This is a genomic window from Paenibacillus roseus, assembly GCF_016424485.1.
GTDB lineage: Bacteria > Bacillota > Bacilli > Paenibacillales > Paenibacillaceae > Paenibacillus_D > Paenibacillus_D roseus.
Genome location: NZ_JAELUP010000007.1, coordinates 1 through 57,671, shown reverse-complemented (window position 1 = coordinate 57,671; position 57,671 = coordinate 1). Strand labels below are relative to the sequence as shown.

37 protein-coding genes (1 of these 37 running past the window's edge) are annotated in these 57,671 nt (G+C 49.8%); 7 read left to right on the top strand and 30 right to left on the bottom strand.

The features are described 5' to 3' along the window. Positions 1 to 592, top strand: partial view of an HD domain-containing phosphohydrolase gene (locus tag JFN88_RS03560; RefSeq protein ID WP_199017923.1) — the 3' portion only. The gene continues 392 nt to the left of window position 1, outside the view; only the last 592 of its 984 coding nucleotides appear in the window; its start codon lies off the left edge, out of view; the stop codon is at positions 590 to 592. Positions 593 to 695: 103 nt separating this feature from the next. Here the strand turns inward: JFN88_RS03560 and JFN88_RS03555 are convergent, their stop codons facing one another. Genes JFN88_RS03555 through JFN88_RS03540 form a run of 4 tightly spaced genes read right to left on the bottom strand, consistent with a single transcriptional unit; the run spans position 696 to position 4,622 of the window. After that, positions 696 to 2,417, bottom strand: coding sequence for a methyl-accepting chemotaxis protein (locus tag JFN88_RS03555; protein ID WP_199017922.1), 1,722 nt, complete (start codon positions 2,415 to 2,417; stop codon positions 696 to 698). A gap of 18 nt (positions 2,418 to 2,435) precedes the next feature. After that, positions 2,436 to 2,861 (bottom strand): hypothetical protein, encoded by a 426-nt coding sequence (locus JFN88_RS03550; RefSeq protein WP_199017921.1) that lies wholly within the window; start codon positions 2,859 to 2,861, stop codon positions 2,436 to 2,438. 33 nt (positions 2,862 to 2,894) lie between these two features. After that, positions 2,895 to 3,809, bottom strand: a complete 915-nt coding sequence (locus tag JFN88_RS03545; RefSeq protein ID WP_199017920.1) for an L-lactate dehydrogenase — start codon at positions 3,807 to 3,809, stop codon at positions 2,895 to 2,897. Between the two features lie 30 nt (positions 3,810 to 3,839). Next, positions 3,840 to 4,622, bottom strand: coding sequence for a formate/nitrite transporter family protein (locus JFN88_RS03540; RefSeq protein ID WP_199017919.1), 783 nt, complete (start codon positions 4,620 to 4,622; stop codon positions 3,840 to 3,842). 171 nt (positions 4,623 to 4,793) lie between these two features. Here JFN88_RS03540 and JFN88_RS03535 point away from each other — a divergent pair, with 171 nt between their 5' ends. Continuing rightward, the gene (locus JFN88_RS03535) at positions 4,794 to 6,074 is read left to right on the top strand and encodes a methyl-accepting chemotaxis protein (RefSeq protein ID WP_199017918.1); all 1,281 of its coding nucleotides are present in this window, start codon (positions 4,794 to 4,796) and stop codon (positions 6,072 to 6,074) included. A 149-nt stretch (positions 6,075 to 6,223) separates the two neighbouring features. Further along, complete coding sequence (locus JFN88_RS03530) at positions 6,224 to 6,937, top strand: response regulator transcription factor (RefSeq protein ID WP_199017917.1); 714 nt, start codon at positions 6,224 to 6,226, stop codon at positions 6,935 to 6,937. 2 nt (positions 6,938 to 6,939) lie between these two features. On the opposite strand, the gene JFN88_RS03525 is transcribed toward JFN88_RS03530, so the two are convergent. After that, positions 6,940 to 8,916, bottom strand: a complete 1,977-nt coding sequence (locus tag JFN88_RS03525) for a sensor histidine kinase (protein WP_199017916.1) — start codon at positions 8,914 to 8,916, stop codon at positions 6,940 to 6,942. Positions 8,917 to 9,152: 236 nt separating this feature from the next. Here JFN88_RS03525 and JFN88_RS03520 point away from each other — a divergent pair, with 236 nt between their 5' ends. Beyond that, positions 9,153 to 15,110 carry an S-layer homology domain-containing protein gene (locus JFN88_RS03520; RefSeq protein ID WP_199017915.1) on the top strand — a complete coding sequence of 1,986 codons (5,958 nt, stop codon included), beginning with the start codon at positions 9,153 to 9,155 and terminating at the stop codon, positions 15,108 to 15,110. 76 nt (positions 15,111 to 15,186) lie between these two features. On the opposite strand, the gene JFN88_RS03515 is transcribed toward JFN88_RS03520, so the two are convergent. From JFN88_RS03515 to JFN88_RS03480, 8 genes are all read right to left on the bottom strand, one after another. Next, positions 15,187 to 17,619 carry a glycoside hydrolase family 31 protein gene (locus tag JFN88_RS03515; RefSeq protein ID WP_199017914.1) on the bottom strand — a complete coding sequence of 811 codons (2,433 nt, stop codon included), beginning with the start codon at positions 17,617 to 17,619 and terminating at the stop codon, positions 15,187 to 15,189. Between the two features lie 391 nt (positions 17,620 to 18,010). Next, the gene (locus JFN88_RS03510; protein ID WP_199017913.1) at positions 18,011 to 19,450 is read right to left on the bottom strand and encodes an ABC transporter substrate-binding protein; all 1,440 of its coding nucleotides are present in this window, start codon (positions 19,448 to 19,450) and stop codon (positions 18,011 to 18,013) included. A gap of 118 nt (positions 19,451 to 19,568) precedes the next feature. Beyond that, complete coding sequence (locus JFN88_RS03505) at positions 19,569 to 20,444, bottom strand: carbohydrate ABC transporter permease (protein ID WP_199017912.1); 876 nt, start codon at positions 20,442 to 20,444, stop codon at positions 19,569 to 19,571. 2 nt (positions 20,445 to 20,446) lie between these two features. Further along, the gene (locus JFN88_RS03500; protein ID WP_199017911.1) at positions 20,447 to 21,370 is read right to left on the bottom strand and encodes a carbohydrate ABC transporter permease; all 924 of its coding nucleotides are present in this window, start codon (positions 21,368 to 21,370) and stop codon (positions 20,447 to 20,449) included. Between the two features lie 180 nt (positions 21,371 to 21,550). Then, positions 21,551 to 22,885, bottom strand: coding sequence for a response regulator transcription factor (locus tag JFN88_RS03495; RefSeq protein ID WP_199017910.1), 1,335 nt, complete (start codon positions 22,883 to 22,885; stop codon positions 21,551 to 21,553). A gap of 16 nt (positions 22,886 to 22,901) precedes the next feature. Beyond that, complete coding sequence (locus tag JFN88_RS03490) at positions 22,902 to 24,677, bottom strand: sensor histidine kinase (RefSeq protein ID WP_332908429.1); 1,776 nt, start codon at positions 24,675 to 24,677, stop codon at positions 22,902 to 22,904. 433 nt (positions 24,678 to 25,110) lie between these two features. After that, the gene (locus JFN88_RS03485; protein ID WP_199017908.1) at positions 25,111 to 25,254 is read right to left on the bottom strand and encodes a hypothetical protein; all 144 of its coding nucleotides are present in this window, start codon (positions 25,252 to 25,254) and stop codon (positions 25,111 to 25,113) included. Positions 25,255 to 25,458: 204 nt separating this feature from the next. Beyond that, positions 25,459 to 26,178, bottom strand: a complete 720-nt coding sequence (locus JFN88_RS03480; RefSeq protein WP_199017907.1) for a 3-ketoacyl-ACP reductase — start codon at positions 26,176 to 26,178, stop codon at positions 25,459 to 25,461. Positions 26,179 to 26,393: 215 nt separating this feature from the next. On the opposite strand from JFN88_RS03480, the gene JFN88_RS03475 reads away from it, so the two are divergent. Both JFN88_RS03475 and JFN88_RS03470 read left to right on the top strand, forming a co-directional pair. Then, complete coding sequence (locus tag JFN88_RS03475) at positions 26,394 to 27,284, top strand: AraC family transcriptional regulator (protein ID WP_199017906.1); 891 nt, start codon at positions 26,394 to 26,396, stop codon at positions 27,282 to 27,284. A gap of 117 nt (positions 27,285 to 27,401) precedes the next feature. Continuing rightward, positions 27,402 to 27,719 (top strand): antibiotic biosynthesis monooxygenase family protein, encoded by a 318-nt coding sequence (locus tag JFN88_RS03470; RefSeq protein WP_199017905.1) that lies wholly within the window; start codon positions 27,402 to 27,404, stop codon positions 27,717 to 27,719. Positions 27,720 to 27,818: 99 nt separating this feature from the next. On the opposite strand, the gene JFN88_RS03465 is transcribed toward JFN88_RS03470, so the two are convergent. The 5 genes from JFN88_RS03465 to JFN88_RS03445 form a co-directional block, all read right to left on the bottom strand. Further along, a complete protein-coding gene (locus tag JFN88_RS03465) occupies positions 27,819 to 28,667 on the bottom strand; it encodes an SDR family oxidoreductase (protein WP_199017904.1) in 849 nt (282 codons plus the stop codon). A gap of 54 nt (positions 28,668 to 28,721) precedes the next feature. After that, positions 28,722 to 29,549 carry an aldo/keto reductase gene (locus JFN88_RS03460; RefSeq protein WP_199017903.1) on the bottom strand — a complete coding sequence of 276 codons (828 nt, stop codon included), beginning with the start codon at positions 29,547 to 29,549 and terminating at the stop codon, positions 28,722 to 28,724. 173 nt (positions 29,550 to 29,722) lie between these two features. Continuing rightward, entirely contained in the window at positions 29,723 to 30,865 is a 1,143-nt protein-coding gene (locus JFN88_RS03455; protein WP_199017902.1) for a sensor histidine kinase, read from the bottom strand. After that, positions 30,862 to 31,542 carry a response regulator transcription factor gene (locus JFN88_RS03450; RefSeq protein WP_199017901.1) on the bottom strand — a complete coding sequence of 227 codons (681 nt, stop codon included), beginning with the start codon at positions 31,540 to 31,542 and terminating at the stop codon, positions 30,862 to 30,864. The genes JFN88_RS03455 and JFN88_RS03450 overlap by 4 nt, the downstream gene beginning before the upstream one ends. Positions 31,543 to 31,607: 65 nt before the next feature. After that, the gene (locus JFN88_RS03445; protein ID WP_199017900.1) at positions 31,608 to 32,018 is read right to left on the bottom strand and encodes a hypothetical protein; all 411 of its coding nucleotides are present in this window, start codon (positions 32,016 to 32,018) and stop codon (positions 31,608 to 31,610) included. A 704-nt stretch (positions 32,019 to 32,722) separates the two neighbouring features. Between JFN88_RS03445 and JFN88_RS03440 the strand changes: the two genes are divergently transcribed. Beyond that, on the top strand, positions 32,723 to 33,769 hold the full coding sequence (locus tag JFN88_RS03440; RefSeq protein ID WP_379165883.1) for a bifunctional 3-deoxy-7-phosphoheptulonate synthase/chorismate mutase: 1,047 nt from the start codon (positions 32,723 to 32,725) through the stop codon (positions 33,767 to 33,769). 735 nt (positions 33,770 to 34,504) lie between these two features. On the opposite strand, the gene JFN88_RS03435 is transcribed toward JFN88_RS03440, so the two are convergent. The 12 genes from JFN88_RS03435 to JFN88_RS03380 all read right to left on the bottom strand — a co-directional run bounded on the left by JFN88_RS03435 (position 34,505) and on the right by JFN88_RS03380 (position 57,660). Then, a complete protein-coding gene (locus tag JFN88_RS03435) occupies positions 34,505 to 35,389 on the bottom strand; it encodes a GIY-YIG nuclease family protein (protein ID WP_199017898.1) in 885 nt (294 codons plus the stop codon). Between the two features lie 341 nt (positions 35,390 to 35,730). Next, complete coding sequence (locus JFN88_RS03430) at positions 35,731 to 36,264, bottom strand: DUF1697 domain-containing protein (protein WP_199017897.1); 534 nt, start codon at positions 36,262 to 36,264, stop codon at positions 35,731 to 35,733. Positions 36,265 to 36,288: 24 nt separating this feature from the next. Further along, positions 36,289 to 36,759, bottom strand: a complete 471-nt coding sequence (locus JFN88_RS03425) for a GNAT family N-acetyltransferase (RefSeq protein WP_199017896.1) — start codon at positions 36,757 to 36,759, stop codon at positions 36,289 to 36,291. A 104-nt stretch (positions 36,760 to 36,863) separates the two neighbouring features. After that, a complete protein-coding gene (gene rpiA, locus JFN88_RS03420) occupies positions 36,864 to 37,538 on the bottom strand; it encodes a ribose-5-phosphate isomerase RpiA (protein WP_199017945.1) in 675 nt (224 codons plus the stop codon). 225 nt (positions 37,539 to 37,763) lie between these two features. Further along, on the bottom strand, positions 37,764 to 38,438 hold the full coding sequence (locus JFN88_RS03415) for an MBL fold metallo-hydrolase (RefSeq protein WP_199017895.1): 675 nt from the start codon (positions 38,436 to 38,438) through the stop codon (positions 37,764 to 37,766). Between the two features lie 34 nt (positions 38,439 to 38,472). Next, positions 38,473 to 39,753, bottom strand: coding sequence for an MFS transporter (locus tag JFN88_RS03410; RefSeq protein WP_199017894.1), 1,281 nt, complete (start codon positions 39,751 to 39,753; stop codon positions 38,473 to 38,475). 52 nt (positions 39,754 to 39,805) lie between these two features. Next, complete coding sequence (locus tag JFN88_RS03405; protein WP_199017893.1) at positions 39,806 to 41,026, bottom strand: LLM class flavin-dependent oxidoreductase; 1,221 nt, start codon at positions 41,024 to 41,026, stop codon at positions 39,806 to 39,808. Positions 41,027 to 41,051: 25 nt separating this feature from the next. Next, positions 41,052 to 41,579: a sterol desaturase family protein gene (locus tag JFN88_RS03400; RefSeq protein ID WP_233167380.1), complete on the bottom strand. Its 528-nt coding sequence runs from the start codon at positions 41,577 to 41,579 to the stop codon at positions 41,052 to 41,054. 11 nt (positions 41,580 to 41,590) lie between these two features. Continuing rightward, positions 41,591 to 45,610: a non-ribosomal peptide synthetase gene (locus tag JFN88_RS03395; RefSeq protein WP_233167379.1), complete on the bottom strand. Its 4,020-nt coding sequence runs from the start codon at positions 45,608 to 45,610 to the stop codon at positions 41,591 to 41,593. A 25-nt stretch (positions 45,611 to 45,635) separates the two neighbouring features. Then, on the bottom strand, positions 45,636 to 46,145 hold the full coding sequence (locus tag JFN88_RS03390) for a GNAT family N-acetyltransferase (protein ID WP_199017892.1): 510 nt from the start codon (positions 46,143 to 46,145) through the stop codon (positions 45,636 to 45,638). A 13-nt stretch (positions 46,146 to 46,158) separates the two neighbouring features. Continuing rightward, a complete protein-coding gene (locus tag JFN88_RS03385) occupies positions 46,159 to 50,454 on the bottom strand; it encodes a type I polyketide synthase (protein ID WP_438943382.1) in 4,296 nt (1,431 codons plus the stop codon). Positions 50,455 to 50,535: 81 nt separating this feature from the next. After that, positions 50,536 to 57,660: a non-ribosomal peptide synthetase gene (locus tag JFN88_RS03380; protein ID WP_233167378.1), complete on the bottom strand. Its 7,125-nt coding sequence runs from the start codon at positions 57,658 to 57,660 to the stop codon at positions 50,536 to 50,538. Positions 57,661 to 57,671: the final 11 nt, after the last annotated feature.

The following is a 57,671-nucleotide window of genomic DNA, read 5'->3' as shown; positions in this document are numbered from 1 at the left end:
ACTGCTCAAAGTACTCGCCATCTCCTGTGAAATCCGGGACCCGGCAATTGAGGAACATTTGACGAGAGTACAACAACTGACCCGGCAACTCATTTATGCCCATAACAGCCGGCTCTCGCTCGGGCTTGATCACGAACATATGCAGAGCATTGTCAACGCCAGCATTTTGCACGATATCGGCAAGTCAGGGGTGCCCGAGGGAATTTTGTACAAACCCGGCGCGCTGACTGTATATGAACGGCAGATTGTTGAGATGCACCCTCTGATCGGGGTAGATATTTTGGAGAAAATCAATTCCGAATTAAACGACTCCTTTTTTAAGAACGAAATGTCCATCGCGCGGAATATTATTTTTCATCATCATGAAAAATGGGACGGGACCGGCTATCCGCAGCAGCTCCAGGGAGCGGAAATTCCACTTGAGGCGCGAATCGTCAGTGTGGTGGATGTGTTCGACGCCTTGACCTCGCGCAGGCCGTATAAGGAAACCTGGCAACGGGAGCAAGCGCTCGCTTACCTCATGGAGCAGAAGGACAAATCCTTTGACCCGGAGATCATCACTTCTTTCCTCGCGATTATAGATCAGCAATGATAAAACGAACAAGCCGGCAGAGATGAACAATGAAGTTCACGATTCTGCCGGCTTTAGTTAGCTTTAGCTTGATTGCCTTATGTTCTTGCGAAGCCCCAGTTCATTAGAGCTTGAATTGCTTTGCCAATTGCTCCAGTTCTGCGGACATTTCCTCCAGCCGTTCTGTTGACGTCTTCATCTGCTTCACGGCGGCAAGTTGCTTCACGGCTGCATCAGCAATGCCGTTGAAATAGTTGGAGGTGTGGCTGGACAAACTCTCCATCTCTGCGGCCGATGCGACAACCTGTTCGGTCCCCGCGGATACTTCCTCAGATACAGCAGAAAGATCCTGAATTTCTTCAGCTACCTGTTCCACCTTATCCAAAATATGACTGAATGCTCCCCCCGCCTTTTGCACAGCGGACAAGCCGTCCTCAATTTGTACGGTTTCTTCCCGCACGCCGCCAACTGCTCGCGCTGTATCCTCAGTCATGGCAAGAATCAGCTCACTTATCCGGCTTGCTGCTCCCTCTGATTGAACAGCCAGCTTGCGTACCTGGCTTGCTACAACCGTAAAGCCCTGTCCATGCTCGCCCGCCCTTGCCGCTTCAATGGAAGCGTTCAGTGCAAGGAGACTCGTCTGGCCCGCGATTTCCCGAATAACGCCGACGATTTCGCCCACTTCGTGAGTTCGTGCCGCCAGCCGCTCCATGTCACTGGAGGCAACCTGCGCAGAGCGGCCAATCGCCTCCATCTTGTTGACGGCCTCCTGGATGAGACTGTTTCCGGTACGGGAGGTCTCCGCGGTCTCCCGGGAAGCATCGGCAATATTGGCCAGCGTATCGGCAATTCGCTCCATTCCGCTGCCGACCTCCCCGATTGCGCGCGCCGTCTCGCTGCTGTATTTTGCCTGCGCTTCGGCATTAGCCGCTGCTTCCTTCAGATTCAAGGTAATCTGTTCACTGGAGGCATTGGTCGTTTCCGCGCTGTGTGCAAGCTCCAGTACAGATTGCCGCAGCTTGCCTGAGCCGCCGCGCATCGCCTCAATCATAGTCCGCAACACTTCCACCATAGACCGGAATGCCAGCGTCAGACGGCTAATTTCATCTCTTCCTCTCACCTCAATCGCAGCAGTTAAATCCCCCTGCTCAATCGCATTCATATTCCGGGTCAGCCTGAGTACAGGAGAAACAATCATTCTTGCTAAGAAATAACTGGCGACGATGGCCCCCAGTAAAATCCCTGCCGCCAAGATGAGCATGTTGCGCTGGTTGATCTGCAACTGCTTGAATACGCTGGACGCGTCAAAATCCGCGCCGAGCACCCCAACAAACCCGCCGTCTGGAGCAAAAATCGGGATAAAGGCGGTAATGAGTGAGCCATACGCGTTATCCCTGGTAAGTCCCCCCACACTGCTTTGACGGTCGCTAAACGCCTTGATCAAATAAGAATTGTACGTCGTCTCAACCTGCCCAAGCTGCGAGGTGACGCCCTCCGGGTCATCCAGCGGCTGACCATCCACCACATAATAATATTGCTGCTGCTCCCCTTCCCCTCTGGAGGCCATGGTGTACAAAAATTTGAGATTGTTGGCTTCCCTCAGTTCATTGAATTTGAGCCGCAGCTCGGTGTAATAGGGCGTTTCCCCTGTTTCCGGGGTTATTTTCATGTATTGCGCAATATTAATCTGACCGACAGCATACTCGGCTATGCTCCGTGCCTGCTCTTCGATGGACTGGGTGATCAGCCGCTTGGATGACGTATAGATACTGTAGCCCAGCACACTGCCGGAAATGACAATTAAAATAGAAAATATGAGCATAATGCGCAAATGTAAGCTTTTCAATCCCGTCGACCCCGCTTATTAATAATATGTTGTATGCCCTTTTATTGTATAATTTTGGGCTGCCTGCCGCGAACGGATAATACCTTTGGACGGCTTCTCTGCCTCTTTCAAAATCAACTCCTCCACTGCTGCTTCAATTTTGCTGCCAGAACGAATGTGTGCGTGCATCTGTCGTGTTTTCACAACACAACCCCACTCCCATTTATATGATGCAAGTATATACTGCTCAAGAAGATCATGATCGTGGAAAAGCTTAACTTCACCTATTATATCGCGGAAAAGCCTGAGAAAGTATGGGGAATTTTTATTTTGCCTAAAGGAATAGAGGCGACCTTCTTCGGGTCGGTGATTGAGTCCACTTTTGAGACAGGGAGAACGATTCAGTTTGGGTGTTAAATCAAAAAAAATTGCCGGGTATCCTGCCAAATTTGCTTGGCATGACATCCGGCAATCTTCTGTTTTTATCAATTAAATCCGTTATAGACCAATGGAGCGATTCAGCTCTTTAAGCTTATTGGCAGAACGATGCAGCAGTTCTTTCTCCTGCTCGGAAATCGGCAGATCCAGCACCTCTCTGACCCCTTTGCGGTCTACAATGCACGGTACGCCCAGGTAAACATCGGAAATGCCGTGATAGTCGGTCAGCAGTGTAGATACATTCAACACAGCGCCTTCGTCGCGGAGGATGGCGGTACAAATCCGGTCAAGCGCCAGCGCAATCGCATAGTAAGTCGCACCCTTGGCCTGAATGATCTGATAGGCTGCGTCACGTGTATTGGTATAGATGTCTTCCTTGTCCGCCTCGCTGAGCTTGAGCTGAGTACCGGCTACGTTCGCTAGACTCCACACAGGCAGCTCCGAATCGCCGTGCTCCCCAATGATATGCGCGTGTACGCTGCGCGGGTCGATCTTCAGTTTCTCCCCGATCAGGTAGCGGAAGCGCCCGCTGTCCAGCAGCGTACCCGAGCCGATAACCCGTTCGACCGGCCAGCCGATCTTTTTCCACGACAAGTAGCTCATAATGTCAACCGGATTGGAGGCCAACAGCAGGATGGAATCGGCGGTATGTTCCTTAATCTGATCAATAATGCTTTCCAGAATGGCTGCATTGCGCTTCAGCAGTTCGGTACGCGTCTCGCCAACACGCTGGGCCGCGCCAGCAGTGATGACAATAATATCCGCATCACGGCAATCCGCGTATGTACCCGCCCATACCTTGCCGCCTCCCAGGAAAGGCAGGCCGTGATTCATATCCAATGCATCGCCGGCCGCCTTGTCGGAGTCCGCGTCTATCAGTACAAGCTCATCAACACGATTGCGAAGCAGCAGCGTATAAGCCGTTGTGGAACCCACCGCCCCGGCGCCTATAATTACAATTCTTGATTTTTTCATCGTTGTTGCCTCCTCTGGCCGAATGGAAGTCTATTCTTCTTCATAAAACGGCTTGTTCACGTAATGATACATGACCGACATCAGCACACTGCCGCCGATCAAATTGCCCAAGGTTACCGGAATCAGATTGTGAAATACTCCTCCCCATGTGATGGTTCCCGGATGATTCAGCACGAGCGCAATTGCGAAGGTGCACATATTGGCAATGCTATGCTCATAGCCCGAGATAAAGAAGCAGAAAACGAACAGCATCATGGCGAACATTTTGGCCCCATTCTCCTTGAAGGACATCGGGATGAAGAAAGCCAGGCATACCAGCCAATTACACAAGATGCCGCGAAAAAACAATTCAATCGCCGGGGCTTGCATCTTTTTCTCGACCACACTGAGCAAAAAGCTGTTCACAGAGCTTTCATTAAACAGTCCGGTTGTGAGAATGAGCAGTGCAAACACCGCCGCCCCCAGAATATTGCCAACATAGCTCGTCGTCCACAACTTGAATACATCCGGCCATTTCATTTTTTTGCGAAGCGCGGCAAAGCTGTAATAGAAGGTATTCCCGGTAAACAAATCACCGCCCCCGTAGGATATGAGTATGATCGCAGCGCCAAAGGTGAGCGCAGCCATCGGATACGTGAAGGGCGAATCCTCCAGATAAAAATAGTTGCCTGTCTTGAACGCAACGATCACGCCGAAGCCGATAAACATACTGGCCAGCATAGACCGGGATAAATAGCGCAGCTTGCTTTGCCGGAAAATTTTGAGCTTCTTGAGCGCGAGCTTTTCCACCTGTCGAAGTGGTTCGATCTCCATGCTCCAGCCTCCTTGCCCATCGGGTTTGCTGTTGATGGAGCAATCATAGCATACCCTCTGTGAACTGAATGTGATTTTTTTCACATCCATAAGTGATATATATCACTGTCCCTGTACAGGAAATTTGGCATAGTAGATCACGAATCAACTGATTAATAGGAGGCCAGAACCATGCAGGTTGCCTTTAGCTTGGTCAAAAAAATTGTGATCGGCATTTCCGTTGTTGCCACCATTACTTACGGTACAAGCGCTTTTTTTATTTTCGTCTTGAAAGAGTATATCGCACCCGGAATGAATGCCTGGCTGTACACGTTGCTCACCTTGGCAATGGGCATATTTTGGACCGGATTTCTCGGATGGTTCACCGCCAGATGGCTCGTGCGGCCGCTGCATGCGCTGCATCACGCTGCGGAAGTAGCCGCCCAAGGCAACCTCACGGCAGAGGTCGTCATCCCTCATTCACGTGACGAGTTGATGCAGCTGTCCGCATCCTTTAACGAAATGCTGACTAGCTTAAGAGGCATTGTCCGGGATATTAACCAGCACTCCTCTGCCGCCGATACGGAGGTGGGCATGCTGCGCACTGCTGCCGAGCAAGCGGCCCTTTTGCTCACCGAAATTACCGAACGGGTCGACGCCATCTCACACAATACAGATATTCAAGCCGCACTGTCCTTGTCGATGTACAATACGATTGAGGAAATTGCCGGCCTCTCTGCCGATGCACAGGCACGTACAGTATCCGCACAGGAGGATGCCGGGCATATGCTTGAGGCCATGAACCGCAGCAGCACAGCGATTCATTCCTTGTCTGAAGCGATGAATCGCCTGACTGCAGAGGGGCTGGAGACAACCCGGATTGTGAAAAAGCTGGAGCAGCATGCGGACAGAATCTGGCAGATCATTAATGTGGTTGAAGATATTTCGGCACGCACTCACCTGCTCGCCCTTAACGCTTCCATTGAAGCTGCTCATGCAGGAGAGCATGGACAGGGCTTTCAGGTCGTTGCTGTGGAAATTCGCAAGCTGGCGAACCATAGCACGGTAGAGGTGCAAAATATAGGCGGCCTGATCGGAGAAATTCAGCATGATCTGGCTGTCGCTGTCAGCCGCATGGACCTTCAGGCGCAGACGACGGAAGAGGAGGCGGAGAAAACGCAGGCCAGCATCAGTCAACTTCGGCAAATCTCGGAATCTGTGGAGCGGACGGTCGGCGCGGTGAATAATGTCGCGGAATTGATTGAGCAGCAATCGGAGAAAATGCAGACGATTCTGACGGGCGCGGGCCAGGTATCGAACGCCGCAGGGGATAATGCAGCCAAACTCAGCAGCATTGCTTCCTCTGTACAGGAGCAAAATGCGATGGTGCAGGAAGTCGCAGCAGCCTCCCATGAGTTGCAAAATATGACAGCCTCACTGCAAAGCCGTATCGGAAAATTCCGGTTGGAATAGTCATCACCCTTCCCAAACTAAGGCTGGTGAATCTTTGCACTGCCCATTATTGCTTCGAATGACGGGAGCTGATAATATGGGTAGTATCAAAGCGGCATAGGGCTGATGACCCTGCAACTAAAGTCAGCCGCGTAAGGAGAGCTGGCCGATTGACGACAATTCTGACAGTGGATGACGAACAACATATTCAGGACATGCTGCGCATCTTTCTGGAGGCTGAGGGCTTCGAGGTACGACAAGCCTTTAGCGGAGAGCAATGCCTGGCCTATTTTGCCGATAGCCTGCTTCAACCGGATTTGATCCTGCTGGATATTGCAATGCCGGATATGGACGGTGTGGAATTGTGCCGCCGATTGCGCGAGCTCTATGACCATCCTGTCCTGTTCCTGAGCGGCAATACCAGGTCGGATCAGCGCCTGCTCTCGCTGCAAGCTGGCGGGGACGATTACTTGACCAAGCCTTTGGATCACCTGGAGCTGGTGGCCAGAGTCCGCTCCCATCTACGCTGGAGCACGCTTCTTAGCAAATATAAAAAACCGGAAGCGCTTGGGCGCAGACTTAGCTTCCCTGGTCTGGAGATTGACCTGGACCGTCTGAATGTAACCGTCCAGGGGGAACCCGTCACCCTGGTAGCCAAGGAGTTGCACCTGCTGCTGCTGCTCGCCCAAAGTCCGAGCAGAGTCTACCATCCCAGGCAGCTGTACGATCTCATCTGGAATGACCAAGCCGCGTACAGTCCGGCAATCATCAAGACGCAAATTTACAATCTCCGCAAAAAAATCGAATCGGAATCCCCCGGCTTCAAGTATATTCACACGGTGAAGGGCTTCGGATACAGATTCGAGCCGTTGACGCTGGACTGATCCTATTGAACCTTCGGGATTATAAAGGAGAAATGGCTTCCTTCTCCCACGACGCTATGAACGTCGATCCGGCCGCCGTGCCTTTCAATGATTTCTTTGGCAATGGCGAGCCCCAATCCCTGCCCTTGTCCGCTGTCTTCTTTATAATAACGATGAAAAATAAAAGGCAGCCGCTCGGTTTCAATCCCTTTGCCATTATCCTCGACAGTAACGCGCACCCACTCCTCGTCCTGCAATGCCTCCAGCTTGATCCGACCTCCGGTCGGCGTGAACTTGCATGCGTTATGCACAAGATTAGCCATAACGCGTTTCATCGCGTGCGGCGCGATCCATACATCCGCATCCTCTTTTATCGAAACCTTCGTTTCGCATTGAAGACCAGCGTGTCGTATATCCTCGGACATCTCTTGAAAGATATCGTCGATCCATTCGGCAAACATGACCATCTCCAGCATCTTCGAACCTTCCGTATCCTCAAGATGGTTCATCTCATCGATGAATCGATTGACTTCAATAACCTTGCCATATACGTTGTCGAGTATTTTCTGCTGCCGCTCCGGCTCCTGGACAAGCCCCTGCTGAAGCGCCTGGATGCTGCCTTGAACATAGTTAAGCGGGTTGCGAATATCATGCGCAATATTTTGCAGCAGCCTTATGCGGGACTGCTCGGCAAAAACCAGCTCATCATTGGAGCGCTTCAGACTTTCCGTCTGTTCCGCCACTTTTATGTTCAGTGTTCGGTTCCATTCCGACAATGTATCAGCAAGCTCTTTCTGCACCTGATGCTGCTTTCGCCTCATCTGGGACACCTGCTCGTAGAGTACAATCGACATAATAATAAACTCAATAACAGAACCGAACTGCATGCCGTAATGCGTAAACAAATTATGAGGGAGCACGCCCGTAGAGAGCATTGAACTCGGAAAAGCAATGGCAAACAGCGGCACAATCGCGATCGTCAAATGCTTGGCAAGTCGGCTGCCGCGCAAGGCGCATCCTATAAGAACGATCGGAAGCAGCACAATCGTAAAAATTTTAAAGCCGATCCATAGCGGCGCCAAATCGTAGGTGTACAGGAATGCATTGCCAACCGCCGCCAAAGGACAGAGTAAAATTACGCCTAGAAATACGCGATTCAAGAACGGAGCAAAAGCAGCAGGCTGGAGAATTTTCCAGGTGGCCAGATAGCCAAATCCGACGCTGACAATGAAGAAAAATTCATAAGTGCTGGCCGGACTTGCGAACAATAGCTCCCCTTCCTTTACGGCCGTAAACCAATTGCGCCCAAAGAACTGCAAGGCCAATCCGTCCCATATAAACTGCGAGGCGCTGTAGCAAAGGATATACAAAATGTAATAGATATAGGCTCTATTTCGAATATTGATATAGAGAGACAGCATGTAGATGATAATGGTCAGAATAACGCCATAATACAAGCCGTACATCATAAACTCCGTTGAAGTCTTCTTGTATACGGCCGCGGGCTCTGTAAGCTGCAGAGGCAGGATGAAGGAACCGGTGGTTTTAAGCCTCATATACACGGTCGTATCCACATCTGCGGGCAACAATTGAAGACTGTAGGCGGGATAATGATGCCGAACAGATTCCACAGGGGCGGAAGTGTACAGATTGAAATAATCGATCAATGGATTTTGCAGAGTAAGCTGCCACCTGGAACTGCCCGATTGGTTGCGAAGAACCACCCTGATCCAATATGCCGATTCGGTATAGCCGAAAGATGCTTTGCCATCGGCCCTCTGGAACAAACGCTGCAAATCCGGCGATTGCACATCCTGAAGCGTCCACTGTCCAGACTGATCCTCCAAAACCTCCATATAATCGTTAAGGAAGTACGTTTCTCCCCCATCCGACAAAGTCAGGACCGCGGAGGTTCTGTCGCGCCCTTCGACAGTTCCGACGGTCACTGCGCCGACAGCCCACAGTACCAGGATGGCTAGCAAGCAATATTTGATCCGCATATATTCTCCTCTTTCTTATGATGGCAGCGAATAAGCCGGTCCTGCTGACGCCGGTTGCTTTTCTTAGCATACCGCCCGATTCGACATCCGTCAAAAACATTAGAACCATGCTTCAAGGCCTAGTGAAAACGTTATCGCAAATTCCGACATTGTTTTCTCTGTTTGACCGGAATTTGACCTTGACCCTTTATTATTATCGATGAAGTTTGTCTAGTACATAGGAGGAGAAAATTACGATGATCATGCTTAATTGGCGGCTGAGATTCAAGCAATCTTTAAGCTTAGTACTCACCGCATCAATGCTAGTCAGTCTGGTCTCCGCTGTCGGTACGGCCAGCGCCGCCGAAAAAGCGGCAGCAACGACGCAGGTTCTATCGAACCTGATCGCAGCAAGCCAGACACCCCCTGCCCAGGGGCGGCCTTCCGATCTGGATGGCGCCTGGGCGGAAATGCAAATTGGGGAATGGCTGGACAAGGGACTTGTCAAAGGGTATCCTGACGGCACTTTCCGTCCTGATGCAACCATTACCCGCGCCGAGACGGCGGCACTTATTAACCGGGCTTTCGACTTCAAGGCGTCTGGGAGCAATCCGTTCACCGATGTCCCGGAAGGACGCTGGTATGCCGCGGAGGTCTCCAAAGCTCAGGCAGCCGGCTACATGAAGGGCAATGGCAATGGCGTCTTCCGGCCGGAAGCGAACATCAAGCGCCAGGAAGCGGCTGTAATGCTGGCAAGGCTGCTCGAGCTGAAAGCTGACAAGGAGGCGGCAGCCAAATTCAGCGATGCAAGCAGCATCCCGAACTGGAGCATCGGAGAGGTGGGCGCAAGCGTAGAAGCCGGTCTCATAAACGGCTATCCGGATCGCTCATTCAAACCCGATAAGCCGTTGACCCGTGCGGAAGCAATCGTTATTCTGAACCGCGCGCTTGGAATGAAGCAAGATTCCGGGACAGTAGATGCCGGACTGCCAGCCGAGATAAATCAGGCAGGCGTCTACGGTCCAGAAAAGGGAACAGCTTCCCATAAGGGGGATTTGACCATCAACGCCCCGGACGTTACCCTGCGCAATGTCACCATTGAGGGCAACCTGGTGCTGGGAGAAGGTATCGGCGAGGGCGATGTGACGCTGAAAGGCGTAACGGTCAAAGGAACTACAAGTGTTCGTGGCGGTGGGCCCAACAGCGTGCATCTCATGGACTCTGCGTTGACGCGTATCATCGTGACCAAGGTGAACGGTCAAGTGCGCGTTGTTATCGAAGGCTCCACCGAAGTGGATCGGGTTGTCATCGAATCTGGCGCGACACTGCAGATCGTAGGAGGAGGCGGAGCCAGCTACGGTACGATCGAGATATCGACAACCGGTGAGGTAATCCTTAACGGCAACTTCCCCGATGTCGTGCTTCTGGAGGCCGCAACTGTCACCGTGACTGGGGGCAGCATAGACAAACTGACGGTGACCGACCATGCTGCCGGCGCAAAGATTGATATCCGCGAGGACGCCAAGGTAAACGACCTGAATGTGGGGGCTCCCGCCACAATTACCGGCAAGGGAGCCATCAACAATGCGACCGTTACATCTGATGGCGTCAAAATCGAGCAAAAACCGGATAATCTGGGTGTTCTCGACGGTGTAAAAGCCGATGTTGGCGGTCAGCAGGTGCAGGGCGGCAACCAGACGCCTTCAGGAGGCTCGTCTCCCGGAACCAACGTCACGGCCGTATCCGTAACGGTGAGCGATCCCGGACCTGCCGGCATGACGCTGTCCTTATCGCCAGCGCTTCCAGGGCTGCAGCTCTCCGACCTGATTCTGGCAAATCCCGACGGGGTTCCGGCTTTTAACGCGGCGCTGCGCTCTTCCGACAACGGAGCAACCTATCGGTTCTCCGGCATATTGCGAGGCGGGGATACGTACAGGCTGTCGATGGCAAAAACAGGATACAGCTTCGGAGCAAGCAAGTCCGTCACGATTCCTGATTTGACTACCTTTTCAGGAGCCATGCTGAGTCCTGATGCCAATCGGATTACCTTGTTCTTCACTCATGAACTCGCGGAAGTACCGGCAGCGCCTGCAGGCTTCAAGCTTATTTCAGAAGAAGCCTCCATTGACATTGTAACAGTGGAAAATACTGGAAAGGCACAGATCGATCTGATTCTGGCATCCGCCGTAAAGGCCGAATCCCTGCACTTGTCCTATACGCCGGGAACGATCTCATCCATCGGCGGCAAGCCGCTTGTTGCTTTTGAGACAACCTATGTCGTTGACGGCACAAAGCCTGCTGGCGCCGTCACATACAGCAAGATAAACGGCAAGACTGTAGCGGAGGCGACTGCGGATCTGCAGGAACGCTTCGAGGATTTGAATAACACAGATATTGGAGCGGCCCTGCTGGAAGGCGGGTACACCGGGGTTGAGGTCGCGAAGATACTGTCAACCGAATTTAACAACTATGAAGATCAGATAGCCAGGTTCCTGCTTGATCATGGCTACGGCATGACACAGATGCTGATTACGCTTCAGGAAGCAGGCATTCTGAACCTGCTTTCCATCGGCAAAGCCATGATGTCAATAGGTATGAAGGCAGAGGAGTTTGTCGCAGCATTGAAATTTACCGGTTTCGATCTGGATCAGGCCTATGAAGCCACGTTCTATTTCCTCCGGGATCAAAGATACGCAGCGCTTCGTAAAGTATACGGTCTGTCCGAAGATCAGCTGGCAGCCTTCCTGAACGCAAAGGCAGTATCCGCCCGCGAAGCGGCGGAGTTGCTGATGAAGAACAACACCAGCACGCAAAGCTCTGTCATTACAGCGCTGGCCAAGGCGAATTATACCGAGGAGCAGATCGCGGAAATTCTGAAAGGCGCTGATTTGTTCCGTGTCAATGCCTTCCGCGCGACTACGCTGTTGTTCGACGCAGGCTTGGATGCGAACGCGGCCGCCAAAATCATGAAGACCGTTTACGAGGCGAGCGCCGGCGAGATCGTATCTGCTCTTGCACAGCACAAATTGTCAATCGAAGAGACGATTGAAGTTATTGGCAAAGGAAGTCTCGGATTCACACAGGAGGAGCGGTGGAAAGGACTGCGCTCCGCTTATACGACAGAGGAAATTGCGAAGCAGTATCATAAGTGGCAATGGTCTGCCTCTGACGTCATTCACTCCTTTGCAGCAGCCAAATTCCCGATCGAGGAAGTGGAGAAGGCCGTTACGCTCGTTTACACTGGCGGCGTACTATTGGACGGCTCGATTCCGGACATGCTGTGGGCCAACTACTCACTCCAGGAAGTGGCGGCCGGTATGAAGCGTTCCGGGGACGGAATCAAGAAGGTAGCAGAGCTGCTCACATCCAAAGGCTACAAAAACGTCTTTGATGCTGCCGATGGCGAAGAAACGATCGTCGACATGCTGTTAAAAGCCGGCTATAGCACCGTTGAGATTGCCCAATATTTGCGGCCTTTCGGAAGCAATAAGGAACGCTTGCGCATGGATGAAATCGGCAGAGTGCTGCTGCAATTCAAAGCCGCTGGCTTCACCGCAGTGGAACTGACCGATACCATGTGGAAAATGCTGGATTGGTCGACCGGAAAAGGAACCGGCCCGCGCGGTTTCGTCGTTCTCATGAAGGACATGACGGATCTCACTACCAATTCCGGCCGTAGATTGACCAAGTTCAGCGATACGGATATCCCTCGCGTACTTGCAGCCTTCGGCATCAAGCTGGCGGAGCATCGCAGCTTCCTGACCCAGCGCTTCACCAATAACGAGATCGCCGGACTGTTGAAGGAAAGTTTCTCCCTCACGCCATCCGAGCTGGTGGATACGATGAAAGGGTCGAACGGCGGATTTTGCGGACGCCTTTGTACGCCATTGGAAGTGCTTCGGATACTTAAAAGCTTATACAGCGACCTGACTTTTGAACAAGCCGCAGCAACGCTGTTAAGCTCCGGCGTACAGGAATATCAGCGTTTGAGCGACCTCGCTTTCGGCATTCAGGAGGTCTATGGCAGCCAGGTAAATCTCGTCCCTATGCTAAGGACAATGGGATTTTCTCTAAAGCAGCTTGCGGTCGAAAACGCATATAAAGGACGCACCGCTACTTTCTGGAGGAGCAACGGATATACAGCGGCAGAGGTTTACAGTATACTGAACGGCCAAAGCTCCAGCCAACGCTTTAACAGTCTGAAAGGAGCCGGCTATAACGTCTACGAAATCATGCTGGCTGCGCAACAGAATTTCGCTACGATGGCGCTGGCTATCAATGCATTGACTGAGATCAACCTATTCCCGACCGAGGATATCAACCGTGCCGCTGCAGAAATATACGGGCAGGATCCGAAGCAGGCCATGGCTGCGTTTCTCAGGAACAACCAGAACAGTTCCTCGTCGAATACCGCGAATACCCTTCGCTGGGTGTATCAGGTAAACAGTCCGATCGACAATGCCAAATTGCTGAAAGGAGCTGGATACTCGCAGGACGAAGTGCTGACGGCGGTGTTTAATGTGTTCTGTACCGGGAATGCATTCCTGGAAGGAACGTACACCACACTCAAAACCGTTATTGCCGACCTGTATCCTAATGTCACCGATCCGATGGCCGCCAGTCTGAAGATTACAGGAGGAGAGCGACCGGCCAAAGGCATTCATATTTTGAAAACGCTCGGATACACGACTGTCCAGATTGTAACGGTGCTTAAAGAGCAATACGGGCTCAATGCAGGCTCTGCTCTGGATACGTACAACGATGTCGGAACTGCAAGACCAATCGAAATTTTGACAGCTGTGTCGACGGTCTACAATGTCGAGGCGATGTCCTTCGTTGCCACGAAGGAAAAAGAGATCGGCCGCGATGCGTATTCGACTAGAACCAAGCTGAAATCCAACTACGGCTTCACCGATGAAATTGCCATTGCACGGGCACTGTCGGAGGGAGGCTATTCCCGGGATCAGGTGCTGGTTGCCATGTTCAATCAGAGCGGCGACCGTAACACCCTTGTTGCGAGTGTGCTCAAGCAGGTATACGGCGTAACCGCACTCGACAACATTACGTTGGAGCTTCGCAAATTGGGAGAAACTGTTTTGGGCGTCTATCAGGCGCTGCGAGCCGTCTTCCCCAATGCAGACAGCGGTGATGTGATCAGGCAAATAAATAGAGGCGGCTTCGATCTGCTGGAAATTTACAGACGCGTCCTGTACAATCCTAAAAGCGACGCCAACACGGACTCCACGATCATTGTCCTGCACGAGCTTGGTCTGGATGCCGCATTGGCCATGGATTTGCTCGATTTATGGGGATACAAATTGAAGGACAACTATTTGAAGCTCAAGGAGGTCGGATACACGTCGACGGAACTGAGGGAGGCAATTCTCAAAACCCACAAGGATCAGTTGGAGGTTGCCAAGGCGCTAGCACAAGCTAAATTACCTGTAGAGGATATTGCGACCATACTGTACGTCATAAATCCTCGGTACGATACAGTCGCGCTCTACCTGTATGGCACAGGCTGGTATGATCCAGCGCAGCTTGCCAACGGGCTGCTCGCAGCCGGGTGTGCTCCAGAGGATATCATTACCGTCATGAAGTCGATGGTCAGCGATCTGCTGCTGGACATGATACTCCTCAAGAAAATTGAGGCCCCGCTTCCGGAATGGAAGTCCACGTATATGGCAATGCGGCTCTCCTGGACGAATATGTCGCTTGATGAGCTGACCAAGAGCTTCATGAAAGCTGTCGAAGCGGGCAAATACAAGGGAACTGATATGTATTGGGGCTTGCGGGAACTAAATAATGTAACTCTGGATTATTTGAAGGAGGACTTGTCATCGGATGCCGGAGACTTCCTCTTTGACCGCAGGGACGGCATTCCGTTCATGCTGATGAAAGAAGCAGGCTTAAGCGCGCATGACGCTGCCCGCATCATGTCGAATCTCGGCATCAAGTGGCAGCCGGCCATCATGTTCCTTGTGCAAGCGGACTATAGCTCGAGCAATATTGCTTCGGCCTTCTTCTCCCAGTATTCACTGGATGTTCTCTTCTCAGTGGCCGAAATCATAGGCATGATTGCCACCGCCATTACAGACGGCTTTTGGGGAACGATCAAAAATTTCATCCTCATGGCCGGTAAGATTGCCTATAACATTTCGATGAAAAATTATCGTACCAAGATGGAAGGAAATCCAAACGGACCTCGCAGCTAGATAAGCAGCCATTACCTTATAAGGGAAACAAGATCAGGCCTGCGCCATCGTGCGCAGGCCTGATCTCTTTATCTCTTTATTGGATGGAAACCTCACATGCTCCCAGCTCAGACAGTTCGATGTCCAATTGCTGCGCTCTCTCGTCGTACGACCATGACACTTCTTGAGCAAATGATCCCACGGTCTGCACCTGCACCTTAGAAGGACGCTCGGATATCTGTTTCACCCGAACCTTAACCGCTTGCTTCTCTACTTGCGGCAGACCGTCATGGGCAACGATGCAGATAAGCTTCAAGGCGCCGCTGGCGCCGCGTCCCCAATTCAAGCGGGTTAGCCGATACGCCCCCTGCTCATAACCGAAGGTGCTTCCGTCATCCTCATAAAATTCAAACTTGCCCGGCGCCCAGTCCCCGTACACGTGGATTTGCAGCGGCTCGGAAGATGACTCTCCTGTATACTGCCGCAGAGCCTGCTCCGGGATGATGGCTCCTTCTCTAGCATAGATCGGCATGACGGATAGCGGAGCGTCAGCCAAGATGGAGCGGCCGCCCTCATAGCGCTCTCCCGTCCAATAATTGTACCAGACCCCTTCCGGCAAATAAACGGCTCTTGCAGACGTACCCGGACGGTATACCGGTGCAACGAGCAAATCACGGCCAAGCAGGAACTGGTCACACAGATTATAAACCTCACGGTCCTGCGGATATTCCAGGATAAGCGGACGGATAATTGGAAGGCCCGACTGCGCAGCCTGATGGAACAAAGTATAGATGTATGGCAGCAGACGGTAACGCAGTCCGATATACTCGCGGCAAATCGCTTCCACTTCCGGCCCGAACGCCCACGGCTCCTGTCTGCGGGAATCCAGTACAGCATGGTTGCGGCAGAACGGAAACAATGCGCCCATCTGCGTCCAGCGGGCCAGCAGTTCTCCCGAAGCATGATGGGAGAAGCCTCCGATATCCGGACCGGCAAAGGCAACCCCGGACAGTCCCAAATTCAGCACCATCGGGATACTCATCGCCATATGCTCCCAATAGCTGCGGTTGTCTCCCGTCCATACGGCCGCATAGCGCTGTATGCCGGCGTAACCGGCACGCGTCACAACAAAGGGACGCTCCCCGTTCAAATTGCGCTTCAAGCCTTCAAAGGTAGCTTTGGACATTAGCATACCGTACAGGTTGTGCCATTCCTCATGCGTTTTCGGGTTGCCGTTATTTCCGTGGACTACATCCAGCTCCATCGTCTTGCTCTCGGTCTCGAATACGGACGGTTCATTCATATCGTTCCAGATGCCATGAATGCCGTGCTCAATATAGAATTTATGCAGGTCCCCCCACCATTCTGCGGTGCGGTCCTCCGTGAAATCCGGGAAGGCGCTTACGCCCGGCCACACTTTGCCGTTGAAGACATCTCCTTCGAGTTTGGAACAGAAATGACCTGCGGCAATTCCTTCCTGATAGACCTTGTATTTCGGGTCCTTCTTCACACCGGGATCTACGATTGGCACAATTCGGAAGCCCATCTCCTGCAGTTGGGTGATCATTTCCTTCGGCTTTGGAAACCGGTTCGTATCCCACGTAAATACCCGGTATTCGTGCATGTAATGAATGTCCAGATAGATGACGTCACAAGGAATATTCCGCTCGCGGAATGAGCGGGCAAGCTCCATAACCTCCTCCTGATTCATGTAGCTGTAGCGCGACTGTTGATAGCCGATAGCCCATTTCGGCGGCATCGGCATCTTGCCGGTCAGTCCGGCATATCCAGTCACAACATCTTTCAGGGAAGGACCGGCAATCACATACAGGTCCAACTCCCCGCTTTCCATCGTAAGCACATATTGGTCTTCATAGGAGCGCATATCGAAGACGGTCTTGCCCGGGTTGTCCAGCAGCAGCCCATAAGCCGGTCGGTCATAGCGGAAATGGACCAGATACGGGATAGACTGATAGATCGCCTCGATATCGGGAACATGCGGGTCGTAGACATCCGTATTCCACATCGTATACTTCTCGCCCTTCTTGTCCAGAAAGCCGGTTTTCTCGCCCAGACCGTAAAAATGCGACTGCGCATCCAGCGCCGCTGCAAAAGCAGCTTTGCCATCCTGATTCCAAAGCAAGTCCTGCTGATCGAGCAGAAGTCTGTCCTGTGCATCATATATTTTCAGAGCAAAAGGAGCTGTCGCAACTTCAGCCCGAAGTCTACCGAAGGACACGCTGTAAAGTCCCTCCTGCTCGCTCAATTCCACAGCAACCGGCTCACCGTTCTCCTGCGCGAGAATAGCGGGCGTCGACGTCCAGTCCAGACGATCCCCGACGAACAGCTTGATTCGAATTATCTGATCATTCACAGCCCGCAAGCCAACCTTGGCATGTTCCCCATGGAACAGGACAGCTCCCGTCCCCGTCTCGCGGGTCGCCTTGCTGACGGCTCCGACTCGTGTTATCGCTGTTTGTGCTCCCTCCGCGCCACTCTTGCCCGGATGAATCGCTTCACTTGTAATCAATCACATCACCTCATTATTGATAGCATAGGGTCATTCTAACATGAACAATCCGGCAGCAAGATTCGCATCCTTACGATAATGATGTGCAAATTTAAGAGCTTGACTGAAGACGAAAGAATTGCACCTCCACATTAGCAAAAAGCAGTCTCTTAACAGCAAAGATCTCGACCTTATATCCTTTTTCAAATAACCAATCAAAAATGAATTCACATTCACTCTTGTCCCTGAAAAGAAAAAGAGAGATAGGTCTCCGCTCCCCTCTCTTAACAATCTTTAGCGCTGACCTTCAAACTTAGGTGAATTGTGAATTCACGGCGCGAAAGATACATAAAACGGCGCAGCGGGAATCATCCCGCCGCGCCGTTTGGAATGTGCTCATTCAGGCAGCGTATTACTCAGCTGCGATTTTATCAAAGAAGTTCTTTTGAACAGTATCTGCCGCTTCCTGCAGCTTCTGCTTGAGGTCCGTATCCTTCTTGGAGAAGACTTCTTGAATGACGTTGGTCATTGCGCCATAGTAGTCTTGTGTATTGTATTGCGCCTCAGGCTTACCGTCCAGCAATTTGTTGGACTCTGCATTGTACTTGTAAACATTATCGTACTTGTCGAAGATGGCTTGAGCTTTTTTGCCGTACTCGGAATCGCTCTTGAAGTAATACATTTGAGACGGGATGAAGTATTTGCCTTCTGTCTTGCGAGCTTGAATATCACGGTCTACAGACTCCAGCCAAGCATCGGAGAAGTAGTCAAATGTAATGTAGTTGAATGCCGCTTCCTGTTCATCTTTGGAAGCATTCGGGTTGATGACCAGATAGTCGCCGCCCAGGATACCATAGTGCTTGCCGCCCTTCTCATAAGCAGGCATCGGGAATGTCAGCAGGTCTTCAGGCTTTATGCCACCCTGGTTCATTGCTGCGTCCAGCGGTCCTTCCGCGCCAGCGATAACCATTGCCGTACGTCCTTGAGCCAGCGCACCTACAGCGTCGCCCCAGTTGAGCGCCCAGTCTTGCGGAATGGCATTGGCTTCCCAACGCAGCTTGTGATAGAACTCCAGCGCTTTCAGACCGGCCTCGGAATTGAACGCTGCTTTTACTTTGCCGCCTTCAATAGTCTGGATTTCCCCGCCAGCTTCGAACAGGAAATTCGTCCAGTTCCAGCCTGCTGCGTTTTCTTTGCCCATCGGTGCAATTCCGGAAACTCCTTTCTTCGGATCAGCTACAGCTTGGGCTGTTGCCAGCAAATCATCCCAGGTCCAGTCATAGGATGGAACCGGCACATTTTTATCTTCCAGCATCTTTTTGTTCACAACAGTGCTTGTTACATAACCGTTTTGCGTAACCCCGAATACTTTGCCGTCTATATTGAACTGGCCTTGCAAAATCGGGTTGATTTCGTCTTTATGCGCATAGTTGTTCCACAGCTCGGTGATGTCAGCCGCCCAGCCTCTTTCAACGAGGAATTTGGCTTCAGTCGCAAAAGTATTGAAGAAGGTTGGCGCCTCGTTGGCAGCCATTTTAATTCCAATTTCATTTACATTGTAATGCCAGTCGCTTTTCTCAATCGTTACGTTCGGATATTTCTCCTGGAAACGTCTGATCTTGTCATCTTCCAGCTTGCGTCTCTCTACCTGATCCGGCAACGGATAGTAGATGCTAATGGTTACTTTCTTATCATTTTCTTTAGGTGTATCGGTACCTTCAGTAACTGTACCATTGTTTTTTTGACCACCGTTGTTTGCCGGCTGCTTTTCACTTGTACCGCTCGAACCGCAGGCGGCGAGCAGAGAACTGAACAAAGCCAGACACAACATCATCATAGATAGCTTACGCATTCGGAACTCCCCTTCTCTGATTCATTTTTTCGTTGCATCTTTAGCATAATGGAGGCGCATTCATACGGCGATGTCTATTCTTATTCCGATCATGTGCAGTTTTACGGGGAAGAAAGGATCATCCTTTAACCCCGCCCAAATGCAAACCTCCAATGATAAACCGCTGGAACAACAGGAACACAACAATTGGCGGAAGCATGATCATGGTCAGAATGGAGAACCGAATATTCAGATCAAGCATGCGCGCATTCACGATATACTTGTAGATGGCTGTAGCAAGCGGGTACATCTTGTCGCTATGCATGACCATCGATGGCCAGAACCATTCATTCCATGCTGTGGAAAACACGAAAATCGCCAGTGTTGAAAAGATTGGAATAGACAATGGAATCGCAATTTGCAGGAAACACCGCAACTCGGACGCGCCATCGATTCGTCCGGCCTCGAACAGCTCGGAATGCAAACTGTCAAAGAAGCTCTTCAGCAGCAGCAGATAGTAAGCATTCGCTCCAGCCGGAAGCCAGAAGGCCCAGTACGAATTCAGCAAACCCAAATCCTGCAAGTTCAAGAAGTTCGGAATCAGGTAGGTTGTCGGCGGAATGAACAGCGTCATCATGAAGAAGAAGCTGATCAGTTGCTTCTTCGGCAGTCTCAGTCTGGACAGGGAATAGGCTGCCATTCCGGTTACGACGACAGTCGCTACCATGTTGCCAACAAAGATTAGCAACGTGTTCTTCAAAAAGGTAGGCAGCGGGATATAATTCCAGCCCTTCGTGAAATTCTCCCAATGCCAGGACCCTTGCGGAAGGAAGTGCGGTGGAAAGGAGTTGACCTCCTGATTGGACTTGACCGCATTAAACAGCGTTGAAAAGATCGGGTACAGCATCGTGATTACCATAACGACAGTGATCAGGACCATAAATCCATAGATTAGCTTGACATTCAATCGGTTAAAATCATAACGGGACAGAATCCCTCTCTCATGGCTCTTCATGTCTAATTGACCTCCTTGTTCAGCCTGTACTGTACGAGCGATAGCAGACCCAGCACAAGGAACATCATCACGCCCAGGGCTGTCGCAACTCCTAGATTAAGCCTGGTCGTGGCATATTTTACGATGAGCAGCGCATAAGTCATCGTCGCGTTATTAGGCCCGCCGTCCAATACAGCAAGCTGTGACTGGAAGCCCTGCGAAGCAGCAATCAACTGCAGAATAAACATAAGAACAATGAGATTGCGGATCGAAGGGAGCGTAATATGCCAAATTCGCTGCCACACCCCTGCCCCGTCAATTTCGGACGCTTCGTACCAGTCGCGCGGGATACTGAGTACGGCGGCCAGATAAATCAGCATCGCTGCACCGAACTGCTGCCATGTCTCCATGAGTACAAGGGAAATCATCGACCACGACGGATCGGTGAGAAAATTAACTTTCTCAGCTCCTACCTGGGTAAGCGTTCCGTTAATCGGTCCGACTGAATCATAGAACCATCTCCACACGCTGTACAGGACGACAAGTGGAATGACATTAGGCAAATACGCGCTGACGCGGACAAAGCCCTGAAACTTCCTCAGCTCTGAGATCATAATTGCAAAAAATATCGGAACGACAAAACCAATCAGCAAGCCCAGGAATACATAATAAAGTGTGTTCCCGATCGCTTTTAACAATACCGGGTCCTCAAGCGCCGCCTTGTAATTATCGAGTCCTACATAGGTATTGCCTTTAACGAAATCCACTTGGTAAAAGCTGTAGAAAAACCCCTTTATAATCGGCATCCATAAAAAGAGAATAAAAATAACCGCGGCGGGCAAAAGAAACGCGATTCCCCAAAAATATTTTCGGAGCCACCGGGTCAAGCCGGAATCGCTTTTCTTCACCTCACTTGGCGGTTGCACTTGCAACGTGGAGTTCTGCATGCCTCTTCCCTCATTCCTTTTCGTTAATACAAGATCGTCTGTACTCCGGCAAAGAAACGTCTGTCCTTTAAGCTAAATTCTGCAATCAGAGACGGATATGCCTGTTTTGGAGTCCATCTTTATTGTAGAAAGGGATGAGGAATTTGATAATGTGCAAATCTATGGAGATGATACGTATTCTTACTTCTTCATTTCACTCGGGCTAATTCCATAGAATTTTTTGAAAATTTTACTAAAATGTTCCGGTGATTCATAGCCAACCCGCTCGGCAATTTCATATCGGCGCAAATCCGTGCCTGTAATCAGGGACTTGCTGAGCTCCATTCTAAGCTTGATGACATACTCCCACAGGTTGAAGCCGGTTATTTTTTTGAACAGGTAGCTGAGATAATTGGGACTTACGTGATTTTTTTGCGCTACTTCATGAAGGGTCAGACCCTTCTGGGTAAAATTCTCATCAATATACGCCTTGGCCCGCTCGACGATCAAATTCGTCTGATCATGAAGTTCCTCCCGTGTCGGCTCCTGATGCGTATAGGCGCTCCAGTTGAAATCTCCGTAATAAAACACATAGTGATCCTGATGCTCCTGATGCCACTTGGCCGCTTGGGCGGCCTGATTGTATAGCTCGCCCAGAAATTCAGTACCACGCAAAATCTGGCTGATCCCGACCACGCAGGCAATGCCGAGAAATTTATAAATATTGAAATGAAGCCCGCGGCCGATCATATCAAGCAGATTAATCTTGTTCACGTTCATATCCGCATAAGCCACTTCATTCCATTGAAGCAAAATGCTTAGCTCCTGATTCGGAGAGTAGAAGGCAATATGGCTCCACTCCTGGCCGACCAACTCCTTCACAATGTTAAGCGCTGCATACTGCAGCAGTTCCTCGTCCTTGGACGTCAAAGGCATTAATCCTGACGCCTTGCGCTTGCCAAGCTGCAGACGCAGCACAGAAAAATACGACCCTTCAAGCTGAACCCCATATCGTTCCCGGAGCTGCCTTATCGCATCTGCCGCTTCCCCGGCCGGACCGAACAATTTATTAAGCAAGGAGGTTTTATCCGCCACCGGCTGCTCCATTCTAAAGCTCTCCCGAAGCTCCGCCTCACCCGGCTGCAGCACCCCCTCATCCTTGCGCTCCAGCTTAAGCAGCACATTTCGCACCGAATCCAGGAATTGCTCGCTGTTGAGCGGTTTAATCAAATAATCCTTGGCCCCAAGGCGCATCGCCATCTGGGCATACTGGAACGTCTCATGAGCGGAAATTACAATGGTCTGCACCCACGGCTTAATAAGACGGGCCTGATGCATCAGTTCAATGCCCGTCATGGCATCCATCTGGATATCCGTGATGAGCAGGTCGATTTCCTCCATCCGCAAATAATCCAGCGCCTCATAGCCGCTATGCGCATTGTAAATATGCTCGATTGCGAGCCCCGAAGTTTGCAGCAGCGAGGTAAGCCCTTTGACGATCAACGGTTCGTCATCTACTACCAATATGCTGTACACCTTATTTTCCCCCTTGTTATTCCCGGATCAGTTCCGGTTCCTCTGGCCGCACAACCGGCATCATGACGGTAACGACCGTTCCTCCATGCTCGCCCTCCCTGTAGCCCAGCCCGTACTGCCGGCCAAAATGCAGCCGCAGCCGCTGATGAATATTGCGAATGCCATAACCGGACTTTGTAGGGCCCTCTTGCTCCAGCGTCCGCCTGATCCTTTCATAATCGACTTCTTTGTAGCCGTTATCCTCTACGGTTACACAAAAGCGCTGATCGATGATGGAAGCTGATACAATAATTTTCCCATCTTCATCCATATGGCGCACACCATGAATAATTGCGTTCTCAATAAGCGGCTGCAGCGTAATTTTCGGAATCAGGCACTGCTTGACAGCTTCATCAACCTTCCATTCCAACTGAAAACTGTATTCATAGCGCTTCTGCTGCAGCCGGACATAAGCGCCCGCATGTTCCAGTTCCTCGCCAAACGTAATCAGCTCACGGCCTTTGCTTAAGCTGATCCGCATGAGCTTCGACAGCTCCTTGATCATCTCGGCTGACTCCGTTTTACCCTCCAGCGCGCTCTTCCAGTAAATGCTCTCCAACGTATTGTACAGCAGATGCGGATTAATCTGGGCATACAGGATTTGCAGCTGCGCTTCCTTCTGCTTGATCTCCTGCTGATACTGGTCGCGGATCAGACTGTTCAAGCGACCGGCCATATCGTATACGGATGCGATCAAAACACCGACCTCGTCGCTCCTTCCCTTGCCCGGGGTCTGCGGCACAATCTTGCCGGGCACATAGGAGCGGACAAACATCGCCAGCTTTTGCAACGGCGTAAGCAGCGACCGCCAGAAGTACATTAGCAGCACAAAAGCAGAAACGGCATACATGACAGTGATCAGCTGAATAATGCGCTTGAGCTCATTTTGCTGCTGCAGCAGCGCTTTTACCGGGATTTTATAAATCAACTGTTGCTGGGGTCGGCTGTAATTCATCACATAAATAAAGTCTGCAGCTACATAGCCTATCGTATCCACGCCAGAGCCTTCCTCCCATTTGAAATCAGGCAGTTCCAGCTTGGAGCCGATTTTCATCGTGTTGGAGGTAAGTACGGTATGTTCGGCATCCGTATAATAAATCTCTCCGTCCGGGAGCGAGACGCTTTCGAATGTGGAAGCTATCTTCTCATTCATATTGGTGGCGACCAAAACTCCGATAACGTCCTTTCCATCCGCAATCGTATTAACAGCTCTTATGTAGGCAAGCGTCTTTTGGGGACCTATCAGCGTCTGCTGGTCGATAACCTTCAGATAGCCCCGGCCCTTTATTTTCAGCGCTTCATCAAACCACTCCGGCCTCGTATTGTCGGAAAAAAAATAAACCCCGGACTGATTAAATGGTATTTGGGGCGCAAAAAAATAGGCACGGTCCGGATCATAGACATACAAGGAATAGTTGATGGCCTGACCATCTGATTCCCCTGTTGAATAGGCAGACAGCATCGCATCGAGGGCCGTATATTTGCGCACTCGCTTGTAAACAGAGTTTTCCTGGTATTTCATCTGCTGCGTAACCGGATTTTGAATAATGGTAGTCATGATTCGATGCACGGTATCAATATCGCGTCCGATCAACGTTTGATTTTGTTTATTCAGCTCGACATAAACATTGGTTACATTTCGTTTCATAATTTGCTCTGCTTTCCCGTTGCTGTACCAATGCAGTAGAAATACCGGGAACGCCATCGCTAGAAAGATCAGAATGAGCTGCTGCTTGATGTTAAGCTTGGTCAACGGATTCCTCATCCTTCCACGCATAGGCCCATCGTCCCCCCAACTTTAGTAACTATAACTATACTATCATTAAATGGCATTCAAGATAGTTACTTCTACGTTCACCAGGCGTATTCTTATGCTTTTGCGTAAGCCTGCACATCATTATCGTAAAAATGGACAGCTTTGCTGCCAAAAGCTATCCATACAATCTCTATTTTCAATCAGAATTGTAACTCTCTATTTCTTATAAATCAACCGTTCGACACCATTTTACACAACTTTTGGTTGTTTTCGATGAGAGGCGCGCAAAAACTTGGTACAACTAAAATGCAACTATTCTCCTCCCTGGCGTTTGTTTGTCAAACAGGCTTGGAAGAGAATAGCTGCATTTTCATCTTGCGTATATCGTGAATGGCATACAAGTTGAACAATTATGGCAATTGCAATCGGGCTACAGGAAGAAGCCGGTATCGGTAAAATCTTTCACTGCTTTGTAAATCAAATATGGGAGCACCACAATTCCGAAAACGCCAAATCCTATTCCAGTCAAAAAGGCTTTCCAATTATTCCAGGTTTCACTGATTTGCTTGGTCATCGTTCTCCCCTCCTTTCATTAGGATACCGGAATGTCAAGGCATTGAAGACGGGTTAATGAGAATATTATAAGAATTTTCTGAAAATTAATCAAATGCTATTTATAGCATGATTTGTTGATTTTTTATGTTGTAAAAAAGTTCGGCAAATCGCACCTGACCATGCTCGTTGTTCTGCTGTAAGACCTGGTAGAACAGGTATCGCCTTATTGCGGATTGGTTGTCCAGATACCGGCTGTCTTGATGAAGACCCGCTGCGGCAGCTTGAGCGCGGCCAGTATCAGATCGGCTACATCCTCTGGCTGCATCATCCGGTCCTCATCTCCGATTTTCAATCCTGCGCCCACTGCGAGCGGCGTGTTTACTGTGCTTGGCGTCAGCGCCGTTACACGTATATTGAACTTGCGCACTTCCTGCATCAGCGATTCTGTCAGCCCGATCACGGCGAACTTGGACGCACAATAGGCCGATCCGGTCGCGAAGCCGCGCTCCCCTGCTGTGGAGGCAATATTAATAATGCTGCCGCTGTTCTGCTCAATCATAATCGGGAGCGCTGCGCGCGTCACATAGTAGGTTCCCATCAGATTCGTCTGAATAATGCGCTCCCACTCAAGCGAATCCATCTCCAACAGTGTGCCGAATTGGCCAATCCCTGCATTATTGATCAGAATATCGATGGAACCAAGCTCTCCTGCCAGTATGGCAACAGCCTTGTCCACTTCCTCCTTGCTTGAGATATCGGCAGAGACGATATGCACCTTTACGCCCCAGTCTCGGGACAGATTGTACTGGAGCGCCTCCAGATCGGCACTGCTTCTGGAGACCAGACCGAGGTCAACGCCCTCCCTTGCCAGCGCCTCAGCCGCCGCCTTGCCGATACCTTTGCCTGCTCCGGTAATAATCGCGGTTTTGTTCTTTAATTCCATGTCCTCTCACTCCTCGTAATGTATGTTTTTGGCATTGTGCCTGTCTATCTATAGCCGTTCTTTTATTGTAAATGATCGGAGACGCTGCTTTCAAATAAACCGCCAGATGCAAGCAGTTCTGCTTTGCCGGCGCAAGCCTGGACTGCCAATTGACGAAACATACCTGATGATGGATTATATTCCTGTCTTTCCTATCTTGAGAGAGGAGCAAGCTAATGGAATCCATTCAAAAACAGGAACAGTTCAAGAAGGACAGGTTGTTTGTGCTGCCTGATTATATGGCCAAAGAATTGGAGGATCACGCATTGACCCGGACCCTTTATGTGCAGGACATCGGTTATTTTTCACAGGCAAAGTATCATCACAGGGAACGCAAGGAGGGATGTGAGGCGCATATCTTCATTCTTTGTGCGGACGGCGAGGGTTGGATCGAGATTGAAGGCGGCAGGCCTATACAACTTATGGCGCGGCAGCTTTATGTTATTCCCGCCGGGAAATCCCACCGCTACGGAGCTTCGGAGCGTAAGCCCTGGAGCATCTACTGGTTCCATCTCCAGGGCAGCGATGCACGAGAGCTGATAGGCGCTTATAACCTTGACGACGGAGCGCTTCAACTCCCAATCAGTACCTACACCCGGGTTATTGAACTGTTCGATCAATGCTATGGGCTGCTGGCAGGCAAAACATACTCCCGGCTTATGCATATTCATGTGTCACAGCTGATGCGCGCGCTCATCAGCTGTGCAGGCCTTGAGTCCTCCCATTCACAGAGTGATCAGAAGCGGGAGAGCTATTTTGCCGAGGCCGTCCGGTATATGACAGAGCGTCTGGCAGAGACCATCACACTTGCGGATTTGGCCAGCCATCTCGGGTTGTCCAAGCCCTATCTGACTTATCTATTCAACAAAGAGGCCGGCTTCCCGCCGATTGACTATTTTTTGCGTATGAAAATGCAGCGCGCCTCACAACTTCTGGACACAACCAACCTAAGCGTCAAAGAGATTGCCGCCGCTGTCGGCCTCTTCGATCCGTATTACTTCTCACGGCTGTTCAAGAAAATGACAGGCTGCTCTCCTACCCGCTACCGCAGCATCCAAAAAGGATAGCTGACTGTCTCTTCGTCCGATATGCCTGGATGATGGATATCCGCCGTGCTCTGATCATAAACATAGACAAGATGCCATGCCGCCCATTTTAATTTCACGCTAAAGGGGGATGAGCCCGTGATTCTTGAAGTCGCCATATTGATTGTTCAGCCCGGCAAGAGCAGTGATTTTGAAAGCCAGTTTCGCAAAGCCGCCCGGCTCATAGCAAGCACCAGAGGCTATATCAGCCATGATCTGCAAAAATGTGTGGAAGTGCGGGACAAGTATCTTCTGATCGTGCAATGGGAATCGATCAAGGCCCATTCGGTCGGCTTCAAGACATCCCCCCTCTATGAGGAATGGAAGGCGATGCTGGAGCCTTACTTTGAGGAGCCGCCGCTGGAAGAGCATTACATTCGCATCCGCCCAGTAAACGACACCTCTCCCCTGCCATGAGCTAATGCTGCTAGCGAAAGTGTGAAAAAGGAGCCTGCATTCAGCGCAAGGCAAGATGCAGGCTCCTTTTTCATTTATAGTTGCTTCCGTATAACGGTATCAGTCCTCGTCCAGTTCCGTCTCTTTCAGACTCCAGGTCCATAGCCGCTCCGCAGATTCATCGTCGGCGGCCCTGGCGCTAAGTTTCTGGACGCGTTTCTTATAGAAGTATTCCCCGGTCGTCCCCTTCACCTCGGGGCTTACTGACAAGTAAATAGCTGTCTGTGAGCCTTCTTCCACTGTCAGAAAGAACGGCTTCAACAGCTTATGAAAACTTTGTCCGAAGCCAGTATCGCGGCTGACTCCGATACTCGTCGAGACGGCTCCCGGATGCAGACTGTTCACCGTGACAGAAGTGCCTTTCAGTCGTTTGGCAAGCGCCCGGGTAAATAAAATATTCGCCAATTTGGACTGGGGATAGCCTTTCGCAGCATTAAAGCCCTTGCTTAGATGCGGATCATGGAAATGAATGCGTCCTATCTTATAAGCCCCCGATGCTACGACAACAATCCTCCCTTGCTCTGCCCGCTTGAGCGGCTCAAGCAGAAGCAGAGTCAGGAGGAAATGCCCCAGGTGATTGACACCCATCATCGATTCGAAGCCGTCGGACGTCAGCTCCCGCTTTATACTGACGACACCCGCATTATTCACCAATACATCGAGCGGTTCATTGCGCGCCACAAATTCAGCCGCAAAGCTGCGTATGCTTGCCAGCGAGCCCAAATCACACAGCGCCAGCTCAAGCGCATCGCTACCGCTGGCTGCACGAACTTTCTCCAGCGCCTGTTGGCCACGCGCTTCATTTCGGCAGAGCATAATAACATGCAGGCCTTCCTTTGCAAGTCCAATCGCGGTCTCCAGGCCCATTCCTGCACTGGCGCCAGTTACAATAGCTGTCTTCCGTTTCATCCGCTCACCCCATCCGAATACTTTCCCAATTCATACGACTGAAGCACGCTTGACTTAAAAATTAATATGGTCTGGATCAGGACCAAAACGCTTATCCTGATTGAGCCCGTCCAGACGATCCATGTCTTCCTGCGACAGGATAAAGTCAAAGACATTCGCATTCTCTTCAATACGATGAGCGGTTACCGATTTCGGTATGGTCACAACACCATGCTGAATATCCCAGCGAATTACAATTTGAGCAGGCGACTTCTTGTACTTTTCGCTTAGCTCAGCAAGCAGCGGCAGATCAAGATTACCCTGCATCAGCGGACTCCAGGCTTCCAGTTGAATGTTATGATCCTTGCAGAACGCCAGAAGAGGCTTCTGAGTCAGCAGCGGATGATATTCCACCTGATTGACCATCGGTTTTACGTCGCTGCCATCCAGAAGATCTTCCAGATGGTGAACATGGAAGTTGCTCACGCCGATCGAGCGCACCAGTCCGTCCTTGTACAGCTTCTCGAGCGCGCGCCAGGTGTCCTTGTACTTGCCTTTTACAGGCCAGTGAATGAGGTACAGATCCAGATAGTCAAGTCCGAGTTTGCGGCGACTCTCTTCGAAAGCCTTTAGCGTCGTGTCATAGCCCTGGTCAGCGTTCCACACCTTTGTTGTGACGAACAACTTGTCTCTTGCAGCGCCTGAATTGTGAATGGCCCGGCCTACGCCCTCCTCATTGCCATAAATGGCCGCCGTATCAATGCTGACGTATCCGGTAGAGATCGCATGCTTAACCGAATCCTCTATCTCTTGACCTTCTTTTACGCGCCATACGCCAAGACCCAGCCAAGGCATTTTGACGCCATTGCTTAGTACAGTGCTGTCTTTTAAAGACTGAGACATCGTGCACCTCCCAAAATATAGAATCGCAGCGTGAATCTTATCATAAAGTTTTCCTGCTTTCTTCTATTTAAGCATATCCGGGACAGCGGATTCAAGCTAGCTGCGTTGCTGCACTCGTTGCATGTTCGTGGAGGCGCCATTACTTCAGAATATTATTTATCATTATTAATTGCTCATGCCTTAAAAGTTATCGTAAAAGCCGATCCCAGCCCCGCTATACTGTCAACTGAGATTTTCCACCCATGTTTCTCAATGATTGTTTTTACAAGCGATAAACCTAGCCCTACACCACCCGTCTTGCGATTGCGCGATTTATTTACACGGTAAAACGGTTCAAAAATCTGCTGCAATTCATCGGATGGTATGCCATTTCCAGTATCCGATATTATGATCTGTCCTACTCCATTTGCCACTTTGGTTTCAACCCGGATTGTACCTTTATCTTTATTATATTTCGTTGCATTTTCCATCAGATTGAAGAATGTTCTATAAAGCAAGACTTGATTACCTCTCACATGACGAAGTTTGCAATCAATTTCAGTCTCAATCTGCTTCCCTTCAAGTTGCGGGCGGAGTTCGCTGAGAATGGATGTAAACATATCCTGCAGGTGGATCGGCGTCGTTTCGAATCCCTCCTGCTCGTCATACAGATTCAACAGGTCATCTACAACTGCCATTAGTCTTTTCACGTTTCGCTCTGTCGTGGCAAGCGTTTCTTTATAATCCGTTACGGTTGGGCTTTCCTCCATATGGAGTACCTGTATGCCTGCATTAATGGTTGCTAATGGTGTTTTCAGCTCATGGGCAACATTGGCTGAAAATCGTTTTTGTCTTAAAAACGACTTTTCCAACCGGTCCAGCATCATGTTAAATGATTGCCCAAGCGCACCAACTTCGTCACTTCGTTGATTGTCCGGAATACGCTTTTGCAAATCATCCTCGGTAATTGTAGAAATCGTATCGCTTAATTCATGAATAGGCCGCAATGACCTGCCTGCAACGAAATACACCATGCCCATCCCAAGTATCGACACTATAGCCAAAATAATCATATTAGTCGAATCAAAATCACTTTTTGCTTTCGTAACTTCTGCTGGAACTAACGATGTACGTGGAGCCATTTCTGATTGCACTAGACCGGGACCAACAATAATTCCTAATGGTCGTGAAACAGCCGGAGCTTCCTTGATTTTAACAAATTGAGATCGAGCATTATAGGAAGCTGTTATAGTCAAGATCACAGAACAAAGGATTAGAATAGCTCCTGCAAGCAATGTGATGCGCATTCTTAAGGATACTTTGCTTGCGAATTTCATTCGTTCCCCTCCTCGATTTTATATCCCATGCCGCGCACATTTCGAATCAAATCTTTATTACACTTAGCGTCCGCTAATTTCTTTTTAATTGAATGAATGTGATACTTCAAGGTATCAGGGAAGAAATCAGCATCGCTATCACTTGTGTGATTTAGCAACCGTTCAGGACTGATCACTTGCCCCTTGTGAAGCATCATATATTCCAGGATTGCATATTCCTTTTTGGTGAGTGGCAGTTTTTCATCTTGAAAAGAAACCATTTTCGTTGCTATGTTTAAATGAAGCCCGTCACAGGTAATTTCATTCCCGTGTTGAACATATGCCATACGCAACAAGTTTCGTATTCTTGCTTGCAATTCCAAAAAATCAAAGGGTTTTGACAAATAGTCGTTGGCTCCCATATCCAGCCCCTTTACCCGATCTTCTATGGCATTGCGGGCGGATAAAATCAATACTTTTGTTTCCTTGTCTTTTTCTCTGATAAATTTCAATACTTTTAAACCATCGATTTCAGGTAAATTCAAATCGAGTATAATGACATCATATGTGTTAACACTATAGTAGCTTAGCGCTTCTTCTCCGTCATACGCTTTGTCGACAGCATAGCCGCTTTTACGAAGCCCGCGGTCCACAATCTGTGACAATTCTTCTTCATCTTCTACAAGCAAAATCTTCATACTTCCTCCGTTCCCTTAATAAAGAGGCGAGCGCTATTGACTGCCCACCTCCCCTATTAAACGAGTTATTTTGCAGATGTCGTTTTACCAGCCAACTGTTCCTGGACAGACCGTGGAATTTTGCCTATAGGTTTTGCATCTTTTACAACGATATATTGAATTTCATCCGTGTTTTTGTCTTCGATTTCGCTAAAGCCAAGCGATGGCTGTTCGATCCCTGTTCTAGCCGTCTCATCGAGAATTTTGCCTTTGCCTGTAACTTTTGTCTGACCCGTGCTTTCCTCTTCATTAACGCCGAATGCAGGTTCTTCTATGCCTGTTCGAGTCGACGTTTTGCCAGTCAACTCTTTCACATTCACGCCTTTGACTTCGGACAGTGAAGGGGTTGCTGCCGCCGCAAATACAGAAGTGCCACCGATAGCCAAAGCCCCTGCAAGAGTCATTCCCACAATCTTTTTCTTGTTTATAAGTGCCACACTAATTTCTCCCTTAAATTTTATATTTTTTAAAAAGGCAAGGCAACCTGTAAATAAAGTATAGCAACCCAATGGTTGAGAAATCGTTAGTTTTTGTTCATACCATTAACTACAATCCGGAACGAAACAACAAAACTTAAAAATATAAACACCAATTGAATCAGCAATGCCAGCATAATGCCTGTATACACAAGCTTGAAAAGCAGCGTTCAGTAATATCGAATATCGAACGGTTGGGAACATTGCCCGAAGAAACGGGCAACTCTTTATTGCAATAAAGCAAATACGCGTTAATCAAAGCACTTGCTTACTCTGCTGATGATGAACTACAATGTGTCTAATCAATTTGTGCTTCACATAACTGCTGCACAGGCGATGAAGGAGACAGTAAGCAGAATCAAGGCTGACAGGAAAGGCATGCCACCGACTGAGAGCTGCCCAAGTCAATGCTCTGCTGAATTTCACTCCAGAGCCGACACCTGAATACCAGTCTGTCTGAACAGACTGAGGGTAGGGCTGTCCGTATTCCCTGCGTTAAAGGGCAAGAGTGAGAGATGAATGTAATCGGTCTGGAACAGACTTCAGGCGAGTTCATGTCTAATTAGGGTGGTACCACGACTTCTCGTCCCTTGCGGATGGGAAGTTTTTTGTTGTTCGTGGAGTATCACAAGCTGCAAAAGCACAAAATACGTTAAAGGGAGAGAATGAGGATGAATCAGAATCATACGGAAGTATTGGAACGTCAGCTCAGGGATGTCAGCCATCAAATGCTGGAGCTTGTACAGGAGCAGGTTCGTATTGTACAGGAGTTGAAACTTTCGCCCTCTGAAATGCAGGAGCTGCTGGATAAACTGGCCGGGCTTGCAGACGAGAAACTGGAAAAGAAGTACGTACGTGATTTGTTCGGGGTTGTGCTGGGCATCACTACGGAAACAGTCAAGGCCAAGGAGCGCAAGCCGCTGCTCGTCTCGCGTGTTCATCAGCAAGAAGACACGATTATTGACCTGGGTGAAGTTCGTGTTGGGGGCGGAACGCCAGTTATGGTCGCTGGTCCTTGTGCCGTTGAGAGCTATGAGCAAGTTCGCCAAGTAGCTGCCGTCCTCAAGGCTGCAGGCGTAACCGTGCTGCGCGGCGGTGCATTCAAGCCGCGGACATCTCCTTATGAGTTTCAGGGGCTCGGGATTGACGGCCTAAAAATTTTGAAGGAAGTAGCGGCAGAGTTCGGCATGCAGACGATTAGTGAAATTGTTCATCCCGCCCATGTAGAACTCGCCGGCGAATATATCGATGTGATTCAGATCGGCGCCAGAAATATGCAGAACTTTGAGCTGTTAAAAGCTGCCGGAGAAGTGCAAACGCCGGTGCTGCTGAAACGTGGGCTGGCTGCAACGCTGGAAGAATTCCTGCATGCGGCTGAATATATCGTATCCCGGGGCAACCGGCAGGTGATGCTCATTGAACGCGGCATCCGTACCTATGAGAGAGCCACCCGCAATACGCTTGATATTTCTGCGGTACCGATCCTCAAGCAGGAGAGCCATCTCCCTGTACTGGTTGATGTGACACATTCTACAGGACGCAAGGAAATTATGGCTCCATGTGCCAAGGCAGCGCTTGCCGCGGGAGCAGACGGCGTCATGGTAGAAGTGCATCCGAATCCTGCAGCTGCCCTCTCCGACGCCGCCCAGCAGCTGGATTTTGAAGCATTCGGGCGCTTCTACGCGGAAGTGAAGCGATCCGGGTTGTTGTAGGGGACAGGACGAAGGATTCTGGAGGGTGGAACATCCCATCTTTTGCGGAAGGAGGTTTATATGAAATAGCCGGATCAGGCTCAGCGTTAGCTAACTTCCGATCCGGCTTCCCAATCCACCGATCGTATTTCAGCAGACACAGTGACTTCCCCATGCAGTAGAATTTGGGTAAAGTATTGCCTAGTTCGCAACTCGATACCTATAAAATTCTTAGAACCCCTTGTATAGCAAGGATTTCCTCGTTACAAAATATCAGGAAATACAGGATACTTAGTGTTACCTAAAATGGTGATACTCCCATGTAAATCTTCTCGCTTATCTTTCCATCCTCTCTCTACTCAACCTTCTAACAGGTCCGATTTGCTTCTCAAACATCAAATCCCAGATATCTAGACATTACTGTGCTACATTCCTCAACTCAGGATGCTTGCTGGCAGCAATCTCATGGTATAGTCCAATAACCAGCTTAGAAATAGCTTCTTATATTACGTAAAAATCAGGTTCGTATTTCTTTTTCTGCGTATAACCCGCGGTCGTCTGATTCGTATATCTAAGCTGAGAAAATCAAAGTTATGCGAAATCAAAGCAACAAAAGCAAAGTGAATAACAGGGAGAATCCTTGCTGAACAAAGGTTTCGTCCACTTCTAAAGGGTCAAAAAATAGTTCGCATAGTATGGTGTTAGATGATCTCTCTCCACCCAAAAAGCTGAAATTTTATATTTTATGCAAATTAATTACAACCTATTTTCATATTCATCTAGACTTATTCCGCTTTTTAACTTCCACTCTTTTCTACCATTCATTGAACTGTTTCTTACAATAGCCGCTGCTGCCGAGGGAGATTTAAAGTCAATATCCTTACACAATTTAAAAAAACTCTCACTTTCTGAGGGCTCAAAATATCCATCCTCTTCAAGTTGTTTTCTTAATTTTGAGTAGTTATGGCTAGCAAAACTACTAACATTATCTTTTCGAACATAAGAATTGCTTAGGAGCCTATACGTCCCCTCAATGATAATAAGCTTGGCTTCTTTAGTTGCTTCACCTTTAGCTCCCGATACGTTTAAATAAAAAATGTTACTTTCTTGATTTCTGTTATTTACATCGGAAAATTGAGTTTTAGTAAAGTCTAAAATGCCTAAATTCCTCAATAAAAATATAACATTATCATTAAAATCATCCATGTCATCGCATTCAGAAACTGGTAGTTTGGAACCTGGCGGTGTGTTCCCATTAGTCATCTCAATTGTAGTTTTATTTTTATATGCAATTTCATAAAGTACTCTCTCAAGGTATCTGACATGCGACTTTGTTAAATTAGCGTCTTTGCTAATAAATACAACAAAGTCGCTCCACCAATCCTTTTTCTTAAACTGCTCAGATATTCTTCCATTTACTTCATCGGCTTCTCCAATATATATTTTCTTTTGGTAGGATTCTTCAAGTTCAGAAATTAACAAATAAATACCGGGAGAACATAATTCTTCGATATTTTGTAGCAATTGAACATGTTTTCTATTTCCAATATATGCCTTACCTGTCCAATTGCTAAGTTCTGCAGTTTTTAAGTTTTTATAATTTTCTCCCATAATATATAACTTGATTGATTTACCTCTCATCAAAAAACCTCCGTGATTTGAAAAATTCTTAACTCCCTGTAACTTTAAAGAATATGTATGTCAGAGGGTTTCATCTAACGTAATATTGACGAAGTTCGTCAATCTACAGAATACAATTAAATAAACGAACAAACCGAGACTCAAATTGTACCTATAGATAATGCTCTTATTATACAATGGAATGGAAAAATATGACGAACGGTATTCTTTTACTTCCAAACAAAAAGCCTCCCCCAAATCCTTTGGCAGAAGCATCTAAAAAATTGATTTACGCGAACATCCCACCAATAACAGGTACATATAACTTTTAATTCAAACTTCCGTCCTGCATTTAATTACAACTAAATCGACTTCGCCAATATAACGAGCTTGCTCATCGTATTCCAATTGCGCAAGGTCAGGTTGGGACTGAGCTTTTGGACATTGTTCGCAAGCTTCGAATCAGCGGCTCCGTTGTTCAGCAATATATGCAGTTCCCGCCCGCATACCTTGAACTCGTCTTCAAACTTGTACACTTCGAGCTTTTGGATAGCTCCCTGAGAAGGCGCTTCCTCGAGTAACCCGATATATACATTTTTGCCGTCGGGAGCCGCTTTGGTCCGGTATGGGGATTCGTGAATAATCGCCTCAAGTTCCCCGGAGGTCCGAACCATAACTTTGATTGAGAGACCGAATCCGTCAGCGATCAGTTGCTCAATCCGTTCGCCCAGCAGTGATTCCGGCTCATCGGACTGGAACAGGACATTGCCGCTATTAATATAAGTGTGTACGTTGCGAAAGCCTTGCTGTTCCATCTGCTGCTTCAACTCGGCCATTTTGATTTTATTTTTGCCGCCGACATTAATTCCTTTCAACAGCGCAATTTGAATGGGCATTTGCAGACCCTCCCGATCTATTCATTACAACTTCTTTTCATAGCACAAGCTCGAAGGACAATCCACATATTCTCCAAACTTCGGAATCTCATAAAATTCATGCTTGATGTAAAAACGCACGGCTTCGACTTGCTTCGCCCCTGTTTCCAGCCGCAAATAATCGAACTGCTTGTCCCGCGCTCTCCGCTCCAACTCGCTCAGCAATGTTCTGGCAAGGCCTCTGTTCCTCACTGAAGGATCAACAAAAAAACGCTTCAGTTCAGCATACTTGTCATCCAGCCTCATAATGGCTCCACAGCCAACAGCCAGATTATCAATATACGCAATAATGAATTGCATTTCATTTTTGATGGCCTTTTCCTCGTCTATAATAAATACTTCCTCAGGCGGATACAATTCAAATAAATAACGATCCAACTGGGTGATGAGCGGCGCCAACTCCGGGTGGTTCGTTGGAACATCTTGAATTTCAACAGGCAGCAAATTCCTCTCCATCCCTTCTCTTTAGGGTTGCCATATCCGATTAGAGTTGCATATCCACCTAAGTAAGTTTCATATCCGCCTAAACAAGCCGCTATGACAGCAGCATAGTAAGTCGCTTATCGCGTAATGTCCGTTCTCCGTGTCGTTCCATCTTCATACCCGATAATGACCGCACTGGCCATTCCGGTAAAAAGTCCATTCTCCACCACGCCCGGAATCGCATTGATCTGCTGCTCCAGCGCCGCCGGGTCCTCGATTGTACCGAATGCACAATCCACAATGTAATTGCCGTTATCCGAAATAAAAGTGTTGCCGTCCGCGATCCGAACGACAGGCTCACAGCCAAGCGCCTTTAGCTTCAATAGAGTCAAATTGAATGCAAAGGGTACGATTTCCACCGGAAGCGGGAACTTGCCCAATCGATCCACCTGCTTGCTCTCATCTGCAATGACGACAAACTGCTTGCTGTGCGCAGCCAATATCTTCTCTCTCAGCAGCGCGCCGCCGCCGCCCTTGATCAAATTATAATTTGCATCGACTTCATCCGCTCCATCTATCGATACATCAATTTCCTGAATACCGGACAATGGGACAACAGGTATGCCGAGTTGAAGCGCCAGTTCCTCAGATTGCCTGGAGCTTGCAACTGTACGGATATGCAATCCTTCCTTTACCCGTTCGGCAATCTTGTGAATGGCGTAATAAGCCGTAGATCCGGTCCCCAAACCTACAGTCATTCCACTCTGAACAAATTCCACTGCTGCTTCCGCAGCAATCTTCTTGGCAAGCATATCGTGATCCTCCTCATTGATGTCGCCAGTCTCGCCTTGCGCCTTCTTTTCTTCATTATAACTCAGTTGACGATTCATAGAACATGTTGAATACCGTTCCGTCCCCTTCGTTATTGCCATTGCCAGGATTGCTCGGATAATACGGCGCAGTTGTAAAGTAAAACGACGCTATGCCGTCATCGCAGGCATAGCGTCGTTTCATCTTGAAATCAAATATAGATGCAGTTAACGAAAACGCAACAAATCTCTTTGATTTTTCCTCATCCGAAAAAATATAAAATTCTCCAGCGACTCAATTTGGAAATATGCGTTGTTTTCGTGCAAGTAACTCATCGGCTGTCCCGGCAGTTCCCCGTATGAATGTCCAGGATAGACCTTGACATCGGGATGGACCAGGCTCCGAATCCTCTTCACACTATGAAACAATTCCACCGGGTCGCTCCCTTTTGAACTGCACATGCCGCATCCTTCAATAAATAGGGTATCCCCGCTAAATAGACTGTCCGAAAGCAAGTAACAGCCCCCTCCTGCCGTATGTCCCGGTGTCAGCAGACTGGTTACGGTTGTTTCTCCTATATGAACGCGGTCCATATCTTCCAGTCCGTACAGGGAGGGGCAGGTATACTGATAATAATCAATTTCCTTCCTCATCATATACACCCGGGGTTGATATAAGTTGTAAAGAGGGCCTACCAGGTTCACATGATCTTTATGAGAATGAGTGAGGAGTATGGTTGTTAATATCGCCTCATGCCGGGTTAAAGCTTCTAGAATAGCGTTCAATTCCCAAGCCGGATCAACGACAGCCGCCATTCGGGTTGTCCGGTCAATAATCAGGTAACTATAATTAATGTAATGTTGATAGCAGACTCTTATGGCTTCAACTTGATAGGTATGCATGGGACTGTTTCCCCTTATAAATCCAGATTGGACTTCACTCCATATGCACTTTTCCCGCCGTCACAGAACGCACAGGCGACCAGAACACCCATAAGAACGAGAGAATACCGCCTATTATGGCCACAATAATTGTCATATACAAGCCGATCCAGGTTCCGAGTGCACCACCCGTCAAAGCCCCTATGGGGATAACCCCCCATACGACAAATCTCATCGTAGCATTCATCCGTCCAAGCATCTCGGGTTCTGTGATAGACTGCCGAAAGCTAAGCTGGGCAATGTTGTACACCGTAGTCGCGAAAGAAACAATAAACATGGAGGCAAACATCATGCCAAAAGCGACCCCTTTACTTCCGGTAGCCCCAATAAGAAACAAAAAGCCGATGCCTTGGCAGAACGCTGATCCCGTAATGACTGGCCCGAAACCAAACTTGCCTACTAGCCTGTTGCTTAATATGGCACTTAGAACTGCCCCTATGGAGCCCAACGTCATGACAAGTCCGATCGTAACAGGGCTGAACTCCAGCACTCTTGTCGCGTACAAAATAAGGACAGCCTGAATCATATTATAGAAAAAATTAAAAGTAGCGGAACAGGCAGCGATAGAGCGAAGATAACGGCTGGTAAAAACAAGCGAAAGACCTTTCCCCATGTCTTCCCACACACTTAACCTGGACTGCCTATCCTTTCTTTGTTCCGGTTCATTGACTGTAATCGTACTGGTCAGGAAGCCTGATATTAAAAATGAAATCGAGTTTAAAATAATGGAAAATGCCCCTGTCATCCATTGTACCATCACCCCGGCAAATCCAGGCCCGGATACTCCGGCAACAGACCGGCTAAATTCCATTTTGGCATTCCCGTCTATCAATTCATTGTTTTTGAGCATATAAGGAAGAGCTGATTGATAGGCAATGGAATAAAAAGTCGTCAGAATGCCGGTCAAAAACGAAATCAGGCAGACGTAAAAAATGTTCAGCGAATCAAACCATGCAAGGAGCGGAATCGTGATCAGGAGAGCCGCGCGTCCAAAATCAGAAATGACAAGCAAGATTTTTTTGGGCCAGCGGTCCACCCAAACCCCGGCCAGCAACCCGAATAGAAGAAAAGGCGCATATTCAACAGCATGCAACACCCCCATTTGAAACGGGGTGGCGTTCAATGTAATTGCAGCGATTAATGGGAGAGCCATCAGTGTAATTTGTGAGCCAACCATGGAGAGAGATTGCCCTGTCCAAAATTTCAGAAAATCCCTGTTTGCCCATATGCCCCGCCGTTGCCGAATTCGTATTTCCTCTCGCTGTACGTTCATCATCTCATCCTCTACTATTTCTAAATAACTCCATACTCCTGCATAGGAAGAAGGATTATACAGAGACTTCCTCCTGTGCAGGCACAAACATTTCCCTTAATTGATTTAAATGCTTCAGCCCTTCCATTACTTGATCAAATTCAAGCCCAAAATCAAGCAAACAGGAGACTTCATCCACACCAAGCTTGTGAAGGCGTTCGATCATGGCAGCGCATTTGGGCTTGGAGCCCATTAACGAGCTGATCTGAAAATACTTCTCAAATGCAAAGGTAATCAGCGAATCCCTGCTGTTATCCAATACATCGCGCACTTGGGAATTATCATCCTGAAAAGGGTTTAAAGTTTCGTATTGCCCCAAGAAGGTATTCAAGTAATCGCGTAAAGGAGCACGGACCATTTCTTTGACCTCATTATCGTCCTCGCCTACATAAGTGTGCAGCATGACCGATACTACCCCGCTGTCCGGGTCATGTCCGTACTCCTTACGTTTTTCCCGGTAAAGTTGAATCCGGTCCTTCAGCATATCCAGCGAATGAGTAGCAAGCGAGCAAAGTACATGGAAACCCATCTCCCCCGCCTTGCTCCAGGTAGCAGGACTGCCGGAGGCTGTAAGGAAGACAGGAAGTTCAGGCTGAACCGGCTTGGGCAATATGTTGACCTCTACCTCTTGTCCGGAAATATCCTTATACGGCACCGATTCCCCGCGCCACAGTTTTTGGATCAGCTCCAAATGCTCAAACATTACTTCTTTGCGGTTATCATAGTTTCCGGGATTTAGAATGAAGTCTGCGGGATGCCAGCCCGTTGCAATGGAAATTGCTGCCCGTCCCCGGGACAGGTTGTCGACAACGGACCACTCTTCAGCTACGCGCAAAGGATGATGCAACGGCAATACGACACTGCCAGCCCTCAGTTGAATTCGGTCCGTTATCGTAGCCAATGCCGCACTCAGAATGGACGGGTTGGGATATAATCCTCCTACCGCTTGAAAATGGCGCTCTGGCGTCCAAACGGCTTGAAATCCGTTCCGGTCGCCAAATTTGACACTCTCCATTAATAGCCGGTACTTATCCACACTATCTGTAGAACCATCCCCGGAAAAAAAGATGAGAGAAAATTTCATCCCCTTTTTCTTCAAACTCTCCGAAATTCCAACGGTTCCCTGGTTTTTTGCAATGGTATCCGCCGCTGCACCCCCTTTTTGTTTTAACCGTTTCTCCAGCAGCACACGTTGTTCAGGGGATAGCGCAGCGAGCTTTTTTTCCAAATCATTCATCAGGCTCCCACCATTCTCAAATATTTTATTGCGAAGCGTTATAGTTCTTCTCACTGCGCCGCTGTTTTATTTTGTTCGTGATATGTTTATCATTCGTGCGGAACAGATAGTCCCACAAGGAGATAAAGAATGAATAATTGCATTTGTAAAGCTTATGATGCTTGAGATGAAATACGCCTACCGGGATGATACTCGTGAACTTTCCCTTGATGTTAGGGTTATGATCGAGTACATTCCGGGACAGGAAGATCTCATAGATGTAATGGAAAACAAAGAGAATGATACCGTACACGGGGTCGAAGAAGATGAGAACTACGATAGGAAGGGTGAACGTGAGCCAGACGTCCAGCGTCTCCTTCCATCCCCCGAACCAAAAGAAAAAATCATGCAGGGGAGGCCATTTCGACTCGCCGTAATCATATTTATGGTGGGCCATATGAATTTTATGAAGAAAGTTCTTTTTGTGCGTAATGTGCGCAAGTACATGCATGGTATAAGAGTACAAGGTCCATAAAAGGAAATACACAACCAGCTTAGTTATGAAAACTAACAACGCTATTCCTCCTATACGATTGGCAATAGATTTTTTTGAATATCAATCCATCTTCCTACTTCCGCATTGTGCACAATGGAGAAATGATCGGCTTTGACTTGATGAAGGGAGAGATTCGTGACCAGGCGGCTCCATTCCCCTTCTTGTTCATGAGAATCTTCCGCACGAAAAAGTTGTACATGCGCGATGTCCAGCTTCTCCCGCGGCCCCGGGTTATATTTCTGGAACGCCTGCACCGTATTCATATACACGTCGAACAAGCGGCTAACCTCCTCGGAGGTAGTTCCAGGCGGGAGCAAGTCCAATGCCTGAAGCTCGCGGTACAGCGAATCCCGATCCAGCCCTATAGCCTTCCACGACAGCAGGATCGAGTCCGAAATCGTATATCCTGGAACAGCAGCCAATTGTTTAATGAAGTGGTACAAAACCGTTTCCTCGGAGGCATCTGTCGTTTTGGACAAGTAGCTGTCAATCAAGGCCAGTTGAATGACTTCTTGTCCAGCTTCTTTCAGCTTTCTGGCTACTTCGTATGCAATAAATCCTCCCATTGACCACCCGCCTAACCGATAAGGCCCCTCTGGACGGAATGCTAAAATTTCCTGGAGATAGGCATTCGCCATCTCTTCAATCGTTTCCGGAGTCAAGCTGGAATTGACCATCTTGTGCGATTGGAAGGCATAGAAGGGCTGATCTTCCCCTAACTGCCGGGTGAGCGTGAAATAACAGGTGATGCTTCCTCCGACCGGGTGAAAAAAGAATAGCGGATTCTTTTCCCCTTTTTGTTGAATTTTGACCATGCACGGCTCTGATTCCGGCTGCGCATGCAGCGCCAGTTTGATCCCATCAATTTGCGCTGCCCAATCGGCAAGAACCGGATATTCAAATAAATAACGCAATGGAATATCGCAGCCAAACCGGGCTTTCGCTTGCGACACAACCTGGGTAGCGAGCAGCGAGTTGCCTCCAACTTCAAAGAAGTTATCCAACACTCCCACAGCGGGATTCTCCAGAAGATTGCGCCATATATCTACCGCCGTTGCTTCCGATGTTGTGCGCGGCGCCAGATATTCCTTATCTTTCGAAGCGAGCAGTTCTGGCTTCGGAAGTGCAGCCGTATCCACTTTCCCATTCACAGTAAGCGGAATCTGATCCAGCACCACATAATGGGAAGGAACCATATAATCGGGCAGCCTGCTCTTTAGAAAGCTCTTTAACTCTTCAATTCGGGCATTGGAATCGCCTAACACGACGTATGCGGCAAGCCGCACCTCCCCGTTGGCTGCTGTCCGCGGCACTACCACTGACTGGGCAAGCTTGCCATATTGCTGCAATTGTACTTCAATCTCGCCAATTTCAATGCGATACCCCCTCACCTTGACCTGATGATCCAGACGACCGAGGAATTCCACATTTCCATCCGGTAAAAACCTCGCCAAATCCCCCGTTTTGAACACCTTGGCATTCGGATCATCAGAGAATGGATGCTGTATAAAGCGATTCCGGCTCAAATTCGGTTGTCCCAAGTAACCGAGGGCCAATCCGGCGCCGCCAATATACAGTTCGCCGAAAACACCTGTAGGCACCAACTCCAGTCTATGATTCAAAATATAAATCTCTACGTTATTAAGCGGTTGCCCGACAGGTATGACTTTGTCCACTTGCCATTTGATATCCGGCTCAAACATCGTCGCCGTAATGGTTGTCTCTGTCAGACCATAATCGTTTATCCATCTTACCTGGCCTGCTGTCAGTCTCCTCCAGGTGAGAAATGTTTCATAAGAGACCTTTTCCCCGCCTACAATAACCAATTTAAGACTGGAGGGCAGTTCCGCCCGCTCGTATTTCAGGTCTGATACGAGATTGCTCCAGTGGGCTGTCGTTAAATTGAGCACCGAAATTTCCTCTTGTTGAATCCAGGCCAAAAACTCCCCGCCCTCAGAGAGATATTTGTCTTTCCACAGCACGAGTGTCGATCCTGCCAGCAGAGTCGGGAAAATTTCCTGAACCGCCACATCAAAGCTGATGGACGTAAATTGCAGTACACGATCCCGAGGCGTAAGTTGGAAACGGTCTATTATATTAAAGCAATGGTTGACCACGCCTTGGTGTGACACCATGACTCCCTTTGGCGTACCCGTAGAACCCGAGGTATAGATCACATATATCAGATCATTGGGATTGGCTTTGCCTTCTGGCACGGTGTACGGTTCCTGGGCAATGGACTTCCATTCCTCATCCAATGCGATGACAGAGCAGGATTCACCTTCAAATCTTGTTTTCCGTTCACCCGTTGTAATCAGGATAGGAGCTTGAGCATTCTGCAGCATATAGGTTAAACGTTCCTGCGGATAGGAGGGATCAAGAGGGATATAAGCCCCTCCGGCTTTTAAAATCCCGAGCAATCCAACTATCAATTCCAGTGAACGATCCAGGCAAATTCCGACCAATTGGTTGCGTACAAGCCCCTTTTTGATCAGGTAATGGGCTACCTGATTGGATCGCTCATCCAGCTCCCGATAAGTGTACTGTTGATTTTTAAAGCGAATCGCTACAGCCTCCGGTGTACGTGAGGCTTGCCGGGTGAACAGATCGTGGACACTGGCTTCAGGCAGAGGCCTTGTTCTGCTTTTCCCGCTCCAGTTGTATAGAATCTGCTGGCTTTCCGCTTCTGATATTATTGGCAGTTCAAGGATGCTGCGATGGGGATCAAGCACAACCTCCTGCAGCAAATGCTGAAAATGTCCGAGCATCCGCTCGATGGTATCCCCGTTAAACAAGTCCGTATTGTAATCCATGACCGCTTCCAGAACATCTTGATTTTCGGTAATCGTGAAGGACAGCTCCAACGCACTCGGCTTCTTGTTGAATTCAAAACGCTTGATGGTTACGCCAGGGAGCGATTGAACATCGGACGGTGGCGCATGAAGATGGGTGAGCATGGTTTGAAAGAAGGGGTTGCGGCTCCTATCCCGGTCTGACTGCAACTCGTCTATCAGCTTTTCATAGGGAATATCCTGATGGGCAAATGCTCCGAAAGCGGTCTTGCGTGCGAGCTTCAATACTTCGGCAAATGTAGGCTCTCCTGCCAGGTTCACTCTTAAAACCAGATTATTGACCAGCATGCCGATCATATCTTGCAGTTCTGGTTTATTGCGCGTGCTGATGGATGTTCCGATACAAATATCATTTTGTCCCGTGTAGCGGTACAACAGCGTTTGATACGCTGCCAGCAGCGTATTAAAGAGCGTGACGCCGCTCTTCCGGCTCAATGCCTTTAATTCGGCCGTAAGTTCCGGGGAGATCGTAATACGCAATCTTGCTCCATTGTGAGTCATGACAGGAGAATGCGGACGGTCTACAGGCATTCTCAACACAGGCAGCTCTCCGCCTAATTTCTCCCGCCAATAATGGAGTTGCTTGTCATAGGAAGCGCCTTGCATCTTCACTTTCTGCCAGTACGTATAATCTGCAAACTGGAGGGGAAGCAGCGGCAGTTCAGGAGCCTTTTCATTGATAAAAGCCGTATAAAACACACCCAACTCCTGAATGATTTTGACCAGTGAACTGAAGTCCGCAATAATATGATGAATGGTAAACAACAAGATCCGTTCTTCCGCAGCTAATCTGTATATTCTTGCGCGCAACAGCGGCCCTGCTTCCAAAGAGAACGGCTGCTGGATTTCTTCATTCATCAGATCAATAGCGCGCAGTTCCCGCTCTTCTGCAGGCAAATGGCTAAGGTCGGTCTGCGCAATCGGAATATATACCTGATCGAGAATTACCTGCTCCGGCTCCTGGTCTCTGACATGAAAAACGGTGCGCAATGATTCATGACGGCAAACTAACTCATTCAGGCTCCTCTCGAACAATTCCTCCTGCAACGAGCCTTGAATACGGAAAGCCATATTAATATTGAAATGAATACTGTCAGGGTCCAATTGGCTGAGGAACCATAGCCGGTACTGCTCAACCGAAAGAGGCAAAGATTGATTGCGGGATACACGTTCCATTACGATCTCCTGATTTATCATCTCCTACATCCTTCCTCAAAAAGAATTAAATCTCTTTGTAAAAAAACAGCGTCGCATCCAAATCTCCATTGGCTGACTTGGCAAACCGCGGGATAGATCCGGCTTCCACGTAGCCCAGCGACCGGTATACAATGTTGGACGGATCGCCTAACCGGGTATCCAGTATCAGAAGGCTCCTTCCCTCTGATTTGGCTTTGTCCTCCAAAGTCGTCATTAGCGCCTTTCCAATCCCTTTCTGACGTTGAAGGGGGTGGACCATCAGTTTGGCAACTTCCGCTCTGTGAGTCCCGTTAGCCTTTTGCGACAAGTGCAACTGCACCGTTCCACCTACACGGTCTCCTTCCTTGGCGATCCATAGAATAACCCCGTCCTCCAACACTCCCTCCCAATAGTCTCTTGCACTCTCCTTGCTTAAAGGAGGCAAGAAACCTATCGATGCCCCCTCCTCTACAACATCAACCAACAGCTCGCTCAATTGTTCCAAAAGAACCGGGTCTACTTGGGTTACTTCTTCCAATTGTAGCTTTGCAATCATAGCTAGCCCACCTTTAAGAGTTTAGTTTTTCAAGTTCCTTCTCTATGTCCTCCCAAGACTGTCCCTCAAGCTCCTTGAGCAGAGATTCCATTTCATCTTCTTCCCCTTGCCCCAATGCTTCGGCAATTTGCTTGGAAAGGCCGTTGACCGTCGGATCATCAAACATGTTCTCCAACTGCAATTCAATATCGTACTGATTGCGGACCCGAGTCATAAGCTGAATCGCCAGCATCGAATTGCCTCCAAGTCCAAAGAAATCATCATCTGGAGCAATCGGTTGAATGCCAAACAAGTCTTCCCAGATAGCTGTGACTTCCTCCTTGATACCCCGAGATTCGCCATTAGCCGGCGTCCTCGTCGCCGCTGCTTCCAGACGGTCAAGGGACGCTTCCTGATCAGCAATCGGATAGACGAATGGAGAATCTGCCGCATACGATTCGCGGGCTGCAAGTACCGTCCGGGCGAGAAACCCTGTCACTACATCCGATACCGCTTTTCCCTGCTGCTGCACGGTCCATTCCTTATTGACCAGCCGGGTAATCAAAACCGTAATGCCAAGCTGCCGCTCCAACTGTTCGGCCAGCGAAGCGAGAGCCGCTTCTGCCTGTCGCGGAGACACAGCACGCACAGCCTGATTTTCCTGAGCTTCCAGTTCAGCTATACGCTCACTTATACAAAGGACAAACTCCGGGGTATGTTCTTCCAGCCACGGCGCCAAAGCACGCAACTCCGCTTCCGCCTCCGCTGCCGAACCCGGCCCAATCAACAAACCATTGATGGCCGTGAAGCGTTGTCCTTCTTCACCCAACCGGGACAGTATATCCCCGGCCAAAGCAGACTTTCCTTCATAGATGTGCAACTGAATTCCTTGATCCCTTAATTGCTGGATCAGCTCTGCTTCAGCCCTTTGAACACCATCCTGCAATATGGCTCCCTCGTTCAGGCTATCTGCCGGAGCAAGGAAGGCAAAATTCTTGTACCCTTGTCCGATCAGAGCTTCTGCTGCTTTAAGCCTGAATTCATCAGGCGCTCCGGCAAACAATAGGGTCCCTTCCTTGCCGCTCGCATCGTTGCGATCCGAGCCGCTTGCAGCCGGCAAAGCCTCCAGGGAGAATACGTATCGATGCACTCCCCGGTAGGCGACATCCGCCTCTTCACGCTGGCCGGATAATAATTCGTCTGCCCAATGCAGCGCTGCCCGGCCTGCCCAGGCCGCATGAGGGTTCTCAAGGAAGATATCCAGCCGGGTAAAACCAAAGGCCGGATTCTGTTCCTCTATATCTTTGGCGACTGCCAGCAGCACTCCACCTTGCGGCCAAAGATAATCTCTGCCCGCAATGTTCAACGCGCCAACCGACACCACACTAACCGAAGCAAGGTTTGCTTCTGTACGACGACCAAGCTCCGCCGCAAGCTCCTCAAGTTCAGCCGCTCCTGTGCTGCCATCCGCAATGACGACAATGCGAGCCGGAATTTCGCTTGCCTGCCGTAAAGCTTCTGCAGGCTTTGCCTCTTCCGCCAACAGCACTCGAACGCCGCGCTGTCTCAGACTGTCAGACAATAGACGGCTTACATCGCTGTATACATCGCCGGTGAGCAGCCATACGGCGTCGTGTTGCAGCTCCGATGTCGGGGCTAAGGCGGCAGTCCGCTTCCAAACCGGGGCATACACATGTCCGGAATCCGGGACAACCGAAGCTTGAGTGGAAGCCAGGCTTGCCGATTTGCGCTCTATCCAGTAGCTTTCACGCTGAAAGGGATACGTCACGAGCGGAATCCGGCCCGGCTTGCTTCCGCCATGCAGGCCACTCCAATTCACACTTGCTCCTTCCAGCCATAACCGTCCCACGCCCTGCAACAAAACCAGGCGATCGGACTGACGGTCCTTCGGATGGCGAATGAGCGGGACAGCAATTGGCTCTCTATCTGATTGTCCGTGCTTCTTGATGAGCCCGCTCAGCGTATGTCCGGGACCGACTTCAACGATAAGGATGTCCGGATTGTCCAGCAGAATTTGGACGCCGTCTGAAAATCGCACCGTTTCCCTCAGATGCCTTGTCCAATATTGCGGGTCTACAGCTTCTTCGGGCTGAATCCACTTGCCAGTCAGATTGGATAGATACGGAATCGTTGGAGCTTTCATATCAATCCGGGACAGCTCTTCAAAAAATTCATCCAGGATCGGGTCCATCATCGCGGAATGAAAAGCATGTGACGTATGCAGCAACTGGGTAGAAATGCCTTCGGCAGCGAGTTGCCCGCGCACCTCTTCGATCTCATGGACAGGTCCGGCTACTATCGTAAGTTCAGGAGCATTGACCGCTGCTATCGACAAACTGCCGATTAACCGTTCCTTGGCCTGTGCTTCAGTTAACGGTACAGACAACATGCCGCCCGCAGGCATTCTTTGCATGAGGCGTCCCCGCGCAGCAACGATCCGCAAGGCATCTTCAAGGGAAAATACTCCGGCAAGGCAGGCCGCCGCATATTCTCCTATGCTGTGACCAAGCATATAGGACGGTTCAATCCCCCAGGCTTCCAGCTGCTTGGCAAGAGAATATTCAATGGCGAATAGACTTGGCTGCGCCATAGCCGTTTGCTGCAATTGCTCGCTTGCCGCCTCTGATTTTGACGGGTGAAAAAGGAGTGTTCGCAAATCCAACCCAAGCAAAGGTTGCAGAGCCGCGGAACAACTGTCCAATGTTTCGCGGAAAATTTGTTCCTTCTCATAAAGTTCTTGCGCCATGCCCACATATTGGGAACCTTGTCCGGGAAAAACGAAGGCAATCCGGCGTCCGGTTGCAGCCTGCCCTTTCCACAGCTTGCGGTTCTCCTGATTGTTCAATTTTTCAAGCGCTTCCTGACTTGTACGGGCAACCAGCATCGTGCGATGCGGGAACTCGCGCCGTCCTGCCTGCAAAGTAAAGGCAATATCTGCGAGCGGAGCATCGGGCTGACTTTCCAGATAGCCTTGCAAACGCTCTGCCGCCTGATCCAGCGCCTGATCCGTAAGCGCGGAGAGAACCAGCAGCTGCTCGGTCTTGGGGTGGATGGATGGCTGCTCCCTGTATTCAACACATTCCTCCAATACAACATGGGCATTGGTGCCGCCCATACCGAAGCTGCTTACGCCGGCGCGGCGTGGAATCTCGCCAGGCTCCTTCCACTCCCTTGTCTCTGTGTTCACAAAGAATGGACTGTTGGCAAAATCAATGCTGGGATTCGGCGTTTCAAAGTGCAGGCTAGGCGGAATGATTTTATGTTTCAGGGAGAGTGCGGCCTTGATCAGACCGGCCACTCCTGATGCAGCGCCCAAATGGCCGACATTGGACTTGACAGAACCAACAGCGCAATAATTTTTTTGATCCGTTTCTGCACGGTAGACCTTGGTCAATGCCGCTATTTCAATCGGATCGCCCAATATGGTGCCTGTGCCATGCGCTTCAATCATGCCGATCGTACTCGGCTTCACATCAGCCATCGCCAGGGCATCCGCAATGACCTCCGCTTGTCCGTTGACACTTGGGGCGATGAAGCTGACTTTGTCTGATCCGTCGTTATTTATGGCGCTCCCTTTAATAACCGCGTATATGGTATCTCCCTCTTCGATTGCATCATCAAGACGTTTTAACACCACCACGCCTACGCCATTGCCGAAGATCGTTCCGCCTGCCTTGGCGTCGAACGGGCGGCAATGGCCATCCGGGGTCAACACATCTCCTTCCTGGTACAAGTAGCCCGTCTTTTGCTGTGCGCTAATGGACACGCCTCCGGCCAGCGCCATGTCGCATTCGCCGCCGAGCAAATTCTGAACGGCGAGATGCACCGCAACAAGTGAAGTGGAGCAAGAAGTCTGCACACTTACACTCGGGCCTTTTAAATTGAATTTGTAAGACATCCGGGTTGCCAGATAGTCCTTCTCATTGCCGTGACGCACAGAAAGCTCGCCTACAGATTCCACCAATCCTGGAGTGGTGTACAAATTGAACAGGTAAGAGCTGGTAAACACCCCGGCATATACCCCGATTCGTCCTTCGTACTTCTCAGGCGCATAACCCGCCAGCTCAAGAGCCTCCCATCCGCTTTCCAGAAACAAGCGGTGCTGGGGGTCCAAAATTTCCGCTTCCCGTGGGGTGAACCCGAAAAATGATGCGTCAAACTGGTCTATATTGTCCAGGACGGCGCCCGCTTTTACATAATTTTTCTTCTGCAATAAAGCCGGGTCTATGCCGGCCAGCTCCAGCTCACCATCGTCAAAAAAAGTGATGCTCTCCTTGCCTTGCACCAAGTTATTCCAAAACTCCTCCACATTAGAAGCTCCTGGAAAACGACAGTTCATGCCAACAATCGCAATTTCCGATCCGTTTCTTGAATACATGGGCGCATACCTCTATTCACTTATTTTGTTGTGGGTCTTCATCCGCTGCGTCCGGCGCATCTCCAGCGCTTTCTGACGCATGTTCGCCCTTTCGCGGTGAGTTTCCGTCACCAGGACAGAACCTTCGCCGCCGCTATTCAGGTACTTGGCAAGAGAAGACACCGTTGGATACTGGAACAGATCTACTACGGGGATATCCCGCCCTAACACTTCAGTCAGCATCGTTTTGGCCTGTAAAAGCAGCAATGAATGGCCCCCAAGGTCAAAAAAGTTATCATGTATGCCAACCTGGCTAATTCCCAATAGCTTCGACCACACTTTTCCTATGGTCTTCTCCAGCGCCGTCTCCGGAGGCGCGTATGCAAAAGCAACTGTCTCTGCAAATGCGGCAGTCGGATCGGGAAGCCTGCGGCGGTCTATCTTCCCGTTAGGCGTAAGCGGAATGTGCTCCAGTCTGATGAAGGCTCCCGGCACCATAAATCCCGGCATTTTGCCTTTGGCATAGGCTCGCAGCTCCGCCACATCCATCGTATCGTTTTGAGAGACGAAGTAAGCGGCCAGCCGCTTGGCTCCCCCTACCACCGAGCTTGCAATTACAATTACATCTTTTATCAGCGGATGCCCGGACAGTACCGACCGAATTTCGCCTAATTCCACCCGCATGCCCCGAATCTTGATTTGATCGTCACGCCTGCCAGCTATATTCAAGATTCCATCAGGACGATAATGACCCAGATCCCCAGTGTAATACACCACATCCTGCACGTTATTGGTAAAGGGATTTGCAGCGAAACGGACGCTTCCTTCCTCAGGCTGTATATAGCCCAAAGTTCGGAAAGGGGTGCGAATGACAATTTCTCCGGTTTCGCCGATTCCACATTGCTGCCCGTTGGCGTTCAGCAGCAGAACTTGAGCATGCGGCAAGGGTCGGCCAATCGGCTGAACAGAAGGCAGCCTTTCCGAATCCGGGACCCGGTAAAAGCACTTGGCCAGCGTTGTTTCTGTCGGACCATAGAGGTTAACCAGTATTGCATTGTGTCCAAAATCCGAGCGCCACGAGGTGATCAATGCTCCGGAAAGTGGTTCTCCTGCAAAGAAAATATATCTCAACGAAGCCAGGGAGACGTTTTTCAGACCGGTTCCAAGCCATGACTGAGCTAATGCAGGAACGGTATGCAGATACGTAATTTTCTCACCCTCCATCCACGGTAGAATCTGTGCGGCAGACAAATCGCTCTCCTCATTCGGCAAACAGACCGTTGCTCCGCTGGTTAGTGGGAGCAGCACATCACGGAGAACAACATCGAATGACAACCCTGTCAACTGCGCTCCACGATCTCCCGGCCCGATGCCAAATTCCTCACGTTGCCAACAGAGGAAATGCGACAAGCCTTTATGTCGGCCAAGCACGCCTTTAGGCACGCCCGTCGTCCCGGATGTAAAGAATACATAGGCCGGATCATCAGGCGATAACCTCGGCAACCGGGCCAGATCTGTCGCCCCGTTACTGGCGGCAACTTCTGGCGCAGATGCCAAGGCTTCATCGACGAGCAGCACATCGGCCCAGTCTATATCTGTAATCAGCCACTCATCTTCCATTCGGCGGCTTCCCGCATAGAGAAGACGTTTGGCTCCTGATGCTGCGACGATTAGGCGAATTCGGTCTTCCAGCATACTCGGGTCGATAGTCAACAGGACGCCGCCTGCGGACAATACGCCCAACATTCCGGCAATCAGTCCGTAACTTCGCGGTCCGAAGACGGCAACAACTTCTCCTGGAACCAGTCCTGCCGACAGCCCGCGAACGGCGATCGCATTTACCGCGCTCCCCAACTCCAGATAAGTCCTTCTATCTCCCCGATGAACAACCGCCTCTGCATCAGGGCTTCGATCTACTATCGCCCTGAACATTTCCAAAACAGAAGGATACAGAGGCTCTTCCAACACTGCTGCAGGGTCCGGCATCAAGCTTTGGCTTTCCGTTGTCAGCAAGGAATACGAATTGATGGCCGCAGAGCTATTGATACCGATCTGGTCCAGCAGCCTTGCATACTGGCGGGCGAACTCTTCCATTCTTTCTCCGCTGTATAGGTCTTTTTGATAGATGAATTCCAGCTCCAAGCCCTCTTCTTTATCGTAAATATAGAGGGTCAGCGCAAACTTGGATTGCGGCTCGCCAATCTCAATGGGAGTAATTTCGATTCCCGGCAGTTGTGCCTCGAGGCTTCCGGTATTCACATAGTTAATCATCACATCGAAGATTGGATTGCGACTCAAGCTGCGCTCCGGCTGCAGCCATTCCACCAACTTTTCAAAAGGCACATCCTGATGTGCATAGGCATCCAGGCAGACCGTACGGGTGTGCTGAAGCAATTGCTCAAAGGATGGATTTCCAGCCAAATCAACCCGGAGCGCCAGCGTATTGAGAAAGCAGCCAATCAGCGGTTCGGTTTCTGTGCGGTTCCGCCCCGCAATAGGAGTACCGATGATCAAATCTTCTTGTAGTGTAAGACGGTGAAGGAGCATGCTGAATGCTGACAACAGCGTCATAAACAGCGTCACATTTTCCTGCTTGCTTACTTGTTTAAGCTGTGTGGTCACACTCTCTGCCACGCGCTGTATGTGGCGTCCGCCACGGAAGGTCTGCAATTCCGGTCGCGGATAGTCAGCAGGAAGCTCCAATACCGGCAGGTCGCCTCCCAGTTGCTTCATCCAATACGTCTTCTGGCGATTCAACCCTTCCCCGCTCAGCTTGCTGTTCTGCCACACTGTATAGTCCGCATATTGAATGGTCAGCTCCGGCAGTGCTGCTGGCGCCCCGTTCAGACTGGCGGCGTACAATTCTCCAAGCTCCCTTATCAACACCCCGATTGACCACCCGTCGGAGATGATATGATGCATGGTAATCAGCAGAACATACTCTGTCTCATCCATTCGCAGCAAGACTGCCGATAATAAAGGACCGCTTTCCAAGTCAAACGCCCGTGCCGCTTCTTCCAGCGCCAATCTCTCCATTTCAGCTGCGCGGCTGCCAGCCTCCATTAGGCGCAGGTCGATGATAGGAAGCTGCAAATCGATAGAGGGAGCTATCCATTGAACAGGCTCAGGCTTTTCCCTGAACGTTGTCCGCAGCGTCTCATGCCGCTGCGCCAATTGATTCAGACAATACCTCAGTAGCTCAGGCTGCAGTTGTCCGTTCATCTTGACAGCGGAGTAAATATTATAAGCCGAGTTGCCCGGCTGCAGCCGATCCAAAAACCACAGTCTCTGCTGCGCAAAGGAAAGGGGCACGCCATGCTCACGCTGCACTTTTGGAATTTCGGATGTCTCCTTACCTGAAGCTATGACATTGCCTTTCGCGTCTTGGCCTGGCACAAAGCTGGATGTTGCAGCTGCCAACTTGGCAACCGTCGGATTTTCGAACATCAGCCGCAGCGGAAAATCTGCGTTCAGCATGCTCCTGATCCGGGAAATAGCCCGTGTCGCAGTCAGGGAATGCCCTCCTAATTCAAAGAAGTTATCATGTACTCCCACCGGCTTGACACCCAGGATATCTTGCCATAAATCCGCCAGCCGCTTTTCGGTTTCATTGCGGGGAGCGACATAGCCCTTCACCCGCCCGGCGCTTGCATCCGGTTTGGGCAACGCTGTGCGGTCTACTTTTCCGGCTGCCGAATACGGCAGTTGCTTCATGCTCACGATGTAGGACGGTACGGTATAGTTAGGCAGATTGGCAATCAGGTAATCGCGCAAGCCAGCGCCCCTCAACTCCGGGCTTCCCGTCACATAAGCGCATAAATACGTTTGGCCCGGTTGATCTTCACGCACGATAACAACAGCTTCATGGACCTGTTCATGCCGTAATAACATGCTTTCGATCTTGCCAGTTTCCAGTTCAAGACCCCGACGGCCAAGCTGCTGCTCCATTCGGCCAATATATTCTAGCCTGCCATCCGGGAGCCAGCGCGCCAAATCACCCGTCCGATAGATCCGTTCATTGGGAGCAAACGGGAGAGCGACGAACTTTTCGGCTGTGAGCTGCGGCCTGTTCAGATAGCCGCGCGCAAGCCCGTCTCCGGCAATGCATAGTTCTCCGGCAACGCCTTGAGGCACGAGCCGAAGATCAGCATCCAATATATAGACCCTTGTATTGAAAACAGGCGTCCCAATTGGAACGGTCGGCTGCAAGTGGCTTTGCTCCTGCTGAAATACCCCCAAGGCGGCACAAATGGCAACTTCCGCAGAACCATACATATTTATAATTTCAATTTGCGGGCCTAGCGCGCGGCATGTCTCATCAGGCAATGCCGCTCCGGTTGAGATGATTTTTTGCAAAGTATGAAGACCATTGCCCAGCTTAAGCAAGGTAGAAGGCGGCAGCGTTGCGACCGTAATCTGATTTTCTTGAATGTATTGAGCCAGTTTCTCTGCATGATTTGCCGTATCCTGGTCAGCAATATAAAGCCGGGCTCCGCTGAGTAATGCTATGATTGTTTCCCATACCGATGTATAGGAGGCGTTGCCTGCGACCAGCAGCGTCCGGTCTTCTGTGGAAATAGCAAGCCTTTTGTTCAACAAAAGCGATAAATTGGCGATGCTTTTATGCTCAATCAGTACCCCTTTGGGCTTGCCCGTAGAACCGGATGTATACATGACATAGGCCAAATGGTTCGTGGCAATGCCAAGCTCCAGATCGGTCGTTCCTTCCTCATAAGACTCTCCAGCAGACTCTAAAGCTGACAAATTAATCTGGCGGCCATCGAAGGATATCCGGCTTGCACCGTCGTCTTTTGTTAATAGGAGCTTGATACCGCTCTCGGCTATCCTGTCCTCTATCCGCTCCTGCGAATCAGCCGAATTAATCGGAACATACACGCCTCCCGCCTTCAGTATGCCTAGCATCCCGATGATCACTTCAAGCGAATGCTCAATCATCATGCCTACCAGACCTTCCGCCTGCAGTCCATCGTTTATCAGCCTGCGAGCCAACTGGTTTGCTTGGCGATTAAGCTGGGCATACGTCAAGAACTGTTCCCCATAGACAATCGCCACGGCATCAGGAGCACGCTTCACTTGTTCCTCAAACAAGCGATGGATGGTTGCATGCTGTGGATAATCAGCCGCCGTATTGTTGAATATGCTCAGTTGCTTATCTTTGTCCTCTGCGGTTAAGAGTTCAAGATCGCGCAGCGCTTGCGAAGGAAAACGCGCCATTGCATCCAGCAGCCGTGTAAAATGTGCGGCCATCTGTTCTGCCGTCCGGGCTGCAAATAAAGAAGTGTTGTATTCCAGATGCAAACTTAAGCCCGTCTTCGTCTCTGTCGCTTCCAATGTCAGATCGAACTTGGCTATGGCATGATCTATCAAGTGAGACGACAGCTGAACTCCGTCCAACTGGAGTTGTTCCGAAGCCATGTTCTGCATGACAAACATGACATCAAATAACGGGTTGCGGCTTAAATCGCGCTGCACATCGAGCTGTCTGACCAGCTCTTCAAAAGGATAAGCGGCATGCTCCAACGCTTGGAGCACATTGGCCTTCACTTTTTGCACAAGTTCCAATACACTGATTTCTCCCTGCAGCCGATTTCGAATCGCCAGTGTATTGACAAACATGCCGATTATTCCTTCGGTGTCTGAATGATTTCGCCCGGCTCCCGCTGTCCCGACAATAATATCATTCTGACCGGAATACTTGGAAAGGAGTATGTGATAGGCAGCCAGCAGAACCATATATAGCGTGCCTCCGGTCTCTTCCGCTAATTGGCGCAGGCCGGATGTTACAGCCGAATCCACTTCAAAGCTCAGCCGGTCGCCAAGGAAATTCAAGGTCGAAGGACGCGGTAAATCGGTATGCAGCATCAGCAGTGGAATTTTACCCTGGAACTGATCTAGCCAGTAGGCCTCACTGGCCTTCACCTCATCTCCCTGCAACTGCTCCAGATACCATATCGCGTAGTCCTTATACTGAATCTCAAGCTCCGGCAATGTCTCCCCTGAATAAAGGCGCATAAATTCCTTGGTCAACAGCGCGATTGAAACCCCATCGGACACGATATGATGCATGTCGAACAAAATGCGGCTATTCCCGTTGTCCAACTGTATGACGAAGACTCGCAGCAGCGGAGCCTGAGACAGATTGAATGGACGAATCCATTCCGCAATTCGCTGCGCAGCCTGTGCTTCCGTTGCTTCTTCCAAGACCTCTACACTGAATTCGACTTCATCCTCCACCCGCTGTACAGGTTCTCCCTCTACCAAAGCAAATGAGGTGCGCAAGCTTTCATGACGTCTGATTAGTTGCATGAACGCGGACTGGAGACGGAACATATCAGGAGTTCCGGCAAATTCCAATACAACAGGCATGTTGTATACCGTAGAATCAGGATCCATTTCGTGTAGAACGAACAAGCGTCTTTGCGCCGGAGACAGCGGGTAGAAAGGTCTCGTTGCTGCTTTTGGTATGGACGCCAACGGCTCCTTCCCTATAAGTTCCGCATCCAGGGCAGCAATGGAAGGATTGGCAAAGAACCGGCTTAGCGAGACGTTCCATGCCAGCGCTTTGTTCATCTTGCTCAGCAGGCTCATCGCCGATAGCGAATGCCCTCCCCGTTCAAAGAAGTTGTCATGGATACCCACCCGCTCTACTTGCAGCACCTCTGCCCAGATCTGCGCAAGCGATGTCTCCGCGTCATTGCGCGGAGACACATAAGGCCGCTCTTGTCTGCCCGTTGCCGCATCAGGGGCCGGAAGTGCCTTGCGGTCCACCTTCCCGTTCGGAGACAACGGCAATTCCTCCAGCACCACGAATGTCCACGGCACCATATACTCCGGCAGCTTCCGGCTCAGTTCCTCCCGCCACATGAACTGCTGTTCCCCGAGGCGTTGTTCCTCTGGTTGCTGTTCCTTCGGGCGCTGCTCCTGTTGCTGCTCCTCCGATTGCGCTTCCGCCTCCGGGACCACATACGCCACCAGCCGCTTGTCGCCCGGATGATCTTCCCTGGCCAGCACAACGGCATCCTTGACTTGCTCGCAATCCCGCAGCGCCGCTTCGATCTCGCCCAGTTCGATCCGGTAGCCCCGGATTTTCACCTGGTGATCCATCCGCCCCAGGTACACGATTGTCCCGTCCGGCATATATTTCGCCA

Excerpts from the sequence above, each read along its gene's own strand:
- JFN88_RS03550 (WP_199017921.1), bottom strand. The coding sequence starts at position 2,861 with ATGTCATGCCAAGCAAATTTGGCAGGATACCCGGCAATTTTTTTTGAT.
- JFN88_RS03545 (WP_199017920.1), bottom strand. The coding sequence starts at position 3,809 with ATGAAAAAATCAAGAATTGTAATTATAGGCGCCGGGGCGGTGGGTTCC.
- JFN88_RS03540 (WP_199017919.1), bottom strand. The coding sequence starts at position 4,622 with ATGGAGATCGAACCACTTCGACAGGTGGAAAAGCTCGCGCTCAAGAAG.
- JFN88_RS03535 (WP_199017918.1), top strand. The coding sequence starts at position 4,794 with ATGCAGGTTGCCTTTAGCTTGGTCAAAAAAATTGTGATCGGCATTTCC.
- JFN88_RS03525 (WP_199017916.1), bottom strand. The coding sequence starts at position 8,916 with ATGCGGATCAAATATTGCTTGCTAGCCATCCTGGTACTGTGGGCTGTC.
- JFN88_RS03520 (WP_199017915.1), top strand. The coding sequence starts at position 9,153 with ATGATCATGCTTAATTGGCGGCTGAGATTCAAGCAATCTTTAAGCTTA.
- JFN88_RS03510 (WP_199017913.1), bottom strand. The coding sequence starts at position 19,450 with ATGCGTAAGCTATCTATGATGATGTTGTGTCTGGCTTTGTTCAGTTCT.
- JFN88_RS03505 (WP_199017912.1), bottom strand. The coding sequence starts at position 20,444 with ATGAAGAGCCATGAGAGAGGGATTCTGTCCCGTTATGATTTTAACCGA.
- JFN88_RS03500 (WP_199017911.1), bottom strand. The coding sequence starts at position 21,370 with ATGCAGAACTCCACGTTGCAAGTGCAACCGCCAAGTGAGGTGAAGAAA.
- JFN88_RS03485 (WP_199017908.1), bottom strand. The coding sequence starts at position 25,254 with ATGACCAAGCAAATCAGTGAAACCTGGAATAATTGGAAAGCCTTTTTG.
- JFN88_RS03480 (WP_199017907.1), bottom strand. The coding sequence starts at position 26,178 with ATGGAATTAAAGAACAAAACCGCGATTATTACCGGAGCAGGCAAAGGT.
- JFN88_RS03475 (WP_199017906.1), top strand. The coding sequence starts at position 26,394 with ATGGAATCCATTCAAAAACAGGAACAGTTCAAGAAGGACAGGTTGTTT.
- JFN88_RS03465 (WP_199017904.1), bottom strand. The coding sequence starts at position 28,667 with ATGAAACGGAAGACAGCTATTGTAACTGGCGCCAGTGCAGGAATGGGC.
- JFN88_RS03460 (WP_199017903.1), bottom strand. The coding sequence starts at position 29,549 with ATGTCTCAGTCTTTAAAAGACAGCACTGTACTAAGCAATGGCGTCAAA.
- JFN88_RS03455 (WP_199017902.1), bottom strand. The coding sequence starts at position 30,865 with ATGAAATTCGCAAGCAAAGTATCCTTAAGAATGCGCATCACATTGCTT.
- JFN88_RS03450 (WP_199017901.1), bottom strand. The coding sequence starts at position 31,542 with ATGAAGATTTTGCTTGTAGAAGATGAAGAAGAATTGTCACAGATTGTG.
- JFN88_RS03440 (WP_379165883.1), top strand. The coding sequence starts at position 32,723 with ATGAGGATGAATCAGAATCATACGGAAGTATTGGAACGTCAGCTCAGG.
- JFN88_RS03435 (WP_199017898.1), bottom strand. The coding sequence starts at position 35,389 with ATGAGAGGTAAATCAATCAAGTTATATATTATGGGAGAAAATTATAAA.
- JFN88_RS03430 (WP_199017897.1), bottom strand. The coding sequence starts at position 36,264 with ATGCCCATTCAAATTGCGCTGTTGAAAGGAATTAATGTCGGCGGCAAA.
- JFN88_RS03425 (WP_199017896.1), bottom strand. The coding sequence starts at position 36,759 with ATGGAGAGGAATTTGCTGCCTGTTGAAATTCAAGATGTTCCAACGAAC.
- rpiA (WP_199017945.1), bottom strand. The coding sequence starts at position 37,538 with ATGCTTGCCAAGAAGATTGCTGCGGAAGCAGCAGTGGAATTTGTTCAG.
- JFN88_RS03415 (WP_199017895.1), bottom strand. The coding sequence starts at position 38,438 with ATGCATACCTATCAAGTTGAAGCCATAAGAGTCTGCTATCAACATTAC.
- JFN88_RS03410 (WP_199017894.1), bottom strand. The coding sequence starts at position 39,753 with ATGATGAACGTACAGCGAGAGGAAATACGAATTCGGCAACGGCGGGGC.
- JFN88_RS03405 (WP_199017893.1), bottom strand. The coding sequence starts at position 41,026 with ATGAATGATTTGGAAAAAAAGCTCGCTGCGCTATCCCCTGAACAACGT.
- JFN88_RS03395 (WP_233167379.1), bottom strand. The coding sequence starts at position 45,610 with ATGATAAATCAGGAGATCGTAATGGAACGTGTATCCCGCAATCAATCT.
- JFN88_RS03390 (WP_199017892.1), bottom strand. The coding sequence starts at position 46,145 with ATGATTGCAAAGCTACAATTGGAAGAAGTAACCCAAGTAGACCCGGTT.
- JFN88_RS03380 (WP_233167378.1), bottom strand. The coding sequence starts at position 57,660 with ATGCCGGACGGGACAATCGTGTACCTGGGGCGGATGGATCACCAGGTG.